Origin of the sequence: Flavonifractor porci (genome assembly GCF_037572415.1) — a bacterium.
GTDB lineage: Bacteria > Bacillota > Clostridia > Oscillospirales > Oscillospiraceae > Flavonifractor > Flavonifractor porci.
On the sequence record NZ_JBBHLB010000004.1, the window covers coordinates 54161 to 111831 of the forward strand.

At 57.7% G+C, this 57671-nt stretch carries 53 protein-coding genes and 2 tRNA genes (2 of these 55 running past the window's edge); 27 read left to right on the forward strand and 28 right to left on the reverse strand.

Going from position 1 to position 57671, the window contains the following annotated elements; all coding sequences use genetic code 11:
* The 11 genes from dnaX to WHJ28_RS04285 all read left to right on the forward strand — a co-directional run.
* Positions 1-379 carry the 3' end of a DNA polymerase III subunit gamma/tau gene (dnaX, locus tag WHJ28_RS04235; protein WP_340039947.1) on the forward strand. The gene continues 1322 nt to the left of window position 1, outside the view, so only the last 379 of its 1701 coding nucleotides appear in the window; its start codon lies off the left edge, out of view; it ends in the stop codon at positions 377-379.
* A gap of 14 nt (positions 380-393) precedes the next feature.
* The gene (locus WHJ28_RS04240) at positions 394-741 is read left to right on the forward strand and encodes a YbaB/EbfC family nucleoid-associated protein (RefSeq protein ID WP_087187190.1); all 348 of its coding nucleotides are present in this window, start codon (positions 394-396) and stop codon (positions 739-741) included.
* Between the two features lie 76 nt (positions 742-817).
* The gene (locus WHJ28_RS04245) at positions 818-1474 is read left to right on the forward strand and encodes a YoaK family protein (RefSeq protein WP_340039952.1); all 657 of its coding nucleotides are present in this window, start codon (positions 818-820) and stop codon (positions 1472-1474) included.
* A 134-nt stretch (positions 1475-1608) separates the two neighbouring features.
* Positions 1609-1684, forward strand: a tRNA-Ala gene (locus tag WHJ28_RS04250).
* Positions 1685-1974: 290 nt separating this feature from the next.
* On the forward strand, positions 1975-4629 hold the full coding sequence (mgtA, locus tag WHJ28_RS04255) for a magnesium-translocating P-type ATPase (RefSeq protein WP_340039954.1): 2655 nt from the start codon (positions 1975-1977) through the stop codon (positions 4627-4629).
* Positions 4630-4646: 17 nt separating this feature from the next.
* Positions 4647-5144 carry a winged helix-turn-helix domain-containing protein gene (locus WHJ28_RS04260; protein ID WP_340039956.1) on the forward strand — a complete coding sequence of 166 codons (498 nt, stop codon included), beginning with the start codon at positions 4647-4649 and terminating at the stop codon, positions 5142-5144.
* Positions 5145-5235: 91 nt separating this feature from the next.
* Positions 5236-5922 carry an MgtC/SapB family protein gene (locus WHJ28_RS04265; protein WP_425461098.1) on the forward strand — a complete coding sequence of 229 codons (687 nt, stop codon included), beginning with the start codon at positions 5236-5238 and terminating at the stop codon, positions 5920-5922.
* The gene (locus tag WHJ28_RS04270; protein ID WP_340039960.1) at positions 5923-6150 is read left to right on the forward strand and encodes a conjugal transfer protein; all 228 of its coding nucleotides are present in this window, start codon (positions 5923-5925) and stop codon (positions 6148-6150) included.
* Between the two features lie 3 nt (positions 6151-6153).
* On the forward strand, positions 6154-6486 hold the full coding sequence (locus tag WHJ28_RS04275) for a DUF3784 domain-containing protein (protein WP_340039962.1): 333 nt from the start codon (positions 6154-6156) through the stop codon (positions 6484-6486).
* A 146-nt stretch (positions 6487-6632) separates the two neighbouring features.
* Complete coding sequence (mgtA, locus tag WHJ28_RS04280) at positions 6633-9398, forward strand: magnesium-translocating P-type ATPase (RefSeq protein WP_340039964.1); 2766 nt, start codon at positions 6633-6635, stop codon at positions 9396-9398.
* Between the two features lie 17 nt (positions 9399-9415).
* Positions 9416-9568, forward strand: a complete 153-nt coding sequence (locus WHJ28_RS04285; RefSeq protein ID WP_340039966.1) for a hypothetical protein — start codon at positions 9416-9418, stop codon at positions 9566-9568.
* Positions 9569-9727: 159 nt separating this feature from the next.
* Here WHJ28_RS04285 and WHJ28_RS04290 read toward each other — a convergent pair whose 3' ends face one another.
* The 4 genes from WHJ28_RS04290 to WHJ28_RS04305 form a co-directional block, all read right to left on the reverse strand.
* Positions 9728-12073, reverse strand: a complete 2346-nt coding sequence (locus WHJ28_RS04290; protein ID WP_340039968.1) for an ABC transporter permease — start codon at positions 12071-12073, stop codon at positions 9728-9730.
* Positions 12061-12723, reverse strand: a complete 663-nt coding sequence (locus WHJ28_RS04295) for an ABC transporter ATP-binding protein (protein ID WP_340039970.1) — start codon at positions 12721-12723, stop codon at positions 12061-12063. The genes WHJ28_RS04290 and WHJ28_RS04295 overlap by 13 nt, the downstream gene beginning before the upstream one ends.
* Complete coding sequence (locus WHJ28_RS04300; protein WP_340039973.1) at positions 12713-14428, reverse strand: zinc-ribbon domain-containing protein; 1716 nt, start codon at positions 14426-14428, stop codon at positions 12713-12715. Before WHJ28_RS04300 ends, WHJ28_RS04295 begins: the two co-directional genes overlap by 11 nt.
* A 250-nt stretch (positions 14429-14678) precedes the next feature.
* A complete protein-coding gene (locus WHJ28_RS04305; protein WP_340039975.1) occupies positions 14679-14993 on the reverse strand; it encodes a hypothetical protein in 315 nt (104 codons plus the stop codon).
* A 199-nt stretch (positions 14994-15192) separates the two neighbouring features.
* Between WHJ28_RS04305 and WHJ28_RS04310 the strand changes: the two genes are divergently transcribed.
* Positions 15193-15978, forward strand: coding sequence for a hypothetical protein (locus WHJ28_RS04310; RefSeq protein ID WP_340039977.1), 786 nt, complete (start codon positions 15193-15195; stop codon positions 15976-15978).
* Between the two features lie 61 nt (positions 15979-16039).
* Here WHJ28_RS04310 and WHJ28_RS04315 read toward each other — a convergent pair whose 3' ends face one another.
* The 4 genes from WHJ28_RS04315 to WHJ28_RS04330 form a co-directional block, all read right to left on the reverse strand.
* Positions 16040-17071 carry a threonine aldolase family protein gene (locus tag WHJ28_RS04315; RefSeq protein ID WP_340039979.1) on the reverse strand — a complete coding sequence of 344 codons (1032 nt, stop codon included), beginning with the start codon at positions 17069-17071 and terminating at the stop codon, positions 16040-16042.
* 60 nt (positions 17072-17131) lie between these two features.
* Entirely contained in the window at positions 17132-18814 is a 1683-nt protein-coding gene (locus WHJ28_RS04320) for a glutamine--tRNA ligase/YqeY domain fusion protein (RefSeq protein WP_340039981.1), read from the reverse strand.
* Positions 18815-18901: 87 nt separating this feature from the next.
* Positions 18902-20065 carry a YibE/F family protein gene (locus WHJ28_RS04325; RefSeq protein WP_340039983.1) on the reverse strand — a complete coding sequence of 388 codons (1164 nt, stop codon included), beginning with the start codon at positions 20063-20065 and terminating at the stop codon, positions 18902-18904.
* Between the two features lie 95 nt (positions 20066-20160).
* Positions 20161-21723, reverse strand: a complete 1563-nt coding sequence (locus WHJ28_RS04330) for an alkaline phosphatase (protein ID WP_340039986.1) — start codon at positions 21721-21723, stop codon at positions 20161-20163.
* A 203-nt stretch (positions 21724-21926) separates the two neighbouring features.
* Between WHJ28_RS04330 and WHJ28_RS04335 the strand changes: the two genes are divergently transcribed.
* The 3 genes from WHJ28_RS04335 to lysS all read left to right on the forward strand — a co-directional run bounded on the left by WHJ28_RS04335 (position 21927) and on the right by lysS (position 25206).
* Positions 21927-22640, forward strand: a complete 714-nt coding sequence (locus WHJ28_RS04335) for a hypothetical protein (protein WP_340039988.1) — start codon at positions 21927-21929, stop codon at positions 22638-22640.
* A 130-nt stretch (positions 22641-22770) separates the two neighbouring features.
* The gene (gene greA / locus WHJ28_RS04340) at positions 22771-23244 is read left to right on the forward strand and encodes a transcription elongation factor GreA (protein WP_204704566.1); all 474 of its coding nucleotides are present in this window, start codon (positions 22771-22773) and stop codon (positions 23242-23244) included.
* Positions 23245-23256: 12 nt separating this feature from the next.
* Positions 23257-25206 (forward strand): lysine--tRNA ligase, encoded by a 1950-nt coding sequence (gene lysS / locus WHJ28_RS04345; protein ID WP_340039991.1) that lies wholly within the window; start codon positions 23257-23259, stop codon positions 25204-25206.
* 123 nt (positions 25207-25329) lie between these two features.
* Here the strand turns inward: lysS and WHJ28_RS04350 are convergent, their stop codons facing one another.
* The gene (locus WHJ28_RS04350) at positions 25330-27900 is read right to left on the reverse strand and encodes an FAD-dependent oxidoreductase (protein WP_340039993.1); all 2571 of its coding nucleotides are present in this window, start codon (positions 27898-27900) and stop codon (positions 25330-25332) included.
* Between the two features lie 126 nt (positions 27901-28026).
* On the opposite strand from WHJ28_RS04350, the gene WHJ28_RS04355 reads away from it, so the two are divergent.
* The 9 genes from WHJ28_RS04355 (at position 28027) to WHJ28_RS04395 (ending at position 37017) form a co-directional block, all read left to right on the forward strand.
* The gene (locus tag WHJ28_RS04355; RefSeq protein ID WP_340039995.1) at positions 28027-28911 is read left to right on the forward strand and encodes a LysR family transcriptional regulator; all 885 of its coding nucleotides are present in this window, start codon (positions 28027-28029) and stop codon (positions 28909-28911) included.
* 212 nt (positions 28912-29123) lie between these two features.
* Positions 29124-29867 (forward strand): ATP-dependent sacrificial sulfur transferase LarE, encoded by a 744-nt coding sequence (gene larE / locus WHJ28_RS04360; protein ID WP_340039997.1) that lies wholly within the window; start codon positions 29124-29126, stop codon positions 29865-29867.
* 4 nt (positions 29868-29871) lie between these two features.
* Positions 29872-30630 carry a nickel pincer cofactor biosynthesis protein LarB gene (gene larB, locus WHJ28_RS04365; protein WP_340039999.1) on the forward strand — a complete coding sequence of 253 codons (759 nt, stop codon included), beginning with the start codon at positions 29872-29874 and terminating at the stop codon, positions 30628-30630.
* Positions 30627-31952, forward strand: a complete 1326-nt coding sequence (gene larC, locus WHJ28_RS04370) for a nickel pincer cofactor biosynthesis protein LarC (RefSeq protein WP_340040001.1) — start codon at positions 30627-30629, stop codon at positions 31950-31952. The genes larB and larC overlap by 4 nt, the downstream gene beginning before the upstream one ends.
* A 16-nt stretch (positions 31953-31968) precedes the next feature.
* On the forward strand, positions 31969-33543 hold the full coding sequence (locus tag WHJ28_RS04375; RefSeq protein WP_340040003.1) for an ABC transporter substrate-binding protein: 1575 nt from the start codon (positions 31969-31971) through the stop codon (positions 33541-33543).
* 128 nt (positions 33544-33671) lie between these two features.
* Complete coding sequence (locus WHJ28_RS04380) at positions 33672-34649, forward strand: ABC transporter permease (RefSeq protein WP_340040440.1); 978 nt, start codon at positions 33672-33674, stop codon at positions 34647-34649.
* On the forward strand, positions 34646-35470 hold the full coding sequence (locus tag WHJ28_RS04385) for an ABC transporter permease (RefSeq protein ID WP_340040006.1): 825 nt from the start codon (positions 34646-34648) through the stop codon (positions 35468-35470). The genes WHJ28_RS04380 and WHJ28_RS04385 overlap by 4 nt, the downstream gene beginning before the upstream one ends.
* A gap of 6 nt (positions 35471-35476) precedes the next feature.
* Positions 35477-36415: an ABC transporter ATP-binding protein gene (locus WHJ28_RS04390; protein WP_340040008.1), complete on the forward strand. Its 939-nt coding sequence runs from the start codon at positions 35477-35479 to the stop codon at positions 36413-36415.
* Positions 36412-37017: an ABC transporter ATP-binding protein gene (locus tag WHJ28_RS04395; RefSeq protein ID WP_340040010.1), complete on the forward strand. Its 606-nt coding sequence runs from the start codon at positions 36412-36414 to the stop codon at positions 37015-37017. Before WHJ28_RS04390 ends, WHJ28_RS04395 begins: the two co-directional genes overlap by 4 nt.
* A gap of 47 nt (positions 37018-37064) precedes the next feature.
* Here WHJ28_RS04395 and WHJ28_RS04400 read toward each other — a convergent pair whose 3' ends face one another.
* From WHJ28_RS04400 to infC, 5 genes are all read right to left on the reverse strand, one after another.
* Positions 37065-39296, reverse strand: coding sequence for a M56 family metallopeptidase (locus WHJ28_RS04400; protein WP_340040012.1), 2232 nt, complete (start codon positions 39294-39296; stop codon positions 37065-37067).
* Positions 39297-39308: 12 nt separating this feature from the next.
* Positions 39309-39659, reverse strand: a complete 351-nt coding sequence (locus WHJ28_RS04405; RefSeq protein WP_340040014.1) for a BlaI/MecI/CopY family transcriptional regulator — start codon at positions 39657-39659, stop codon at positions 39309-39311.
* A 125-nt stretch (positions 39660-39784) separates the two neighbouring features.
* On the reverse strand, positions 39785-40141 hold the full coding sequence (gene rplT / locus WHJ28_RS04410; RefSeq protein ID WP_087188807.1) for a 50S ribosomal protein L20: 357 nt from the start codon (positions 40139-40141) through the stop codon (positions 39785-39787).
* Between the two features lie 40 nt (positions 40142-40181).
* Positions 40182-40385, reverse strand: coding sequence for a 50S ribosomal protein L35 (gene rpmI, locus WHJ28_RS04415; RefSeq protein ID WP_087188806.1), 204 nt, complete (start codon positions 40383-40385; stop codon positions 40182-40184).
* Positions 40386-40425: 40 nt separating this feature from the next.
* Positions 40426-40992 (reverse strand): translation initiation factor IF-3, encoded by a 567-nt coding sequence (gene infC, locus WHJ28_RS04420; RefSeq protein WP_087188805.1) that lies wholly within the window; start codon positions 40990-40992, stop codon positions 40426-40428.
* A 256-nt stretch (positions 40993-41248) separates the two neighbouring features.
* Between infC and WHJ28_RS04425 the strand changes: the two genes are divergently transcribed.
* Entirely contained in the window at positions 41249-43186 is a 1938-nt protein-coding gene (locus tag WHJ28_RS04425) for a bifunctional metallophosphatase/5'-nucleotidase (RefSeq protein ID WP_340040025.1), read from the forward strand.
* 41 nt (positions 43187-43227) lie between these two features.
* Here the strand turns inward: WHJ28_RS04425 and trmB are convergent, their stop codons facing one another.
* Entirely contained in the window at positions 43228-44070 is an 843-nt protein-coding gene (trmB, locus tag WHJ28_RS04430; protein WP_340040028.1) for a tRNA (guanosine(46)-N7)-methyltransferase TrmB, read from the reverse strand.
* Positions 44071-44072: 2 nt separating this feature from the next.
* Here trmB and WHJ28_RS04435 point away from each other — a divergent pair.
* Together WHJ28_RS04435 and WHJ28_RS04440 are read left to right on the forward strand one after the other, a co-directional pair.
* Positions 44073-44148 (forward strand) — tRNA-Pro (locus WHJ28_RS04435).
* Between the two features lie 297 nt (positions 44149-44445).
* Positions 44446-45162 (forward strand): EcsC family protein, encoded by a 717-nt coding sequence (locus WHJ28_RS04440; RefSeq protein ID WP_340040031.1) that lies wholly within the window; start codon positions 44446-44448, stop codon positions 45160-45162.
* Between the two features lie 74 nt (positions 45163-45236).
* On the opposite strand, the gene WHJ28_RS04445 is transcribed toward WHJ28_RS04440, so the two are convergent.
* From WHJ28_RS04445 to WHJ28_RS04505, 13 genes are all read right to left on the reverse strand, one after another.
* Positions 45237-46466 carry a tyrosine-type recombinase/integrase gene (locus tag WHJ28_RS04445; protein WP_340040033.1) on the reverse strand — a complete coding sequence of 410 codons (1230 nt, stop codon included), beginning with the start codon at positions 46464-46466 and terminating at the stop codon, positions 45237-45239.
* 57 nt (positions 46467-46523) lie between these two features.
* A complete protein-coding gene (locus WHJ28_RS04450) occupies positions 46524-46742 on the reverse strand; it encodes a helix-turn-helix domain-containing protein (RefSeq protein ID WP_087298964.1) in 219 nt (72 codons plus the stop codon).
* Between the two features lie 69 nt (positions 46743-46811).
* Positions 46812-48752: a MobP3 family relaxase gene (gene mobP3 / locus WHJ28_RS04455; protein ID WP_340040039.1), complete on the reverse strand. Its 1941-nt coding sequence runs from the start codon at positions 48750-48752 to the stop codon at positions 46812-46814.
* Positions 48740-49174, reverse strand: a complete 435-nt coding sequence (locus tag WHJ28_RS04460) for a hypothetical protein (protein ID WP_340040042.1) — start codon at positions 49172-49174, stop codon at positions 48740-48742. Before WHJ28_RS04460 ends, mobP3 begins: the two co-directional genes overlap by 13 nt.
* A 179-nt stretch (positions 49175-49353) precedes the next feature.
* Complete coding sequence (locus WHJ28_RS04465) at positions 49354-49941, reverse strand: helix-turn-helix domain-containing protein (RefSeq protein WP_340040045.1); 588 nt, start codon at positions 49939-49941, stop codon at positions 49354-49356.
* Between the two features lie 245 nt (positions 49942-50186).
* Positions 50187-50888, reverse strand: coding sequence for a hypothetical protein (locus tag WHJ28_RS04470; protein ID WP_340040048.1), 702 nt, complete (start codon positions 50886-50888; stop codon positions 50187-50189).
* A gap of 169 nt (positions 50889-51057) precedes the next feature.
* Positions 51058-51441, reverse strand: a complete 384-nt coding sequence (locus WHJ28_RS04475) for a rhodanese-like domain-containing protein (RefSeq protein WP_340040051.1) — start codon at positions 51439-51441, stop codon at positions 51058-51060.
* A complete protein-coding gene (locus WHJ28_RS04480; RefSeq protein ID WP_340040054.1) occupies positions 51438-51971 on the reverse strand; it encodes a GDSL-type esterase/lipase family protein in 534 nt (177 codons plus the stop codon). The genes WHJ28_RS04475 and WHJ28_RS04480 overlap by 4 nt, the downstream gene beginning before the upstream one ends.
* Positions 51972-52009: 38 nt before the next feature.
* The gene (locus tag WHJ28_RS04485) at positions 52010-54526 is read right to left on the reverse strand and encodes an AAA domain-containing protein (protein ID WP_340040056.1); all 2517 of its coding nucleotides are present in this window, start codon (positions 54524-54526) and stop codon (positions 52010-52012) included.
* Positions 54523-56823, reverse strand: a complete 2301-nt coding sequence (locus tag WHJ28_RS04490) for a DEAD/DEAH box helicase (protein ID WP_425461099.1) — start codon at positions 56821-56823, stop codon at positions 54523-54525. Before WHJ28_RS04490 ends, WHJ28_RS04485 begins: the two co-directional genes overlap by 4 nt.
* 1 nt (position 56824) lies before the next feature.
* On the reverse strand, positions 56825-57283 hold the full coding sequence (locus WHJ28_RS04495; RefSeq protein ID WP_340040060.1) for a DUF6998 domain-containing protein: 459 nt from the start codon (positions 57281-57283) through the stop codon (positions 56825-56827).
* Positions 57280-57597 carry a nucleoside triphosphate pyrophosphohydrolase gene (locus WHJ28_RS04500; RefSeq protein ID WP_340040063.1) on the reverse strand — a complete coding sequence of 106 codons (318 nt, stop codon included), beginning with the start codon at positions 57595-57597 and terminating at the stop codon, positions 57280-57282. Before WHJ28_RS04500 ends, WHJ28_RS04495 begins: the two co-directional genes overlap by 4 nt.
* A protein-coding gene (locus WHJ28_RS04505; protein WP_340040066.1) for a (deoxy)nucleoside triphosphate pyrophosphohydrolase crosses the window boundary here: on the reverse strand, positions 57587-57671 show its final stretch. Its footprint extends 299 nt past the window's final position; 85 of the gene's 384 nt are visible here — the last part of the coding sequence; its start codon lies beyond the right edge, outside the window — the gene reads right to left on this strand; its stop codon occupies positions 57587-57589. Before WHJ28_RS04505 ends, WHJ28_RS04500 begins: the two co-directional genes overlap by 11 nt.

Below are 57671 nucleotides of genomic sequence, written 5' to 3' on the forward strand. Positions count from 1 at the left end.
AGAGCTGGCCGGAGGTTCATCCGTAACAGCGCCGTCTGGCGATCTGTGGCCGGGACTGGTGGCTGGACTCCGGGGCAAGTTCCCGGCGGTCTATCCATTCCTCAGCAATCCATCCGCAGTACAGGGGATATTGGAAGACGGTGTACTGACACTGTGGGTAGACACAGATTTCACCAAAAGCATGGTGGGTACGGCTGCGGTGCTGGAAGCCCTGGAAAGAATGGCTGGTACCCAGATGGGCCAGGCTGTGCGGTGTGCCGTAAAGGTGGGCGCGCCGCCTAAAGCGGCCCCGGCAGCGCAACAGCCTGCTGAGCACGATCATTTGGATGACCTGTTGGCAATGGGCCAGCAGTTTGACAACATTATTATTGAAGAGTAAAGGAGTTGCGACCTATGGCAAAAGGATTTAACAGCCGTGGATTTGGTGGTATGGGCGGCGGCATGAACATGAACATGATGAAGCAGGTCCAGAAGATGCAACAGGACATGATGAAGATGCAGCAGGAGCTGGAGACCAAGACTTACACTGCGGCGGCCGGTGGTGGTGCAGTGAGCGCTACCGTTACCGGCAAGCGGGTGCTGGAGAGCGTTACCATTGATCCTGATGCGGTGGATCCCGAGGATGTGGAGATGCTGCAGGATATGATCGTGGCGGCTGTCAACGAGGCGCTGCGTGCGGCGGAGAATGATTCTGCCTCTTCCATGCAGCAGCTCACCGGTGGCCTGAACCTGCCCTTCTAAAGTGAAAGCTGGAAATGGCCGCCTGTGGGCGGCCATTTCCTATTACATCGTTGGACCCCGAAGCGGAGGAGTAAAAATGGAGACGGTGAAGGGATTACAAACATCGGAACGATTTCGGATCGGTGCGCTGCTGGCGGTAGCCGGCGGCCTGCTGGATGCCTATACCTATCTGATGCGGGGCGGTGTGTTTGCCAATGCGCAGACAGGAAACATTGTACTGTTGGGCGTACGGGCGGTAGAAAGGGACTGGAGCGGTGTGCTGCATTATCTGCTGCCCATTCTGGCATTTGCGGCGGGTGTGATCGCAGCTGAGTGCATCAGAGAGCGGTTGAGAGAGGTGTATATCGTCCATTGGCGGCAGGTTGCAGTTTGTTTGGAGATTGTCCTGTTGGCGCTGGTTGCGTTTCTTCCACAACAGCTGAACGCGCTGGCAAATATCATTGTTTCATTTGTGTGTGCCATACAGGTGGAGAGTTTTCGAAAAGTCCGCGGCAATGCCTTTGCTACTACGATGTGTACAGGAAATCTGCGCAGCGGAACGGAGCGCCTGTATCAATTTATTCGTACCGGGCAGAAGGAACAGCTTCTGCGAGCGGCGCAGTATGGGGGAATCATTCTGTTCTTTATCGTTGGCGCGGCGCTGGGGGTATGGTGCAGCAGCTTTTTACGCCTTTATACTGTGGCGGTTGCTTGCATCCCATTGTTGATTGCGTTCCTTCTGATGCGGCATTGAGAGAAACGTGTTTGTAGTCTGTCTGTTGGATGTGTGTCAATTGTATTTAAAATAAAAAAGATGAAAAACGACTTGACAAAGTAGAATGAAGCTGGTAAAATACAACCTGTTCCGTTGATGGAACAGGCACGTTTGGGGGTATAGCTCAGCTGGGAGAGCGCTTGAATGGCATTCAAGAGGTCAGCGGTTCGATCCCGCTTATCTCCACCAAAAAGACTTGAAACGAGAGTTTCAAGTCTTTTTTCTTTTTGTAAGCGTTAATGAACTGGTATAATGGAGCAAAAAAGATGCGGGCTGTTCCTTGCAGGAATGGCCCGCACTGTGTTGCGGGGATGAAAAAGTGAGTGGGGCGTTTTGTTTTGAGAACGTGTTTAGTGAAGAGATATATTTAGAATGTCTGTTTGCTCCGGCGGATGAAGCAAGGAAAAAGCAAGATTTCTATTTAGGCCAACAGAGCAGTTCTATGATATGATAGGAACAACCATATGGAGGTGAGCTGCGTGAAAGACGGCCGTGCCATTCATCGACGTGTCCTTGATTATGCACATAGAGATACGGACGCGTTATACCGGGATTTTCATATTACTGAGTGGGGTTACCGGGATGAGCAGGTGGAGGAAAGCCGTGCGCGATACGGCAGAAACATTCTGTCTGGCCGGGCAGCAGATACGGTGCTTTTTCGCTTGCGAAGGGCTTTCATTAATCCTTTTGCGATTATCTTGTTTGTGCTGGCAAGCATTTCATTTGTGACAGATGTTCTCCTTGCCTCAAATTTCAGCCGCAATATGACAACGGTCGTTATTATCCTGTGTATGCTGCTGATCAGCGGCGTTGTGCGGTTTACCCAGGAAATGCGGGCAAAGCGCGTTGCGGATCATCTTACCAGAATGATTGAGTCTCATATCATGGTGCGCAGAAACGGAGAGTGGATGCGGATTTCTTCCACAGAACTTGTAGTCGGAGATTCTGTGCGCTTGTTCGCGGGAGATCGGGTCCCAGCAGATCTCCGGCTTACGGCAGCAAGCGATCTGTTTGTGTCTCAATCCGTGATTACAGGGGAAAGCGCGATTCTGGAAAAGAACGCCGGGGTTCTTTCCGAAAGAAAGGCGCGCTCATATGGGGAATACAGCAACGTCGCTTTTATGGGCTCGTCTATCATCGGCGGCACAGGGGAGGGCGTGGTGCTTGCCGTAGGCCAGGACACTGTCTATGGTGGATGCTCTGGAACCATGGCCAGTTTCAAAAACGGCTTTGATCAGGGGGCTGGCTCCATTGCATGGGTATTGATTCGTTTCATGGCAATTTTGATTCCCATCGTATTTGTGGCCTGCGGGCTTACCAAGGGAAACTGGCTTTCCGCATTTTTGTTTGCCCTGTCTGTTGCTGTAGGGTTGACTCCGGAGCTGCTTCCCATGGTAATCAATGCCTGCCTGGCTAAAGGCAGCGCTGCCATGGGAAAAAAGCAGACCGTGGTTAAAAATATCAATGCCATGCAGGGATTTGGCAGCATGGACATTCTCTGCGTTGATAAAACCGGAACCCTTACCGGCGACAGGCTGTTGCTGGAGTATTACATGGACGTCCTGGGCAATGAGAGCCAAAAGACTCTGGAGTTTGCCTATTTAAATAGCATTTACCACACAGGTGTCAGAAACCACCTGGACGCTGCAATCCTCGCCTGTCAGGAAATGCCGGGGCACAATGCCCGTTTTCAAGAATTGGCGGCTAGCCATCCCAAGCTGGACGAACTGCCCTTTGACTATGAGCGGAAATTTGCCAGCGTTTTGGTCCAGGGTGGGGAGGAAAATCTGCTGATCATCAAGGGTGGGCTTGACGAAGTGTGCCGCCGCTGCAGCCATTTTGAATACAAGGGCAAACGTAGCGCCATGGGTGCCGACAGAGTGGCCAGCGTCCACGCCATTGTGGACGAGATGCTGGAGGATGGCATGAAGGTCCTGGCCGTAGCCTATAAACCTCTGGAGCGGCAGCAGCTCAGCGCTGAAGAGGAGCGGGATTTTATTCTCCTTGGGTACCTGGCGTTTTTTGACGCACCCAAGCGGACTGCCGCTGACGCCGTCAGAAAGCTGCAGGAGCTTCATGTGGGTATCCGGGTGCTGACTGGGGATCAAAAGAGCGTTGCCGTTTCCATTTGCCGCAGGTTGGGGATCGGTACGGCGGAAACCTTGACCGGCGAGGAATTGGAGCAGCTGAGCGACGATGAGGCACCGATCAGAATTGAACGCGCTACCGTGTTTGCGGAGCTGTCTCCCAAACAAAAGGTTCAGATCCTCCGGACGCTGCAAGGCAACGGACATACGGTGGGCTTTTTGGGAGACGGTATGAACGACTTACCCGCCATTGTGGAATCCGATGTGGGTATTTCTGTGGATACCGCTGCAGATGCCGTGAAAGAAGGCGCGGATGTTATCCTGTTGAAAAAGGATCTGAATGTATTGGAGGAAGGGATCAAGGAGGGACGGAACGCCTTCGCCAATGTGTCAAAGTATATTAAGATCACGGCATCCTCCAACTTTGGAAACATTCTCTCCATTGTCGTTGCCAGTGTGTTCCTTCCGTTTTTTCCTATGGCATCGGTACAGCTGCTGCTGCTGAATCTGCTCTATGATATGCTGTGTCTTGTTCTGCCGTGGGATCATGTGGATCAGGAGATCTGCGCCAGGCCATTGGAATGGTCCGGCAGGACGCTGGGCCGCTTTATGCGCTTCTTTGGGCCGATCAGTTCTGTCTTTGATATTCTAACGTTTTCGTATCTGTTTTTTGTGCTGTGCCCATCGGTGTGCGGCGGAACTTTTGCCGCTCTGGCTGGAAGCGAGGAGCAGTTCCGGTTTATTGCGTTGTTTCAAACAGGTTGGTTTCTGGAATCCATGTGGACCCAGGTGTTGATTTTGCATTTGCTCCGTACCCAAAAGATGCCGCTGTTCCAAAGTAAACCGTCCTGTCCGGTCATGTTGGTCACAATGCTTGGTATTCTGTTTTTTACCATCCTGACCTTCACGCCGGTGGGACGTCTGATTGGGCTGACAGCTTTGCCGCCGGCCTATTTTGGATTTTTGGTTGTAGCCGTTTCCCTCTATTTGCTGCTGGTTACATTGGCGAAGAGCTGGTATCTCAAAAAATATCACAAACTGCTTTGAGAAAGGAGGAATCTGTGATGAAAAAGAAGATCGGCTTTATCAGTCTGGATTCCTCCCTGGCGGGGTGGCTTTCCGAAAAGCTTCGGTTCTCCGCGCCCGACACCCCGGCCGCCAAGGAACTGCTGGAAGGGCTTATAGATCTGGTGAATGGTGCGGCGGATTCCCTCATGTTGGAGCTGGATGATGGAGAGGCTGTTGTACCGGCAAGCGACAGTATCCGCTGCGGTGAGTTGTCCATTGATTTGAGATTGCGCAGGGTGGTCCGAGCCGGAAGGGAAATTGCACTGACGCCCAAAGAGTTCGATATTCTCCATTTTCTGGCCCGCAACCGTGGAGAGGTATTTACCAAGGAGCAAATTTATCAAGCGGTATGGGAAAATGATTATCTGCTGGACGACAGCAACATTATGGCATTTATCCGGAAGATCAGAAAGAAAATCGAACCAAACCCGGACGCGCCGGAATACATATTGACGATCTGGGGTATCGGATATAAATTTAATGACAAGCTGTGACGGCTTTTCCTGACCAAATCGCAAGGGAATCGCAAGGTTTTGACCATGTGATTCTCCTTGCGATTTTTGTATTCTTGTACAGGTTGAGGGGGTGAACGGCTTGATTTATACCGATTTTATGTTCAGAATATCCCTTTCGCTGACGCTTGGCTTTTTGATCGGACTGGAGCGGCAGCTCACCGGACATCTGGCGGGTATTCGCATCAATGTTTTGATTTGTATGGGGACCAGCTTTTTTACGTTGTTCCCTATGCTCTATGGTTCGGATCAGGTGTTCCGCGTTGGGAGCAGCATCATATCCGGGGTGGGCTTTTTGTGCAGCGGAGTGATTTTCAAGGACAGTGCTTCGGTGCGGGGAATCAATACGGCCGCCACCCTCTGGTGTACATCGGCTATTGGGATCCTTGCAAGTACAGGGAAATATGCGCTGGCCATTTCCGCGGCCGGTGTTCTGGTCGGCTCCAATCTGATTTTCCGCCCTCTGGCAAGAAGGCTGGAACCGCTGACGTTTGGCGATGAGGCGGAACAACAGTATCGAATCTCTGTTACCTGTCAGGAGGCTGCCGAGCGGGAGATCCGGCTGCTGCTGATCAACAGCAACTCCTGCAAAACATTGTATCTGAACAACCTGGAAAGCTGTGATGTTGTTGGAAATAAGGTTGAAATCATTGCGGAATATTGTGCTTCCGGCAAACCCAAGCACCAGGTGTTAGAGGGGATTGTGGGGAAAGCTTTGGCGGCTGCGGGGGTAATAAGTGCCGGGTGGGAGGTGCTGTAGATGAAAAAAAGATATAAAAGCGATAAGCCTGTATGTCTGTTTGCGCTGTATGTCATATTTGTTGCCACATACGGCTGCCTCTGCTGGGCGTTTCCTGAGTACAGACGATGGATGTTTCCGCTTTGGTATCAGATGACCGCCGTGCTTTGGCTTGCCCTGGCTGTTTTGGCAGTCAGATTGATGCAGCGAAAGAAACAGATCGGCAAAATCAAATCGCGAAGGACGTGAAGGATGATGAATGGTATCTGCATCTTTTTTTGCGCACTGTTTATTCTGATGGGCGCCGCATTTGCCTGCGGTAAAGGTCCTATGTATCTTTCGGTTTGGAACAGCATTCCGCAGCAGCAAAGGGCGAAGATGAAAATCAAGCCTCTTCGCCGTAACGCTGGAGCGATGATTGCGCTCAGCGGCTTGATTTTTGGGGGGAAGGGCGTGTGTTCAGACCTTGATGATCATTGGTTCGTATGGGCCATGATCTTATGGCTGATTGCGGCGGGCGTGGATGCTTGGTATCTGTCAAAAAGCGGTCGCTACCAAACCCAATCATCCGCAACGCGGTTTTAGATAGAGATCCCATAAAGACAGTGAGGTGAATGGCATGGACTCCGACGGCAGTCCGGGCAGACATGGAGCGGCGCGTGGCGGCGGGAGTTTCCTGCCTCCTGTGCCTCCCTGTTTGCCTCCCATAAAAACGCAAGGAGGTAAGACCAATGAACAAGAAAGAGACACGCGTGGCTGCCCGGCAGGCCGCCGAAAAGGCGGTCATTCGTGACGAGCAGAACCGCCGCATACAGTATGCGGCAACCAATCCCATCAAGGTGGTGCTGAAAGACCTGCATACCGCGCTGTGCGGTTTGGATGAGGAAACGGTGGCCCGGAATCGCAGTAAATACGGCAGCAACAAAGTGACCCGTGAAAAGAAAAAATCTCTGATAAAGCGTTTGGCAGACGCATTTATTAACCCGTTTACCGCAATTTTGTTTTGTCTGGCTCTGGTCTCTACAATGACCGATATGATTTTTCCCTACTTTTCACTGTTTGGAAGTGCACCGGAGGACTTTGATTGCCTGACCGTGGTCATCATTCTTACAATGGTGTTTATTTCCGGTACGCTTCGTTTCGTCCAGGAATCCAGAAGCGGCAACGCGGCGGAAAAACTGCTGGCCATGATCACCACCACCTGTACGGTTACCCGCAGAGGGGAGGAAAAAACAGAGATCCCAATGGATCATCTGGTAGTGGGCGATATTGTTCACCTGTCTGTGGGCGATATGATCCCCGCTGATGTTCGCATTTTGGAGGCCAAGGACCTGTTTATCAGTCAGGCCAGTCTGACCGGAGAGAGTGAGCCTGTGGAAAAAACGCCTCATATCAGCCAAGCGGCAGAGAGCGTGACGGATTATACGAACATTGCCTTCATGGGCAGCAATGTGGTTTCCGGCAGTGCAAGTGCTGTGGTGGTGTGCACAGGCGATCACACGTTGTTTGGCTCTATGGCGTCCGCGGTTGCGGGAGAAGCGGTGGAAACTAATTTTACCAAGGGTGTGAACGCGGTTTCCTGGGTGCTGATCCGTTTTATGCTGGTTATGGTGCCGCTGGTGTTTTTCATCAACGGCATTACCAAAGGAGACTGGCTGGATGCCTTTTTGTTCGGCATCTCCATCGCGGTGGGACTGACTCCGGAGATGCTTCCCATGATCGTGACCACCTGTCTGGCCAAGGGCGCGGTCTCCATGAGCAAGAAGCAGACCATCGTGAAGAACCTGAATTCCATTCAGAATTTTGGCGCGATCGATATCCTTTGTACCGATAAGACCGGAACGCTGACTCAAGATAAAGTGGTGCTGGAATATCACCTCAATGTAAACGGTGAGGATGACACCCGGGTATTGCGTCATGCGTATCTCAACAGCTATTTTCAAACCGGCTACAAAAACCTGATGGATCTTGCAATCATTCATAAAACGGAAGAAGCAGAGGCGGAGGATCCCAGGCTGATCGATCTGTCTGAAAACTATGTGAAGGTGGACGAGATCCCGTTTGATTTTACGCGCCGGCGGCTGACCACAGTGGTACAGGATCGAAAGGGAAAGACCCAGATGGTGACCAAGGGCGCTGTGGAAGAGATGCTTTCCATTTGTGCTTTTGCAGAATATGGCGGGGACGTGCAGCCGCTGACCGATGAAGTGCGCCGCCGTATTCTTCAGACCGTGGACGACCTGAATGAGAAAGGATTCCGCGTCCTTGCCATTGCCCAGAAGAGCAATCCGTCTCCGGTGGGCGCGTTTGGCGTGAAGGATGAATGTGATATGGTGCTGATCGGATATCTGGCCTTCCTTGATCCGCCCAAGGAATCTACCGCGGACGCCATCAGAGCGCTGAAAGACCACGGTGTGATTACCAAGATCCTGACCGGCGATAACGACAAAGTGACGCGGACGATCTGTAAGCAGGTGGGACTGAAGGTGCGCAATATGCTGCTTGGCTCCGACTTGGAGAAAATGAGCGATGCGGAACTGGCAAAGGCCGCGGAATCCACCGACGTATTTGCCAAGCTGACGCCTGAACAGAAAGCGCGTGTGGTTTCCGTTCTCAGGGAAAATGGCCATACGGTGGGCTTTATGGGTGACGGGATCAATGATGCCGCGGCCATGAAAGCGGCTGATATCGGTATTTCCGTGGATACCGCCGTGGATGTGGCAAAGGAATCGGCTGACATTATCCTGCTGGAAAAAGATCTGATGGTGCTGGAGCAGGGCATTATTGAGGGGCGCAAGACCTACGCCAACATGATCAAGTACATTAAGATGACGGCATCCTCCAACTTCGGCAATATGTTTTCAGTGCTGGCGGCCTCTGCCCTGCTGCCTTTCCTGCCCATGATGAGTGTGCATCTGATTTTCCTCAACCTGATCTATGATCTGTCCTGCACGGCCATTCCATGGGACAATGTGGACGAGGAATTTATTGCAAAACCCCGGAAATGGGATGCGTCCAGTGTGGGCAGCTTTATGATTTGGATCGGGCCAACCAGTTCCATTTTCGATTTTACAACCTACCTGTTTATGTATTTTATATTCTGCCCGATGTTCATCTCGGGGGGGGTGCTGTTCAACGATCTGCCCGCCCATTTCAGCGGTACAGAGCTGGCGATGATGCAGGCGCAGTATATTGGGCTGTTCCAGGCCGGTTGGTTTGTGGAATCCATGTGGAGCCAGACCCTTGTCATTCACATGATCCGCACGCCAAAGCTGCCCTTCCTTCAGAGCCGCGCCTCCGCTCCGCTGACGCTGCTGACCCTGACGGGAATTACCGTACTTACCATCATTCCCTTTACACACTTTGGCGCGGTGCTTGGATTTGTGGCGCTGCCGGCGGCGTACTTTGCATACCTGATCCCCTGCATCCTGCTCTATATGATTCTGGCGACCAGTTTGAAAAAGGCCTATGTGCGGCACTACGGCGAATTGCTTTAAGAAAGGGGGCATTACCTGTGCACTGGAATAAAACTTGGATGGACCTCTTCGGAACCACAACGCTGTGGGGCGTGGATATGGGTTTCTGGGTAGCGATAGGGGTTGTTTTACTGATTGTTATATTGATGAATGTGGTGTTCTGGCGTATGAAGCCTAAAAAGAAAGATTGACCCTACTCCGTGGGCCGGCAGAGCAGATGGAAATGCCGCAGGACACTCGGAAATCACATATAAGCGTAAAAGCCACCTGCGTGCTGAAACACGCAGGTGGCTTTTACTGTACGATTGGTAAGAAGGGGAAGGCATATTCCATACCTGTGGAACGGGCCGCTACTTCCTGCGGGGATGAAGGCCGATGACGAAGAGGATGGCCGCGGCGCACAGCAGGGCCAGCAAAGCGGGCCAGGTGCCACGGGAGGCCTCCAGCGCCAGGCCCGGTGGGGTCAGCAGGGAGACGGTCTGCAGGGCGGGGGAGAGCTGGGACAGGTCCATGAAGCACCCGCCCAGCAGGCAGAGGATCAGGGCCAGGAAGGGGGCCAGTCCGTCTACCCGTCCGTCGGTGCCGGTGAACCGGATGAGCATCAGGGCCAGGGCGGAAACGCACAGGGTGTAGGCCAGGGTAGCGGCGGCGGTCCACAGATCGGCACAGCCGCCAAAGAGCAGAATGCACAGGGAGACCAGAAGCCCCAGCCCCACCAGGGCCAGACAGTCGCTGCCGTAGGACAGCACCCGGCCAAAGGGAAGAGACCACATCCGCCGCTCAACCAATCTGCCGTCCCGGCCTCCGGTCCAGGCCGCCGAGGTCAGTAAAGTGAACAGGACCATCAGCGCTGTAAAGCTGATCTGGCTGGGGACGAAGGGCAGGGGAGCGGAGGCGCCGTTTTGCATCTGCATCTGGTGGAGAGGCGGCATGGAGGCCTCGGCCTCATCCATCAGCATCTGGAGCTGAGCGGATTCCTGGGCGGAAAGGACCCGCCCCAGATGGGTTTCCGCGTTGCCGCTGGCCTGGGCCCGGCTGCGCTGGAGGGAGACCTGCCCGGCGATGATCTCCCGGGCGCCCTGGAGGGAGACGGCCGCCGAAGCGCCCTCATAGCGAAGGGGGATTTGCTTCTCAGTGCTCAAGGACTGGCCATAGCCCTCTCCAATGGTGAGCAGACCTTCCACCTCTCCCAGCAGGAGCAGGTGAAGCCCCTCCTCTTTGCCGCAGCTGCGTACCGAGAGTTCGGTATGCTGGCTCAGTCGCTGAACCAACTCCTGGGACAGGGAACTTTGATCCTGGTCATAGACCGCCAGGCACAGCTGCTGCCTGCCTCCCGACTGAACAGAGGAGGCGGCCATCCCGCACAGCAGCGCCACTGCCAGCAGCCCGACCAGTCCCCGCAGACCGCCGGACATGGCGGTGAGCTTGATGCCGGACAGGCTGGCCAGCCGGGCCGGGAAGGGAAGCAGGGCGGGGACGGCTGTGGGCTTGGCGGGATTGCCGTGGTCGGTACGGGCGGCTTTGCTCCTCTTGTTCCGGCGCAGCATGAACAAGGCGAACAGAAGGCCGGCGCCTCCCATGGCCAGAATGGGCCAGAGCAGACCCAACAGCTTCACCGGCGGCAGGCCGTAGGCGGCGGCTTCCAGTCCCAGCCCGGCGTAGTAGGGCAGGGTGAATTTGCCCAGCAGAGGCAGGGGAGTTGGGAGAAGCTGACGGGGCCAGAGGGTGCCCCCCAGTACCAGGGATAGAAAGAGCAGCAGATTGCCCCACCGCTGGACCGAGGCGGGATTGCCCAGCCATGCGGCCAGCCCCAGCAGGATGCCAAAGGCGGCGGCCAGCAGGAGAAGGGCGAGGAACAGAAACAAAATGGGGCGTTCCGGCTGAAAGACTGCCAGCATCAGGATTTGGGTGGGCAGGGTCAGCAGGTAGGCCACCAGGAGCTTGGAAAGGACAAAGGTGCCCAAAGAGCCGCCCAAAGCCCTGTAGCGGGGGAGAATGCCCAATCCCAACTCCTCGGGCAGGGTTTTGACGGCGGCAATGGAGAAGAAGAGGGCCAGCACAGACAGCACACAGGCTGTCAGCCGTCGCTCCAGCGCTCCCTGAAGGTCGGCCTGGACTGCCTCATTTTCAAAGACGTTCTGGCGCCCCAGGGCATCTCGGAGCAGGTTGACGGAGGATTCCTGATAGAGGGCCCAATGCTGCTCGTTGTCCAAATCGCCGTAGCACAGCTGGTATACGGCGGTGTAGGCCACCTGATTGCCCCGAATGATATCCATCACAGAGCCGAAGATGGAGTAGATCAGGGTGGACTCCAGCGGCATATCTCCGTTGAGAACAATGGAGACCGGGCAGTCGGTCATGGTGTACAGATCGTAGAAAAAGTCCTTGGGGATGGTGATGACCGCCGCCGCGCCCTGATTCAGAGCGTGCTCATTGTTGGTGTCCTCCTCCAGAACGGACACATCGGAGAACAACTCGATGCGCTTCATCTGGGCAATAAGGGAGCGGGACATGATGGTATCATCCTCATCCCGTACAGCAATGGGAAAAGGTTGTACATAACTCTGGGTGGTGAGATCGCCCAGCCCAATCCGGAAGGCTGCCAGCAGTAAAAAGGGCAGCAGCAGGGCGGCCACCCCGGCACCGCTGAAAAACAGTTTCAGATCTTTATAGAGGGCGGCTTTCAGTCCGGACATGGGTTTCCCTCCTCCGGGACAGGCCGGCCGGCTTCCAAGGTGAGCATCCGGCTGCATACCCGCTCCAGCTCGCCGGGCTGGTGGGAGATCATGGCGATGGCACAGCCCATGTCCCGCAAGTGCTCCACCATGGACAGGATGAGCTCCACCGAGCGGGCATCCGCGCCCACGGTAGGTTCATCCAGCAGGAGCACTTTGGGTGTGATCATCAGAGCGCTGGCCAGATGGAGGCGGCGCTGCATCCCGCCGGAGTATGCGGAGACCGGCTGCTTTCCCTTGTCGGTCAGATCCAACTGCTCCAACAGCCAGCGGCTGCGGATGGCGATGGCCTGCCGGGGCAGGCCGCAGGCCCGCCCCCAGAACCGCAGGTTATCCAGCCCGGTGAGGGTGTGGTAAAGGGAGAGCTCCTGAGGCACATAGGCCACCTTGCCAACAGCCTCCGGGGCCAGATGATATTCTCCGGCATCGGGCCGCAGCACTCCGGCCAGGATGGACAGCAGAGTGCTCTTGCCCGCGCCATTGGAGCCACGGACGCCCAATACCTCCCCCTGGGACAGGGTCAGGGAGATGGGGCCCAATACAGGAGAAGCATGGTGGGAGTAGCGCTTTTCTACCTGCCGCAGGGTACATAAAACCGCGTTACCATCCATAAGAGGCATCCATCAACGGCTCCAGGTTGCGGATCAGATCCTGCTCCACAGAGGCGCCCAGTCTCTGGAACAAATCATAGTATTCCGAATAGCTGAAGTCACTGATATCGTAGGGAGGCACATCGGGAGTTTTGGCGGAGGAACCGTCGGTGGCGTTGATGTTGACCTCCAGAGAGCTGAAGGCACCGTTAAACACATAGGAATCGCCCTGGATCTGGAAGGTGTGGTCCACGCTGTTGTCCTGCCCCTGGGTCACGTCAAGCGTCAGGCTCACAGGCAGCATATCGGAATACACCCGGTAAGAGCCCTGGGGGATGCCCAGAGGAGATTTTTTCTCCGAATCCATGTCGTACCGCATCTCCAGGGAGGCGCCATAGGGCTGGGTGAGGCTGATCACGCCGTTGGAAACGCTGCCGTTTTTGGTGTAGGAGTGGGTCAGCAGGAACTGGGTCTCGTCATAGGTTTCTACATAGAAGGCTTCCTGCCGCCGGTCGGATTCCGCGCCCTGAGACTCATAGACCAAAGTGGTATCGGAATAGTCGGTAAACAGACGGATCATACGGACCTGGTTCCCTTCTACATAGAGTTCCCAGGTGAAACCAGCTTCCTCTACTTCACGGCCTGCATCGGCGGCGTTGTATTCCAGTTCATCCGCCAGAGAGAGCAGGGCGCTGTCCAGCTCCTCCTCCAGATCATAACCACTGAAAATAGCGGAACCGAAGGCGGCGGTCAGCATATCGGGGTTGATGAGCTTCAGGATCAGCTGCCGCAGAGTCTCGTCCTCACGCAGCGTCTGGGCCAGTTTGAGCAGCATAGCCTCCACATCCTCCGCCCGGGGCTGGAACGTATAGCAAGTCCCCATTCCAGAGCCGCCCAACTCAGGCAGGAAGATGGGCACACCGTCCTGAACGGTGACGTTTTCCTCGTTGACCACCGCATACACGATATCCAGATAGGACTCCAGCAGAGAGCGCCACTCCTTGCCGGAGATCTCAGGCAGGGCCAGCACGCTCAGGTCGACCTTTCGGCCGGTGATGGCGCCCACGGTATGGGAGAGATTCATGGTGTAATAGGTATCCTCGATCTCGGGCAGGTAGAAGCCCAGGGTTCCCTTATCATAAGACAGCAGGCCGGAGAGAATGGGGCTGCCCATTAGGGTCAGTTCACCGTTGGCAAGCAAGGTGTCCCGATTCAGATCCATCTTCAGGCTGACGGAGGAGTCCTCCAGGTATTGGTTGATCTCTGCGCTGTCTGTGATGGCAGTGATCGTCAGGTCGGAAGAGAACTTACCGCTGCCGATGGTGTCCACGCTTTCCTCCAGCGCACCAAGAGCACGGTCGACAAACAGATCCTGTTGGTAAGAGACAAATTGCTTGGACGGCGAGGAAAAGAGCCGGGGAACTACCAGAACACCTGCTACCACCACAACTGCGGCGGCGATGGCGCCGATGATTACTTTCTTTTTGCGGCCGGGCACAGTAGGCTTGGAAACAGCCTGAGTCTCTTCAGACTGAGCAGGCTCCTGTTCGATCGGAGTGCCGCAGTTGACGCAGAATTTCGTATCCGGGGTGAGCCGCTCGCCGCAGTTGCTGCAAAATGCAGGGGTATCAACGGGCGCAGGGTCCTGGGGAACGGGGGTAGCGCAGTTTTGACAAAAGGCGGCCTCGTTGTGTAACGGCTGGCCGCAGTTGAGACAGTTTTTCATGTTTCTTCCTCCCTCAATAAGATAGCAGCGGGTCTGCTGCGCGCAACGTACGTTTCCTCTGTATCCACACATCACGATTGTACGGGCAGTAGGAAAAGAAGTCAACAGGAAGTTACAAAATGTTCCATAAAAGGCGGGGGTTCTTTGTTCCCTGCGTTTGGGAACTGTCCTCTGTGATCGGTATGCGGAGCAGACGTTCTCCATGCTGGAATAATCGCCCGCGCGGCTGGGCCGGCGGGCGATACTCTGATTATGATGCTGACAGTGTGTTTGCCTGCGACTCCAGCTCATCGATACGGGCGGCCAGACGGTCCGCCTGGTCTCTCAGGCGAAGCACCAGCGCAGCCTGGGCGCTGTCAGCGTCGGGACCCTCCGTCAGTCGGGCCAGATCTTCCTCCAGATTGTCCAGTTGGACTTGAAGAGTACTGATTTGCCGCTCCAGGACCTGCAGCATCTCGCTGTTGTCCTGTTCCTCCTCCAGAAGGGAAAAGCCGGTGGAAGCTTCCAGCAGTTCGGTTTCATCTGCGTCATCGAATTCAAAGTCGTGGTTCCAAGGTCTATTCATATTTGTTACGTCCCTTCCGGCCAGTTTGTATTTGATAAGATCAACAGTCTTCCTGTTTTAATTCTATTGTAGCAGAGAGGCGGAGTAATGAACAGACAGACAAAAACGAAAATTTTTTATCCGGGATAAAACCATAGGCCATGGCGGTGTCTCTTACTATTGACATCGCGAGATGGACCGAACGACAGGAGGAAAGAAAATGAAAAAGAGCGTGCTTATGATTCTGGCGGTGCTGAGCATTGCCTGTATGGCTACAGCCTGTTCTTCTGGTGAAGATCGGGTCATGGAATGGTGCGAGGAGGCGTTTTCCCAGACGGAAGACCAAGGGTATCAGAAACTTGAAGAAATTATGGCAGAAGAGGAGTCTCTGGATGGTTTGCTGGAGACCGGCCCTGTGGATGTAGATCAGCTGCCTTCCATACTGAAGCCCATCCCCGGATATTACCCCTATGTAATCCGCTTCTATAATCAAGAAGGCGAATTGGCGCGGGATTTGGTGCCCGGATTTTTGGTGGACGGAGAGCGCTATACCATCCAGGACGCGATAAAAGAGGATATCATTACAGGCGTGGCGGCATATACGGCGGATGGGTATCCCTGCAAGGTTAGTGAACTGGCAGAAGTGGTCGATTGGGAAACCGGAGCCCACCAGTTAACCTGGAGCGCAGTCTATGTGTTTTATGTGAAGGAAGGTCTGGATGTTGAGATTGTGCCCTACGAGGGTACGGATCTGCTGATGGCAGGTAGCCTGACCAGTTTCACCATGTATTGGGGAAGAGCAATGCAGGAGAAATTTGGATACGGATGGACTTATCAGGTCTGTACTCTGGAGCCTGAGGTGGGAAGCAGTTTGGACGGTACGGTAGGCGTGATCGAGGATCATATGGAGTGTATACAGGGGCCCAGTTCTATCGACGGAGTTATCCACTACTATTGCTATTTGGCGAGAGAGAACTTTGAAACAGTAGAAATGGGCGGCTGGTAAACTGCACCACTCCGAAAAAACGCCTGTGGCCAAGGGGCCACAGGCGTTTTTCAGAGCAGATTTACTTGAGGTCGGGCAGGGCAGCCAGCAGGCCGTCCACGTCAGCCTCGGTGGTGTGGAAGCACGCCACGAAGCGGACCACGGTGTTGGAATCGTCATAGGGGCACCAGACCTCGTACTGGCACACTTCGTCCAGCTTGGGCAGCACGGCGTTGGGAGCGATGACAAAGATCTGGTTGGTGGGAGATTCCACCCACAGCTTCCAGCCCTTGGCCTTCAGACCCTTCTGGAGGCGGGCGGCCATCTCGTTGGCCTGGCGGCCCATCTTGAAATACAGATCATCCTCAAAGAGGGCCAGGAACTGGGCGCCCTGGATCCAGCCCTTCTCCATCACGGCCAGCATACGCTTCTTCATCCGGAAGAAGCCCTGGGTCAGCTCAGGCCGGGTGATGACCAGAGCCTCACCGAACATGGTGCCGTTTTTGGTGCCGCCGATGTAGAAGGCGTCGCACAAATGGGCAAACTCGGGCAGGGTCAGGTCGTTGGCGTCAGAGGTCAGGGCGCAGCCCAGACGGGCGCCGTCAATGAAGAGGTACAGGCCGTTCTCGCGGCAGAAGGTGTACAGGGCGGTGAGCTCTGCCTTGGTGTACACAGCGCCGTTCTCAGTGGCGTTGGAGATATAGACCAGACCGGGCTCGGTCAGGTGCACATCCTGGTGGAGCTTCAGAAGGGGGATCAGCTGCTCGGGGACGATCTTGCCGTCGGGAGAGGCGGGAACGGTGAGGATCTTGTGACCGGTGGCCTCAAAAGCGCCCACCTCATGGCCGTTCAGATGGCCGGAGTCGGGGCAGATGGCCGCCTGCCAGGGCTTGAGCAGGAAGGCGCAGGACAGCACGTTGGCCTGGGTGCCGCCCACAACAAACTCCACCATGGCGTCGGGGCAGCCGCATACCTCACGGATGCGGTCCTTGGCCTTGGCGGTGTACTTGTCGTCGCCATAGCCGATGTTGCCCTCCAGATTGGCGGCGCAGACGGCCTCCAGGACCTTGGGATGGGCGCCAAAGGAATAGTCGTTGCGGAACCAGAATTTCATGTTCATGACCTCCAAACGGATGGCGCGGGGGCATAGCCCCGCGCGCCACTCTTTAAAAATTTAGAATTTAAAGCTGTCCTTCAGGCTCACAGAACGGTTGAACACCAGATGGCCCGGGGCGCTGTCCTTGTTGTCGGCGCAGAAATAGCCCTGGCGCAGGAACTGGAAGGAGGCGGGAGCCTCCACATTGGCCAGACCGGCCTCCACCTTGGCGCCGGTCAGCACCTCCAGGGAGCCGGGATTGAGGCAGTCCAGGAAGTTCTTGTCGCCGGCGTCGGGATCGGCGTCGGTGAACAGGTTGTCGTACAGCCGTACCTCGGCGTCCACGGCGGTGGCGGCGTCCACCCAGTGGATGGTGGCGCCCTTCACCTTGCGGCCGTCGGCGGGATCGCCGCCCTTGCTGTCGGGATCGTAGGTGGCAAAGATCTCGGTGACGTTGCCGTTTTCATCCTTGGCGCAGCCGGTGCACTTGATGAGGTAGGCGCCCTTCAGACGGCACTCGGGGCCGTCGGGATAGAGACGCTTGTACTTGGGCACCGGGGTCTCCAGGAAGTCCTCGGCCTCCACATACAGGTTGCGGGAGAAGGTGATCTCACGGCTGCCGGCGGCAGGATCGTTGGGATTGTTCTCCACGGAGAAAGTCTCGCTCTGGCCTTCAGGGTAGTTGGTGATGGTGAGCTTGACGGGACGCAGCACCGCCATCACACGCTGGGCGGTCAGGTTCAGGTCCTCCCGCAGGCAGTGCTCCAGGAAGGCGTACTCCACGGTGGAGGCGGCCTTGCTCACGCCGTTGCGCTCGGAGAAATTGCGGATGGCCCGAGGGGTGTAGCCACGGCGGCGCAGGCCGCACAGGGTGGGCATACGGGGATCATCCCAGCCGGACACCCGGCCCTCTTCCACAAGCTGGCGCAGCTTGCGCTTGCTCATAACGGTGTAGTTGATGCCCAGTCGGGCAAACTCGATCTGCCGGGGCTTGGCGGGCACATCGCAGTTGGCGATAACCCAGTCGTACAGAGGCCGGTGATCCTCAAACTCCAGGGAGCACAGGGAGTGGGTGATCCCCTCCAGGGCGTCCTCCAGAGGATGGGCAAAGTCGTACATGGGGTAGATGCACCACTTGTCCCCCTGACGGTGATGGTGCATATGGTTGATGCGGTAGATGACGGGGTCGCGCATATTGAAGTTGCCGCTGGCCAGATCGATCTTGGCGCGCAGGGTCATGCGGCCATTTTCAAACTCGCCGGCACGCATCCGGGCAAACAGGTCCAGGGACTCCTCGATAGGACGATCCCGGTAGGGAGAGCGGGCGGGGGTGTTCACGTCGCCACGGTATTCCTTGAACTGCTCGGGGGTGAGCTCGCACACATAGGCCAGACCCTTCTTGATGAGCTCCACGGCGTACTCATACATTTTTTCAAAGTAGTCGGAGGCGAAGTAGAATCGGTCACCCCAGTCGTAGCCCAGCCAGTGGATGTCCTCCTGGATGGCCTCCACATACTCCACATCCTCCTTGGTGGGGTTGGTGTCATCCATGCGGAGGTTGCAAAGACCACCGTACTTTTCGGCAGTGCCGAAGTCTACAAAAATTGCCTTGGCATGGCCGATGTGCAGGTAGCCGTTGGGCTCCGGGGGGAACCGGGTGTGGACGGTCATGCCTTGGAACTGACCACCCTGGGCGATGTCCTCGTCGATGAAATCATGGATGAAGTTCTGCGTCATGGTGGGGTTCAGCTCTTCTGGCATTTGGTTTCACTCCTTTATCTTAATACGAACCAATATTTTACCCCGGAACTGGAAAAAAAGCAAGAGCGGAACAAAAAAGGAGGCGGATTATTCCGCCTCCTCAAGGGACAGTTGTTTTTTACGGCCAGCCAGAAGGAAACCGCTGGTGAGGGCGGTAAAGGGAGCCACCGTGACCAGACCGAAGGAGCCCACGATGGTGTGGACGATCTCGGAGGCCACATATTTATAGTTAAGGATGTTCCAGATGGGGGTGCCCTGGGCCATAAAGACCATCAGCAGGGCGATGTAGCCGCCGGAGTAGGCCAGCAGCAGGGTGGTGGTCATGGTGCCCATGGCGGCCCGGCCCACGTTCATACCGGAGCGTACCGCCTCCCAGCGGGAGATGTCAGGCCGCTTTTCCACCACCTCATGGACGGCGGAGGTAATATCCACGCTCAGGTCCATCACCGCGCCGGAGGAGCCGATGAAAATGGAGGCCATAAAGATCTGAGTCAGGTTCAGGTCCTGATATCCAGCGTAGAGCAGGCTCTCCGAATAGGCCATCACCGCGCCGTGGATCTGGAACAGGTCGGTGAACAGGATGCCCAGCACGCAGGTCACCAGTACCCCCAGGAAAGCGCCGGATACAGCGGACAGGCACCGGCGGTCAAAGCCGTAGACCAGGGCGATGATGAGCAGGGTGAGCACCAGGGTCACCAGCAGGCCCATGAAGATGGGATTCCAGCCGTTGAGGTAGAGAGGAACCAACACCTTCCACAGCATGAGCACCGTCAGCACAAAGGAGGCGATAGCCCGCACGCCGGTGCGTCCGGCAAAGAGAATGAGAAACACCGCAAAGATGCCCGCCAGGATGGCCTCCTTGCCGATGCGGTAGTGGTCGGTCATGGTCACTGAGATGATCTCGTCTCCCTGGTAGCTTACCACCACCATGGCCTTGTCGCCGGGGGCAAAGAGCTTGTCCTGCTCCAGAGAGCCGTTGAGCATATTGACGCCGGTGGCAGTCTGGCCTTTAAAGCGGCCGCCCAGCAGCTCCAGGGTGCAGCGCTGCTCGCCTGAGCGGACCAGGCCGGTGTCAATGATGGCGGAGTCGTCCACTGCCGTCACCAGAGCGGTGCAGCGGTCGGCCTGCTGATATTGCAGGGCTCCCTCAAAGCCGGTGGGGATCAGAATCAGAAAGAGGATCAGGGCCAGACAGATAGCAAGGGGCGCGTAGTAGCGGCGCTTATTGGGGTCCAGGAGAAGGGATGTCATGAAACGGATCGGTCCTTTCGTATGGGCAAAAAGGATGCGGCATGAGCCGCACCCTTTTTGCTGTCTGTAAACAGGGGTGGGAAGGGAAGAGGACGTTACTGCACGTTCAGCATACCGGCCAGCTTGTTAAAGATCTCGGTGTTGTCATAGTAGCCGTTGAACTGCCCGGCGTTGACGCCATGGGCCAGCACGGCCACGGGCAGGCCGGTGTGGCTGTAGGAGGTGAAGGACACGCCGGACTTGTTGTTCAGGATGTGGGTGATGGTGACGGTGAGGGGTTCGTAGGTGCCGTACATCACATACTCCTGCTGCTCATCCATGCCGGTGGCAGTCTCGTTGATGCTCTTCTCATAGGCGGTCTTGATCTGGGACAGCTCGTAGGGGGTGAGCACCAGCTTGTCGCCCTCCTCGCCCTGGGTCTTCAGGCCGAACAGGGTCTCGATGTCGGTCAGCACATCCTCAAAGGAGGTCTTGTTCTCCTTATAGGCGGCAACATAGTCGCTGTCGTACTTGGCGAAGGAAATCTTCTGAGCCTCCAGCAGGTTCAGGTAGGTGTCGTAGTCGGTGCCGGCGAAGCCGATGGTCAGGCCGCCGGTCTCATGGTCGCCGGTGACCAGGATCAGGGTCTCCTCAGGATGCTCCTCAGCGAAGTCGATGGCTACCTGCACCGCGTCAGCCAGAGCCTTGGTATCGTGGATGGAGGAGGCGGCGTCGTTGGCGTGGCAGGCCCAGTCGATCTTGCCGCCCTCACACATCATGAAGAAGCCGTCCTCATCCCCCTCCATCACCTCAATGCCCTTGGAGACGTGGTCGGCCAGGGACCACATCTCGTCGGCGCGGTCCAGCTCGTAGGCCATGGCGTCGCTGTCGGCCAGATGCTCGTCAACAATGATCACAGGACCCTCGGTGACCTGCTCGGCCTCGGCCTGGGTCTTGACCACGTTGTAGCCGGCCTGCTCGGCCAGAGCGTACAGGTCCTCCTGATCCTCGTCAGCGCCGGTGGGCTTGAGGAGGCCGCCGCCGGCAAAATACTCAAAGCCGGACTCCACCAGCTCCAGGCCGATCTCGTAGTAGTCGTTGCGGCTGGCCTGATGGGCATAGAAGGCGGCGGGAGTGGCGTGGTTCAGGTTGACGGAGGAGATGACGCCCACGCTCATGCCCAGCTGGTCGTGGACCTTCTCGGCGATGGTCTCATAGGGGGTGGTGCCGGTCTCATCCATGTTGATGGTGCCGGAATAGGTCTTGTGGCCGGTGGAAATAGAGGTGGCGGTAGAGGCGGAGTCGGGGCAGAAGCTGTTGGAGTCATAGGTAACAGCGGAACCGGCAGCCTCAAAGTTCATAAAGTTCAGGTAGGAGGGGCCGTCCAGAGTAGCGCCGCCATTGTCGTCCAGGCTGGGCTCGGCCTGCCAGTAGTCGGCGTCGGTCAGAGCGCCCAGATAGTCGGCAGTGGACTGGATCTGGGGATAGCTCATGCCGTCGCCGATAAACAGAAACACATACTTGGGGGCTTTGACGGACTGGTTGGACAGATTCTGTGCCTCCACCGTGGGGGTGGTGCTGGCTTCGGGGGTAGAGGCGGCGGGGGCGCTGCAGGCGGCCAGAGCGGTGCCGAAGGACGCTGCGGCCAGAGTGATTGCCAGGGGACGCTTCCAATTCATGTTTGATTCCTCCAAAATCGGGTTCAATCTTAATCTCTCCAGAGACATATGAATCATACCCGAAGGGGCACGGGTGCGCTATCATCCTACCGTAAAGGTGTGCAAAATCAAGGTAAGGCTTTGTAAAGAACCGGAAAAGTAAAGCGGCATACCAGAAAGGAAAAAGCATAGGCTGTAGGCGAGGTGACACTATGGTGGGGATCATGGAATGGAAAGAAGAAAAAGGCCGCAGAATCCGGGTGGAACGGGACTGGCTGCTGGGACTGCCCTGTCAGCGGGCCACGGTGCCGGTGCGGGAGGGGATGAGGGAGCGGGCCCGGCTGCGGCGGGTGGCCCGGGGCGCCAGGGAGCTGGTCCGGAGCGGGGTGCGCCGGGTGCTGACCCAGGCGGGATTTCCCTGCTGGGAGGCGCTGGAGGAGGCGGGGCTGCGTCCGGTGGAGACAGAGGCTTTTTGTCAGATGCTGGCCCCTGCGCTGGCGCTGGCGGCCCTGCGCTGCCGGGAACGGCGGCCAGAGCAGGCGGCGGTGCTGCTGTCCGGGACGGGGGTAAGTCCGGCCCTCTTCCGGACGGCGGAACAGCTGTGTCCTCAGGTACGGGATTTCATGGTGGACGCCGGGGAGGAAGGGGAGGAGCTGGCCGCCTGGCTGAGGGCGGAGTTTGGGGCGGCGGTGCGGCCTCCCGAGGGAATGAAAGCTGATGTAACTTTATGCTTTGGCCCGTCTCCGGCGGCAGGGGAGACCGTGTTCCGCCTCTATGGTCCCACACCTGATCTGGCGGGTTTTTTGCCCGCTATCAGAGGAGAAACGCTGCCTGCCGGACTGGACCGGCTCCCCCTGTTGGCCCTGCTGTGGGAGGAGGGGCGGATCGGTCAGGAGCAGCTCAACGTTCTGCCACCTAATACCAAATTATTGACTTGACAGGAGGTGGTAAACTACATATAATATCGTATTAACGTGGCGGAGTGTTTCCGTTCTGAATTTGCAGGAGCCCATATTGGCTCCATCCTGATAGAGTAAAAGCAATCAAGGAAAGGTGTGCACGATCGACATGGCGAAAGAATTTAAACTCAGCGCTGAGCGCCTGGAGGAATTGAAACAGGAGCTGAATTATCTGAAGACCGTCCGTGAAAAAGAGGTGGCCGATCAGATCAAGGAGGCCCGTTCTTTCGGCGATCTGTCTGAGAACAGCGAGTATGACGAGGCCAAAAACGAGCAGGGTAAGCTCTACTCCCGCATTGCCGAGGTGGAGAATATCCTGGCCAACTATGTGGTCATCGAAGAGCATGAGAGCGACCCCAACTCCGTCCGTCTGGGTTCCACCGTTAAGGTGCTGGACCTGGAGTTTGAGGAGGAGGAGACCTACCAGGTGGTGGGTTCTCAGGAGGCCGACCCCATGAACGGCCGCATTTCCGAGGATTCTCCCTTCGGAAAAGCCCTTCTGGGCTGTGCGGTAGGCGCGGAGGTCCAGGTGGAGGCTCCCGCCGGTGTGTTAAGGTATCGTATCCTAGAGATTCAAAAGTAAGGAGCAAGAGCAATGAGTACTGAAGAGAGAAGCGTCAATCAGCCCGAAGAGCAGAACCTGTCCGAACAGCGACTGATCCGCCGCGCCAAGCTCAAGGAGCTGCAGGAGGCGGGCCAGGACCCCTTCCAGATCACCAAATATGTGGTGAAGCATCACTCTGCCGATATTAAGGAGAACTTTGAGGCCCTGGAGGGCTCCGAGACCTCCATCGCCGGCCGCATCATGTCCAAGCGCGGCATGGGCAAGGCCATGTTCTGCGATCTGCAGGACGGCAAGGGCCGCATCCAGCTGTACGTCCGCATCGACGAGCTGGGCGAGGAGGCCTTCGCCAAGTTCAAGAAGATCGACATCGGCGATATCGTGGGTGTGGAAGGCGAGGTCTTTCAGACCAAGCGGGGCGAGATCTCTGTGAAGGCCCATAAGGTGACCCTTCTCTCCAAGTCCCTTCAGCCTCTGCCTGAGAAGTTCCATGGCCTGACCGACAAGGAGACCCGTTACCGTCAGCGCTATGTGGACCTGATCATGAACGAGGATGTGCGCCGTGCCTTTGAGATCCGCACCGCCTTCATCAAGCACGTGCGTAAGTATCTGGATGCGCGCAACTACATGGAGGTGGAGACCCCCGTCCTCAACACCATCTCCGGCGGCGCTACCGCCCGGCCCTTCATCACCCACCACAACACCCTGGACATCGATATGTATATGCGTATCGCCACCGAGCTGCACCTGAAGCGCCTGGTGGTGGGTGGCTTCGAGCGGGTGTATGAGATCGGCCGCATCTTCCGCAATGAGGGCATGGACCCCAAGCATAACCCTGAGTTCACCTCCATCGAGCTGTACGAGGCCTATGCCGATTTCCACGACATGATGGATATCGCCGAGGGCATCCTGTCCTCCGCCGCCAAGGAGATCCTGGGTTCCTACAAGGTGGAATGGCTGGGCGTGGAGATCGACCTGACTCCCGGCTGGAAGCGTCTGACCATGATCGACGCCGTCAAGGAGTATGTGGGCGTGGACTTTGACGCCATCTCTGATGACGAGGAGGCCTGCAAGGCGGTTGAGGCTGTGGGCATCGACATGGAGGGCTGCGAGCGCACCTGGGGTACCGCTCTGTACGAGGCCTTTGACCAGCGGGTGGAGGAGAAGCTGATCCAGCCCACCTTTATCACCATGTACCCTGTGGAGGTCTCCCCCCTGACCAAGCGTTCTCCCAAGGACCCCCGCCTCACCGAGCGGTTTGAGCTGTTCGTCAACCACTCCGAGTTTGCCAACGCCTTCTCCGAGCTCAACGACCCCATCGACCAGCGCGGCCGCTTCGAGCATGAGCTGGCCCTCCGGGATATGGGCAACGACGAGGCCGGCATGATGGACGAGGACTTTATCAACGCCCTGGAGTACGGCCTGCCCCCCACGGGCGGCATGGGCATCGGCATCGACCGCGCGGTCATGCTGCTCACCAACTCCGACTCCATCCGCGACGTCATCCTCTTCCCCACCATGAAGCCCCTGGAGAAGGTGGACGCCCCCAAGACCGCCGCTGCTCCCGCCGCTTCTGTGGACGTGCCCCGCGCCGAGGCCGGTCCCATCGACTTCTCCAAGGTGGAGATCGAGCCACTGTTCAAGGACGAGGTGGACTTCGACACCTTCTCCAAGTCCGACTTCCGGGCCGTCAAGGTGAAGGAGTGCACCGCGGTGCCCAAGAGCAAGAAGCTGCTGAAGTTCGTTCTGGACGACGGCACCGGCACTGACCGCGTGATCCTCAGTGGTATCCACGACACCTATGAGCCCGAGGAATTGGTGGGCAAGACCCTGATTGCCATCACCAATCTGCCCGCCCGCAAGATGATGGGCATCGACTCCTGCGGCATGATCATCTCCGCCATCCACTATGAGGAGGGCCAGGAGAAGCTCCACTGCCTGATGGTGGACGACCATATTCCCGCTGGCGCCAAGCTTTATTGATTGTAAAAAATGGGCTGCTGCAAACCTGCAGCAGCCCATTTTTACTGCCCGAAATGTCAAAAGTCCCCCGCCTGCTGCCGGAATACGGCAGCAGGCGGGGGACTTTTTTGGTAAGGGTGGCGATTAGCAGCTGGCGCCGCCGATCACTGTCTTGTTCATGATGGTATCCTTGTCAATGGAGCCGTGGAGCAGCTTATCCTCCACATAGTCGAAGCCCAGGCGGGCGATGGTGTCGGAGAAGCGCTCGCCAGTCTGGCCCTCATCCCGGAAGAAGAGGATGGCCTTTTCCACCAGGGCGATGACCTCTTCCTCGCTGGTGAAGATCCTGGACAGGGGACGTCCGGCGGCCACCTTCTTGCCCCAGCGGCCGCCCAGGTAGATTTTATAGCCGTAGGTACTCTCGGTGTAGGCGCCGAAGGGGCACTTCTCCAGGCAGCGGCCGCAGTGGTTGCATTCGCTGGTGTCAATGACGGCCTTGCCGTCCTGCATAGACACGGCGTGGATGGGGCAGGCCTTTTCGACCTGGCACACCTTGCAGCCCTTGCACTTGTTCCGATCGGGCTCAGGCAGGCGCTGGCCGATGATGCCCAGGTCGTTCAGGTCGGGCTTGACACAGTTGTTGGGGCAGCCACCCACGGCGATCTTAAACTTGTGGGGGAGGGACACATCGTGGTAACCCTTATAGAACAGTTCATGGAGCTTCTCGCTGAGGTCGAAGGTGTCAATCAAACCGTACTGGCAGGTGGTACCCTTACAGGACACCACCGGGCGTACCTTGGAGCCAGTGCCGCCCACGTCCAGACCGGCGGCGCTGAGGAACTCGATGAGGGGCTCCACGTTCTCGTAGGGAACACCCTGAATCTCCAGGGTCAGACGGGTGGTCATGGTGACCTCGCCGGAGCCGAACTTCTGAGCGGCCTCGGCCACGGCGGCGTGCTCGGCAAAGGTCAACTTGCCGTTGCGGGTAATGACCCGGACATTGAAGCAGTCGGAGGTGCGCTTATCCCACAGGCAGCCCAGACCCTTGAGGCGTTTGACCTCGGTGGGAGGCAGAGCGGCGCCGGCGGGACGGGGAACCTTCACCTGATTGAAGGTGACGCCGCCTTCCAGAACCTTGGTGTTGGTGTAGCCGTAGAACTTCAGCTTGCTCTGAAGGAAGTAGCCCCGCTTGCCCCGGTTGCACACCAGTAGCAGCTTTTCGTCCTTGTCAATCCCCTCCAGAGGACCGTTGACCTTGCCCAGTTCCACCCAGTGGGCGCCGGGGATGGCGGGGGCGGGCTGTACATCAATGACCTTGTAGTCCTTGGCAGCGCCGGCCAGATACTCGGCGGGGGTGAAGGAATCCAGCACACCGGCCAGCTTATTTTCCAGTACATAGCAGGCCTGGACAAAGGGGTGGATGGCGGTGGAGAAGGGGGGGGCATAGGCCAGATCCAGATCGTTAAAGGCGTCAATGGTCAGACCGGCAGACAGGCCGACAACAGCAATGTCCACCATCTTGTCCACCGCGCCGGACCCGATGACCTGAATGCCCAGCAGCTTGCGGGTGCTGCGGTCGGCAATCAGCTTGGTGAGGAAGCTGGAGGCGCCGGGATAGTAATGGGCCTTGTCGTCGCAGGCGCACACCGCAGTGATGGGATCAAAGCCCTCGGCCTTGGCCTGGGCCTCGGTGAGACCGGTGCGTCCGGCGTTGAGCTGCGGCAGCAGCTTCACCACGCCGGTGCCCAGGCAGCCGCCGTAGGGAGTGGCGGTACCGGTGATGGTTTTGGCCAGCGCACGGGCGGTGATGTTGGCGGTGGAGCCCATGGCAGACCACTGGGGCTTGCCGGTAAGATGGTTGTACACCATGGCGCAGTCGCCGGCGGCGTAGATGTCGGGCAGGTTGGTACGCATCTCCTTGTCCACCACCACAGTGCCTTTGAAGAGTTCGATGCCGGTATCCTTCAGGAAGTCGGTGGCGGGGCGCACGCCGATGGACAGCACCACCACGTCAGCGGCAATGGCACCGCCGTCGGTGACGATGCCGGTGGCCTTGTCGGTGCCGGTAACGGACTGGATGCGCTGGCCGGTAACTACGCGGATACCCGCTTCTTTCAGCTTCCGGCGGGCAAAGTCAGCCATCTCGGGATCAAAGGCGCTGGGCATGATCTGATCGGCAAAATCCACCACAGTCACGTCCAGACCCTGGGAGAGCAGGTTCTCAGCGATCTCCAGGCCGATGAAGCCGGCGCCGGCCACCACGGCACGGCGGCAGCTGTTGGCGGCCACATAATCCCGCAGACCTACGGCGTCGTCGGGGGTGCGCATGGGGAACACGCCGGGCAGATCCTTGCCCGGCATATCGGGCACTACGGGAGCGGCGCCGGTGGCAATGATCAGCTTATCGTAGCTTTCAGTGAAGCTCTGACCATTTCGCAGGCCGCTCACCGTCTTGGCGGCAGGGTCCACATGGGTGACCTCGCAGCCGGTGACCACCTGAGCGCCGGTGAGTCCGGCGTATTTCTGGGGGGTGTTGACGATCAGTTCCTCCCGGCTGCCAATGGCGCCGCCCACATAGTAGGGCAGGCCGCAGCCGGCATAGGAGATGTCCTGACCTTTATTCAGAATGATGACTTCCGCGCTGCGGTCCTCCCGCTTGATTTTAGCAGCGGCCTTTGTACCGGCAGCCACGCCGCCAATGACCAGAATACGCATCTTTGTTCCCCGTCCTTATTGACAAATTTTTGTGTTACGCTTGTAATCAGTATAGCACCTCAGTATAATAAAATAAAGTTTTTAAAAGTTATTGATTGATCGAAAAAAATTATGGGGTGACGGACCATGGTAGACTATCGTATCCGAACCTTTCTGACCTTGTACGAGACCATGAATTACCGGAAAACAGGGGAGAAGCTGTGCATGAGCCAGCCGGCGGTAAGCCAGCAGATCCGGGGGCTGGAGGAGAAGTATGGCTGCAAGCTGTTTGTATATGATGGCCGGCAGCTTCATGCCACCTCTCAGGCTCAGCGGGTGGCAGAATATGCCCGTACTGCCCTTTACAATGAGCAGCGCCTCCAGCAGGAACTGATGGAGACAAAGGTAAGGGAAGTGCGGATCGGAACCACAAAAACCATCGGGGAATTTGTAGTGGCCGAGGCTCTGGGCCGGTATATCCGCCATTCCGACAGCAATCTGAAAATCTCCGTGGACAATACCGCCGCCCTGCTGGGGCAGCTGGAGCATGAACAGCTGGATTTTGCCCTCATCGAGGGGGCCTTCGACCGGAGCCGGTTCGGCAGCCGCCTGTTCCGCCGGTCCAAATTTGTAGGTCTGTGTCGAAGGGACCACCCCTTTGCCGGGCGCACCATTCCCCTGACGGCGCTGGAGGGCCAGTGCATGATCGTCCGGGAGGAGGGATCGGGCACCCGGGGCATTCTGGAGAATGTGCTGGCCGAACGGGGCTATTCCCTGGAGCTGTTTTCCCGGGTAATCTGCGCCAACCAGTTCTCTCTCATTACCCGGTTTGTGGCGGAGGGGGGCGGTATCACCTTTGCCTATGAGCCGGTGGCTGCGGGACAGCCGGAACTGGCTTTTTTCCACCTGGACTGCCTGGATGAATCCCGGGAATTCAGTCTGGTCTACCTGAAAGGGACCCATATCTTTCCGTTGGTACGGGAGGTGCTGGGCGAACTGGCACCTGTAGAACTGAAAGATGGGGCCGAGTGAGCAGAAAATGCTTGCAATGGATGATAGTCTATGGTAAGCTATAATAGTACTGGGATTTCGGTCAAAATTCCGGCAGGAAGCCGGAGCACCTGGCCAGAGCTGGGGTAGATCCAATGTCCCAGTATGTGGTTTGACCTATTGTAAAGATACTAGGAAGGTATCTGTTCCCCTAAAGGGAGCGGATACCTTCTTTTTTGCGAAGGAGTATAGCTATGACGCTGGAACAGTTTTTCAAGGAGGTTCCCCGGGCGGCTCTGGCCTTTTCCGGCGGGACGGACTCGGCCATGCTGCTGTGGGCGGCCAGGACCTACGGCTGTGATGTGCGGGCCTATTACGTCAACACCGTCTTTCAGCCCGCCTTTGAGTTGGCTGACGCCAAAAGATTGGCGGAGGAGCTGGAGGTGCCCATGACGGTGGTGGAGGAAGATGTGCTGGCGGTGCCTGAGGCGGCGGCCAACGGCCCCCGGCGGTGCTACTACTGTAAGAGAGCGCTGTTTACCACTCTGTGGAAGCGGGCGGCGGAGGACGGCTATACCGTGCTGCTGGACGGCACCAACGCCTCGGATGACGCCGGGGACCGGCCGGGGATGCAGGCCCTGCGGGAGCTGGAGGTGCGCTCCCCCCTGCGGGAGTGCGGCATCACCAAGGATCAGGTGCGGCAGATGTCCAAAGAGGCGGGGCTGTTTACCTGGGACAAGCCGGCCTATGCCTGCCTGGCTACCCGGGTGCCAACTGGAACTTCCATTACCAGAGAAGCGCTGGAAAAGGTGGAGCGGGGAGAGAACGCCCTCTTCAAGCTGGGCTTCACCGACTTCCGGGTGCGGCTGCTGGGGGACGCCGCCCGCATCCAGCTGCCAGCGGCGCAGATGGAGAAGGCTGTCAGTCTGCATACTGCAATCACGGAGGCACTGGAGGCAGATTTCTCCGCTGTTCTGCTGGACCTGAAGGGGAGGTAAGCGTATGGATAACAAGCATGACATTCTGGAGCTGCTGCGGGCGGTTGCAGCTGGAAACACCAGTCCGGAGGACGCCCTGCTGGAGCTAAAAACCAAGCCCTTCGAGGATCTGGGCTACGCCAAGGTGGACTTCCACCGCTCGGTGCGCCAGGGTGCGGCAGAGGTGATTTACGGTGCAGGCAAGACTCCGGAGCAGATCGCCGGTATTGCCGCTGCCATGGGGGAGCGGGGCTGTAAAAATATCCTCATCACCCGCATGGGGGAGGAGGCCGCCCGCATTGTGGAGCAGTCGGTCCCCCTGGACTACCGACCCATCCCCAGACTGGGCATTGCCTTCCCCGGCCCCCGGCAGGAACTGGGGCACATCGTGGTGGCCACCGGCGGTACCAGCGATATGCCGGTAGCGGAGGAGGCCGCCCTCACCGCCGAGGTAATGGGCAACAAGGTCACCCGGCTGTATGATGTAGGGGTGGCGGGGCTCCACCGACTGTTGTCCAATCTGGATGCCATGATGAGCGCCCGGTGCGTAGTGGCGGTTGCCGGTATGGAGGGGGCTTTGGCCTCCGTGGTGGGCGGTCTGGTGGACTGCCCGGTGGTGGCAGTGCCCACCAGCGTGGGCTACGGCGCCAGCTTCGGTGGCCTGTCCGCCCTGCTGGCCATGCTTAACTCCTGTGCCTCCGGGTGCAGCGTAGTCAACATCGACAACGGCTTCGGTGCGGGCTATCTGGCCAGCATGATCAATCAGATGGAGGGGTTAAAATGAAAACCTTATATATTGAATGTAACATGGGTGCGGCGGGCGATATGCTCATGTCCGCTCTGTACGAGCTGCTGGAGGACAAGGAGGGTTTCCTGAATACCATGAACAGCCTGGGCCTCCCCGGCGTTCATCTGGAGGCGGCCTCCGCCGTTACCAGCGGCATCAGCGGCACCCATATGAAGGTCACCGTCCACGGCGAGGAGGAGGATGAGCACCTCCATCATCATGAGCACGATCATGACCACGACCAGCATCACCATCATGACCACGAGCATCACCATGACCACGACCATCACCACGATCATGACCATCACCACGATCATGACCATCACCACGATCATGACCATGACCATCATCACGACCATGAGCACCACCACCATCACCACGCCACCCCCGGCCACATTGCTCACCTGATCGACCACCTGCCCCTGCCGGAGGAGGTCAAGACCCACGCCAAGGCGGTATATGACGCCATCGCTCAGGCGGAGGCCAAAGCCCACGGCTGCCCGGTGGGGGAGGTCCACTACCATGAGGTGGGGGCTCTGGACGCGGTGGCTGATGTGGCCGGCGTGTGCTACGCCCTCTATCTGTTGAACCCCGACAAAATCGTGGTGTCCCCCATCCATGTGGGCAGCGGCACTGTCCGCTGCGCCCACGGCATCATGCCGGTGCCTGCTCCGGCCACTGCCGCTCTGCTGGCTGGTGTGCCCACCTACGGCGGTGAGATCAAAGGCGAGCTGTGTACCCCCACCGGGGCGGCTCTGCTGGCCCACTTTGCCCAGTCCTTTGGCTCCATGCCGGTGCTCAATGTGGAAAAGGTGGGCTACGGCGTGGGCACCCGCCAGTTTGAGCAGGCCAACTGCGTCCGGGCCTTCTGGGGCGAGAGCCAGGAGGGCGGCAACGGCGAGATCGTGGAGCTGGTGTGCAACATCGACGATATGACCGGAGAGGCCCTGGCCTTTGCCGCCGAGCAGCTGCTGGCGGCAGGTGCTCTGGACGTATACTCCGTTCCCGGCACCATGAAGAAGGGCCGCCCCGGCCATGTGCTCACTGTGCTGTGCGACGTGGGGAAGGAGCGGGAGCTGGCCCAGGCTGTTCTCCGCCACACCACCACCAATGGCCTGCGGATTCGCCGCTGCGAGAAGTATTTTCTCACCCCTGGCAGCAAAAGCGTGGATACCCCCTGGGGGGCCGTCCGGGTCAAGACGGCGGAGGGCTTTGGCATCTCCCACGCCAAGCCGGAGTATGAGGACGCTGCCGCCCTTGCTCGGGCCAATGCTCTCCCTCTGGCGGTGGTGCTGGAAGAAGTGAAGAAGAGCCTGTAACGGAAAGGAGCCATCCATGAAACGAATCCTGACGCTCATCCTGTGCCTGGCCCTGACCGCCGGTATGCTGGCGGGCTGCGGCGGCGGAAATACAGCTGGCACCACCACCCCTCAAACGGACAGCAAGGACAGCGTGGTCATTGCCATGGGCACCACCTCCGAGCCCGAGGCCGGTTTCGATCCCGCCTACGGCTGGGGCGCCGGTGAGCATGTCCATGAGCCCCTGATCCAGTCCACTTTGACGATAACCAACACAGATCTGACCATCGGCTACGATTTGGCCACCGACATCCAGGTCAGCGATGACGGCCTGACCTGGACGGTCAAGATCCGGGATGATGTGAAATTCACCGACGGGGAGCCTCTGACCGCCTCTGACGTAGCTTTTACCTACAATACCGTCAAGGCGGCTAGCTCTGTGAATGACTTTACCATGCTGGACCGGGCCGAGGCGGTGGACGATACCACGGTGGTATTCCACATGGTCACCCCCTTCTCCATCTGGCCCTACACCATGGCCATCGTGGGCATCGTACCTGAGCACGCGTACGATGCCACCACTTACGGCTCCAATCCCATTGGCTCCGGCCGGTATATCCTCAAGCAGTGGGACAAGGGTCAGCAGGTGATTCTGGAGGCCAATCCCGACTACTACGGCGAGGCTCCCAAAATGAAGCGGGTGACCATCCTCTTCATGGCGGAGGACGCCGCATTCCTGGCGGTCCAGGCCGGCCGGGTGGACCTGGCCTATACCTCTGCTACCTATGCAGACCAGAAGCCTACCAGCTATAGCCTGGCGGCCTATGACAGTGTGGACAACCGGGGGTTCAATCTGCCGGTCATCGAGGGTACCCTCACTGGCGACGTACTGGTGCGTCGGGCCATCAACATCGGCATCGACCGGCAGGAGATGATCGACAACGTGCTCAACAGCTACGGAACCCCCGCCTACAGCGTGTGCGATCAGATGCCCTGGTATAATCCGGCCTCCGAAGTGGAGTACGATCGGGAGGGGGCCGCAGCCCTGCTGGATGAGGCGGGCTGGATCATGGGGGCTGACGGCGTTCGGGAAAAGGACGGTGTGAAGGCCACGCTGAACCTGCTCTATTCTGCCGGCGACTCGGTGCGTCAGGCCCTGTGCGCCGACTTTGCCAACCAGTTGTGGGAACTGGGGATTTCCTGTACTCTGGAGGGCGTGGGCTGGGATACTGCTTACGACCGGGCCCGGACGGAGCCTCTCATCTGGGGCTGGGGCGCCCATACTCCCATGGAGCTCTATAACATCTATCACACCATCGGGGATACCGGCACCGCCCAGTATTCCCCCTATGCCAATTCCACTGTGGATTCTTACATGGACCAGGCCCTCCAGTGCTCCGATCTGGAGGAGTCCTATGCGCTGTGGCAGAAGGCCCAGTGGGACGGCGCCACCGGCGTTACCCAGGACGGGGACATCCCCTGGGTATGGCTGGTGAATGTGAGCCACCTGTACTGGGTACGGAACGGTCTTCAGGTGGCCGAGCAGAAGATCCACCCCCACGGCCATGGCTGGTCCATCGTCAACAACGTGGATCAGTGGAGCTGGGGTTGATTTAGAAAGCCTTCCCCTGGGGGAAGGTGTCGCGGAGAAGCCGTGACGGATGAGGGGAACGGTTTGGAATCTATGCCCATCCCTCTGATACCCACCGGAAAGAAGGAATTCCCTTGAAACACCGCCTGATGTTCACGGGCAAAAAATTGATCCGCATGGTCCTGCTGCTGCTGGGGGTCAGTCTGGCCGCCTTTCTGCTCATGTCGGCCTCTCCGCTGGACCCCCTTCAGACCAATGTGGGCCAGGCGGCCCTGGGCACCATGAGCCAGGAGCAGATCACCAAGCTGGAGGAGTATTGGGGAGTCAATACTCCTCCGGTGGAGCGGTATCTGGGCTGGCTGGGTGACTTTGTCCGGGGGGATATGGGCACCTCGCTGCTCTACCGCCAGCCGGTGAGTCAGGTGATTGGCCAGCGGCTGCAGAGTTCCCTGTGGCTAATGGCCTTCGCCTGGGTGATCTCCGGTGTGCTGGGACTGACACTGGGCGTCATCGCCGGCGCCAACCGGGGAAAGCTGGTGGATAAGCTGATCCGGGGCTACTGCTGGCTCATTTCCAGCACCCCCGCCTTCTGGCTGGCTCTGGTGCTGCTGGTGATCTTCTCCGTGTGGCTGGGGCTGTTCCCCATCGGCCTGTCGGTGCCCATCGGGGCGGACGCCGCCAGCGTTACCCTGGCCGACCGGCTTTACCACGCCTTCCTGCCCGCCCTTACCCTGAGTATCACCGGCGTGGCCAATATCGCCATGCACACCCGGGAGAAGATGGCGGACATTATGGAGAGCGACTATGTGCTCTTCGCCCGGGCCAGAGGGGAGTCCAAAGGTTCCATCGTCCTGCGCCACGGCCTGCGCAACGTGGCCCTGCCTGCCATCACCCTGCAATTTGCCTCCATTAGCGAGATCTTCGGCGGCTCGGTGCTGGTGGAGCAGGTATTTTCCTACCCCGGTCTGGGCCAGGCCGCGGTCAACGCCGGTCTGGGCTCCGACCTGCCCCTGCTGCTGGGCATCACGGTGGTGAGCGCCGCCATCGTATTCGGCGGCAACCTGATCGCAGATCTGCTTTACGGCGTGGTGGACCCCAAGATCAGAAGGGGGGTGGCCCGGAAATGAGACATTGGAACGGGCGAAAAAATGCCCTCTTTCTGTTGATTGCCGCCGCTGTGGTGCTGTGCGCCGTGGCGGTGGCTGGCGGCCTGCTGAGTGGGCAGGCCATGGTTACCGACTTTACCCGCAAGAATCTGCCCCCCTGTGGACAGTTCCTCTTCGGCACCGACTGGATGGGCCGGGATATGCTCTCCCGCACCTTCACCGGACTGTCCCTCAGCATCCGCATCGGCCTTTTGACTGCCGCCGTCAGCGCCGTCATTGCCCTGGTGCTGGGTGTGGCCTCCGCTGTGTTTGGCGGCTGGGTGGACGCGGTGATCTCCTGGTGTATCGATCTGGTCATGGGTATCCCCCATATCCTGCTGGTCATGCTCATCTCTCTGGCGTTCGGCAAGGGATTCGTGGGCGTGGTGGCCGGCGTGGCCCTCAGCCACTGGCCCTCTCTGGCCCGGGTCATCCGGGGTGAGGTGCTACAGCTGCGGGGCGCGGTGTATGTCCGCACGGCGGAAAAGCTGGGAGTGTCCCGGCTGACCATTGCCCGGCGGCACCTGCTGCCCCATCTGCTGCCCCAGTTCCTCACCGGACTGGTGCTTCAGTTCCCCCACGCCATCCTTCATGAGGCCAGCGTCACATTCCTGGGCTTCGGCCTGTCGCCGGAGCAGCCTGCCATCGGCGTGATTTTGTCGGAGAGCATGAGCTATCTTACAACCGGAAAGTGGTGGCTGGCGGTGTTTCCCGGCTTGAGCCTGGTGCTGGTGGTGGTGCTCTTTGCGGCCATGGGCGAGCAGCTGCGGAAGCTGCTGAATCCTGCCAGCGTACATAGGTAAGGAGGGATGGAGTTGGAACCGATTTTGGAAGTCAAAGACCTATCCATCTCCTTCACCCAGTATGGACGGGGCACAAAACAGATGCTGCTGCCGGTGATTCAGGATTTATCCCTCACCATCCGGCCCGGTCAGGTGGTGGCGGTGGTGGGCTCAAGCGGTTCGGGTAAGAGCCTGCTGGCCCACGGAATCCTGGGCATCCTGCCCTATAACAGCCATATGGCCGGAGAGATCACCTTCCTGGGCCAGCCCCTCACCCCCAAACGGGCGAGGGCAGTGCGGGGCAAAGAGATCGTCCTGGTGCCACAGGGCGTGACCTATCTGGACCCGCTGATGAAGGTGGGGCCTCAGATCCGCAAGGGGCGCCGGGACCAGAGCGCCCGGGAGGCCAGCCGGGCGGTGCTGGAGCGGTACGGCCTGGGGGTGGACACCGAAGAACGCTACCCCTTTGAGCTGTCCGGCGGCATGGCCCGCCGGGTGCTCATCGCCACCGCGGCGGCGGCAACCCCCAAGCTGGTCATTGCCGATGAGCCAACCCCCGGTCTGGATGCCCGGGCGGCCAAACGGGTGCTGGGCCACTTCCGGGAGCTGGCCGACGGCGGCGCGGGGGTGCTCCTCATCACCCATGACCTGGAGTTGGCCCTCACCATTGCCGACCGGGTAGGGGTGTTCTACGCCGGTGAGACAGTGGAGGAGGCCAATGCCGCCGATTTTGAGGCGGGGAAACTGCGCCATCCCTACACCAGGGCTCTTTGGCAGGCGCTGCCCCAGAATGGCTTTGTCCCCATCCCCGGCGCCCAGCCCGGGCCAGGCGAGGTAGGGAAGGGGTGCCCCTTTGCACCCCGCTGCCCCAAGGGGCGGCCTGAATGCCTGGGTCCGGTGCCCTATCGGGAGCTGGACGGCGGCCTGGTGCGCTGCTTATATCCGGAAGGAGGGGAACAGCTGTGAGTCTGGAGGCAAAGAATCTGACCTTTGGCTACCGCCGGAAGGGAAAAGAGCCGGTGCTGGACTGCATCGACCTGACGCTGGAGCCGGGGGAGCGGCTTGGGCTGCTGGGCCCCAGCGGACGGGGGAAGACAACCTTATGTAAACTGCTGGCGGGCTATGAGAAGCCAGACAGCGGCACGGTGCTGGTGGACGGCAAGCCGTTGAAGGAATACCGGGGCATCTGCCCGGTACAGATGATCTGGCAGCACCCGGAGACGGCGGTGGACCCGCTGATGAAGCTGGGAGATACGTTAGAAGAAGGTGGACCAGTGGAGGAGGGACTGCTGGAGGCCCTTCACATCCAGCCTGGCTGGCTGGAGCGGTATCCCACGGAGCTGTCCGGTGGTGAACTCCAGCGGTTCTGCATTGCCCGGGCCCTGCGGCCCGGGGTACGCTACCTGCTGTGCGACGAGGTCAGTGCCATGCTGGATCTCATTACCCAGGCCCAGATCTGGACCTTCCTGCTGGAGCAGGCGGAGAAGCGCAACCTGGGGCTGGTGATCGTCAGCCACAACAGCGCCCTGATGGAAAAGCTGTGTACCAGGATGCAGACTTTAGCATAAAAACGGCCTGCAAGTGAGTGGAATCACTTGCAGGCCATTTTTTGTTGCTAATTGGGGGACTGATTGTGGTATGTGAGGATGGAGTCCTCCAGCGTCAACAGGCCAGACTGATCGGGTTCCCGCCTTCCATAGGGCGTCCTGTCCACATACAGCAGGGCGCTGTCCGGGTCAAACCGAAGGGCATAGTCATAGTTCATCCGGTCCTCCAGCTCATAGGTGCGGCCGTTGGCATAGTCGCAAACCATGATCCGGGTATCTACGATGCCGGACCCCATGCTGAGGGTGGCGCACAGTTCCGGCAGGCCATCACCGTTGAGATCGCAGAAATAGGTGCTCCAGATAGGCATACCGGAAATCAGCTGGACCGGTGTTTCCTCTCGCTTTTGCTGCGCTGTGATCTCCTCTGGTGTGTAGCGGAAGGTTACATCGGGGAAGGCCGTGTGGGTGATGGTCAGTTCCCCATCCCAATCCATTTCGCCGGGGGCGGTGGTATAGTCAAACCATTTGGTGGCGGTGTCCGCCGGAATCGAGGACTTACTATTTTTAGAAAAGACTGCTCCATCGGCCACCTTCACATAGATGAAATTAGTGGAACCGTTTGCCTGGAAGATCAGGTCGTTCCCCTCTATGCGGAAATGGTTGACCTTGGAAACGCCGGTCTTATCCTCCAGGGTGAGAACATCGCCGGAGACAGACCACTGGCCCGCCCCGATATAGCTGCTCAAGTGTCCTTCATAGTAGGTGAAAGAGCCGTCCGCCCGGAGGCTGATGGTAAAATCGCCGCCGAACCCATCCCCCTCATAGAGGTAGAGACCGGCGGGGGAGGGCTGGTTCCCGGATATTTTATAACCCTCTTTTGTATACTGGACCTGGTTGCATATTATGTTAATCATAAGAGTATCTTGAGCGGCCATGCAGGCCTCTTTGGACACATAGAAGGTAAACTGGGTGTCGGGGCCGTAACCGCGCAGGTCAAGGGCGTCTGGGTAGATGGTCGTCTCGTCTCTGAGGATCTTGCTTCTCAAAAGGATCTGGGGGCTGACGGAGGAATCTTCTGTTGCCTGCAATGGGGTGACAAAACTGCCATAGTTGGAGAAACGGTAGGAGCAGTCAAAGGTCATATACAGCAGTTCAGCGCTTTCGTTGGAAGGCATGACATTATGGAGATAGATGGTGGTGGCATCATCCTGCCAGACCACCACCTGGCTGTTGGCAAAGGTGTGGCCCTCGCCGGTATAGCAGTCGTCTGTCAGAACAGATTTGGGTACGGTCAGGGTCAGATACGCCTGTTCCTGCCCCAGAATCTCATAGCCGTCCTGAGTTAAGACATCGTAAACGGTGGGCTCCTTGGGACTGGTCAGAAAACACAGAGCGGCAATGACGCAGGCAGCGAGGGCGATGACCACCACCCAGAAGGCGGGCTTCTTGTAGTGCATCACCGCTTTCACCCGGCTCTTTACCCCAGCTTCTCCAAAGGCCAGGGGACAGGGCGCCACGGGCCGGCGGCGGATGCTGCAATTCAGCAGGGCGGTGGAGTAGCCTCGCCGTTCTTCCGAGTTCAGGACCCGGATGACTTTCTCATCACAGGCACCCTCCAGATCCCGGCAGAACAGCAGATAGGCCACCCACATGAGAGGATTGAACCAGTAGATTGCAAGCAGTACAAAGCCCAGCAGCTTCCACCAGTGATCCAGACGGCGGATATGGGTCCGTTCGTGGGCCAGTACATAGGTCAGGTCCTGCTCCGCAATGTGGTAAGGCAGATAGATGACCGGGCGGAACAGGCCCAGTACAAAGGGGGAACCCACCTGCTCGCTCTGCCTGATATTGTCCTCCAGCAGGGTGGCGGTAGCCAGCCGTCGCTTGAGCAGCAGGGTGCTGACCAGGGCGTAGAGCAGCAGCAATACCATCCCCGCCAGCCAGATCCGGGACAACAGGAAGGACCAGACCTGGGTGGGATTGACGCTGGCCCCCGCAGCTGGCGCCAGAGCCTCTTGCAGGATGGGATTAACGGCGCTGTTGACGGCTGGAATGCCGCTTTGGATCTGAGGCGTGGCGGTGTGAAGGATCTCCCGGGGCAGAGGCTGGGTACTGGAGACCAGGCTGAAAGGGCTTTCCAGGGAAAAGGGAAACATCAGGCGAAGGGCCACCAGGCCCCAGAGCAGGCAGAAGCTCCACCTGGGGGCTTTCCACAGGAGCAGTCTCAGCACCAGTACCGCCAGTACCAGCCAGCTGGCGGTGAGACTGAGGTTGACCAGGGTTAGGAACAGCTCTTCCATGGCAGGACCTCCTTATTTTTCGATGATGCGGCGGATTTCCTCTACCTCTTTCTCGGTCAGAGACTGTCTGCGGGCGAAGGCAGACAGAAAGGCGGGAAGGGAGCCCTGGAACTTCTTCTCCATCAGTTCATCCAGCTCGGACACCTGGGCGTCCTCCCTGGAGATCAGGGCGGTCACCAGCCCGTCCTGATTTTTCAGCACGCCCCGCTCCCCCAAACGCTTGATGACGGTGTAGGTGGTGGTGCGCTTCCAGCCCAGCTGGGCCTGACACAGCTTTACCAGCTCTGTGGATGTTACCGGTTCGTGCTCCCAGAGAATGAGACAGAACCGGTATTCGCTTTCAAAAATTTTGGGCGTCTCCATAGGAACCTCCTTTGTCTAATGGGATAGACTTCCTGCTTGTAGTCTATCCCGTTAGACTGGTTTTGTCAAGGGCATAAAAAAATTCCTGTGTTCCGAAGAGGAACACAGGAATTTTGGATTCAAACTCAGGCCAGCTGAGCCTTGGCCATCTCGGTCAGAGCGGTGAAAGCGGCCTTGTCGTTGACAGCCAGCTCGGCCAGCATCTTGCGGTTGATCTCCACGCCAGCCTTCTTCAGGCCGTTCATAAAGGTGGAGTAGTTCATGCCGTTCATCTTGCAGGCGGCGGAGATACGGGTGATCCACAGAGAGCGGAAGTCACGCTTCTTCAGCCGACGGCCGGTGTAGGCGTAGGTCAGGGACTTCATGACCTGCTCGTTGGCCATCTTGAAGTGCTTGCTCTTGGCACCCCAGTAGCCCTTGGCCAGCTTGAGGATCTTATTTCTTCTCTTGCGCGTCATCATCGCGCCTTTCACTCTTGCCATTGTAAAAAGCCTCCTATGTTAAGGTAAAATCGGAATTATCTTATTTGTAGGGGATCATGCGCTTGATGGCGGGCTCGTTGGTCTTGTCCGCATAAGCGCCGGCGCGGAGGCCTCTCTTACGCTTGGTGTCCTTGCCGTGGCCGTTGAGCAGGTGGGACTTGAAGGCATGGGCGCGCTTGACCTTGCCGGACTTGGTCAGGCTGAATCTCTTCTTCGCGCCGGAGTGAGTTTTCAGTTTAGGCATGGTGGTTAACTCCTTTGTCTTTGGATTTCAGGGGATTGCATCAGGACTTTTTGCCGTCCTTGGCAACCTTGGGAGAGAGGAACATGGACATATGCCGTCCGTCCAGCTTGGGGTCCTTATCCAACGCGGCCACCTCGCTGCACTGTTCCGCAAACTTGAGCAGCAGGCCCTTGCCGATATCGGTGTGGGCCATTTCACGGCCGCGGAAGCGGACGGTGACCTTCACCCGATTGCCCTGGCTCAGGAACTTCTGGGCGTTACGGAGCTTGACGTTAAAATCGTTCACGTCAATGCCCGGCGACATACGGACTTCCTTGATCTCCACGACGTGCTGATTTTTCCGGGCCTCTTTCTCCCGCTTGGTCTGCTCGAACTTGTACTTACCATAGTCCATGAGCTTGCACACGGGGGGCACGGCGTTGGGAGAGATCTTCACCAGGTCCAGATTCTGCTCGATGGCGCGCTCCAGCGCCTCACGGGCGGACATGATACCCAGCTGCTCGCCGCTGTCGGAAACGAGCCGGACTTCTTTGTCGCGGATCTCTTCGTTGATCTGATGACCCTGTTTGCTGATACGAAAGCACCTCCAATTCTTTGCTGCATACAAAAACGCGGTTACCGCATTCCGGTACCCGCGCCACAACAGAACAGCCACGCCGAACACACGGCGCGCCGCTGACCATGTTGACCTCTTTGCTGATGCTGGAGGTGAGGACGGAGGTACCTTCCTGCTTTATTGTGCCCAAACAGTATATCAAAGGAGTAGCCCAATGTCAAGTAGAAAACAGAAGAAAAAATCCAGACTATTTTTTGCTTTCCTTTTCATTGGAATTATGGCAGAATGGGGACAAGGAGGGAGTATTATGGTGCATCATGGCCTGAAACGGCTTTTTTTGACAGTTCTGACCCTTATTTTGTTGATCTCCATCTGTCCGGCCTGGGGAGCGGCTGAGAGCAGCCACGACGCAGTGATTCTGTTCACCCACGATACCCATGACCATTTTTATCCTGCGCCTTCGGAAGATGGCGGGGAATATGGTGGCTATACCCGTCTGGCAACCCTTCTTGCGCTGGAGCGGGTCAAATACCCTGACGCCATTACGGTGGACGGCGGCGATTTTTCTATGGGAACCCTGTTTCAAACCATCTATGCCACCCAGGCGCCGGAACTGAAGGCACTGGGGGCTATGGGGTATGATGTGACCACCCTGGGCAACCATGAATTTGACTACCGTGCCTCCGGCCTGGCTCAGATGCTGGAGACGGCAGCCGCCAGCGGAAGCCGGGTGCCCGCCATTGTGCAGTCCAACGGTACGGTGCTGGACGGGGCTGGGAGTCAGGAACTGATCCAGGCCATGGAGCACTACGGCGTGCAGGATCACATCATCCTCACCCGAGGCGGGATCAACTACGGTATTTTCGGCCTGATGGGGGAGGACGCGGATGCCTGCGCTCCCATGTCGGGCATGGAATTTGAGCCTGTGGCCGATGCTGCCCGGCGAGAGGTGGCGGCCCTGGAAGCGGAACTGGCCCAGCTGGAAGGCCCCTCTGTGATCGTGTGTCTCTCCCACACCGGCACTGACGGCGGAAAAGGGGAGGACTATGAGCTGGCCCGTGCGGTGGACGGCATTGACGTGATCATCTCCGGCCACACCCACTCTACCTTGGAGAAGCCGATTCAGGTCAATGATACCCTGATTGTCTCCTGCGGAGAGTATACCACTAATCTGGGTGTGCTGGCTCTGGAACTGGACGATGCCGGTACTGTCACTGACTATGATTACCGGCTGGTGCCGGTGGACGAGACAGTGACGGCTAATACTGAGATGGAGCGGTTGGCCCAGTCCTTTCAGCCTATCATCGAAGAGGAGTACCTCTCCCGGTTCGGACTGACCTTCAATCAGGTGCTGGCCCGGTCGGAGTTTGACTTTACCCCCATCTCCCAGTTCGGCAAGGAGCATAAGGAGGATACCTTGGGCAATCTGATTGCCGACTCCTACATCTATGCTGTTCAGCGGGCAGAGGGGGAGGACTATGTGCCGGTGGATTTCGCCGTGGTGGCAGCGGGCGTGATCCGGGAGTCCTTCTCTGCTGGGGAGATCACCACATCGGATGTGTTTAACGTCTCCTCTCTGGGCTCCGGCGCTGACGGTACCCCTGGCTATCCGCTGATCTCGGTGTGGATCACCGGCCGGGAACTGAGGGATGCCTTTGAGGTAGACGCTTCTGTGACCGGCTTGATGCCCGCCGCCCAGATTTATGGTTCGGGAATGACCTGGACCTGGAACCCCTATCGGATCATCCTCAATCGGGTAAATGACTATGCCCAGGTGCTGCCTGACGGTACCACCGTGCCGCTGGAGGACGACAAGCTCTACCGGGTGGTGACCGGATTGTATACCGGCCAGATGCTGGGTACGGTCAATGACCAGTCCTTTGGTATTCTGACCATTACGCCCAAGGATGCTCAGGGCAACCCGGTGACCAATTTTGAGGACCAAATCATTTATACTCCTAATGGCTCGGAACTGAAGGAGTGGTATGCTCTGGCCACTTACCTCCAGTCCATGGGTACGGTGGACAGCCGCTATGCCGCACCAGAGGGACGCAAGGTGGAGGAGGCGTCCCTGAATCCGGTGAGCCTGCTGAAAGGGCTGAACCTGGTAGGTTGGATCGCTCTTGTCGTCTGCCTTGTAGTGCTGGCCTTGATCGTATTGATTGTTTATCGCATTGCTACCAGAGGACGCCGCCGCCGTTATGGAGGACAAAAGGGACGTGGTTACCACCGCTATCGTGGATAAAGGAATCAGGGCCTGCCGCTCGTTGCGGCAGGCCCTGATGGTTATGGCTCTGCGTTTTTGTGGGAGACAGGCAGGGGAGCGATGGAACCTACGCACCGATTGATGGGGGTGCCCAGGTTGTGGAATTTTTCCTCATAGTCGGTCATGACGCCGCAGATACCATTGGCATGGAGATCACGGGTGACCTGGGAGAGTTGGAACCCCGCCTTGGGGAACTGGAACAGGGACCACTCAAACAGATCATGGTTATCTGTCTTGAAGTGGATCTCACCCTTCCGGGAAAGGATTTGACGGTAGCGCAGCAGAAAATCAGGGTGGGTCAGGCGGCGCTTGGCGTGCCGGTTGCCGGGCCAGGGATCGCAGAAGTTGATGTAGACGCGGTCCACCTCGCTGGGGGCGAAGAGCTCAGTCAGGTCGGCGGCATCGCCGTCGATAAAGAAGACATTGTGCAGATCCATGGCGCATACCCGCTCCATGGCGATAACCATAGCGTCAGGTACCCGTTCCACTGCAATGTAGAGGGCCTGGGGATTTTGTGCGGCGGTCTCGGCAGTAAAACGCCCCTTACCACAGCCCAGTTCCAGGTAGAGAACGCTTGCTTGGGGCATCAGGCTCATCCAACGGCCCCGCAGGGCAGCAGGATCAGAGATCAGGACACGGGCACACCGCTCCATCCGGGGAGCCAGGTTGGGCTTTTTTCTCATTCGCATCGATTTATTCACCTCACAAAGAGCATCATAACATATTTGATTGGATGCTTGCAATCCTTGGTGATATATATTATAATAATACCTGTTATGCTGGTAAACTACATATCCGGGTGTAATGCAGCTGGTAGCACGTTTGCTTTGGGAGAATACGCCCGGGCCACCCCACAACTTCATATCCGGGTGTAGCGCAGTTGGTAGCGCGCCTGCTTTGGGAGCAGGATGCCGCAGGTTCGAATCCTGTCACTCGGACCACCTTTCTTGGAAAAACCGCCTAAACAGGCGGTTTTTCTGTGTTTTTAGTTCGATTTTTGCGGTTTTGGCGATTGCTGTTCCGCGGTGATTTTAGGGGCAGGAAAGCGACGGGCACTCGAGGTAGAGGTGCCGCCGAAACCACCAAATCCCTAACCCATCCCTAACGGGAGAAATGCCTATATTGCTGTCGTGGATTCCGATAAATTCTTGAGTTTTTTGTTCATGTTCGATATAATGATTTTGAATTTTGAGCAAGCAAATCCTTGATTCAAAAATCAGCTTTGGAGTGAGTGTGTTGTGAGCAAAGAGAAGAAGGGCATTTCTCAAGAAGATATTATGGCGCTTCTTGACAGCTGCTACGAAAAATGTCTGAATGGCGTTCCCTATGTGAGTCCATCTGTAGCGGAATTGGCCAACGACTATTTAGACAAATATCCCACCAATCAGCAGGCATGCAAGGCCATGATCAATAATCAAATTATCAAATGCACTACCTCTGGGTTCATTACTGGATTTGGCGGAATCATTACGATGCCTGTTACCTTGCCCGCTAATATTGGCAGTGTTTTGTATGTGCAGATGCGCATGATCGCCTGCACCGCATATATGGCCGGCTTTGAACTGAACAGCGACCAAACTCAGACATTTGTGTACGCCTGTCTTGCTGGTGTAGCTGTAAATGAACTGGTTAAACAGGCAGGAATCAAGTTTGGGGTAAAATTCGCGAATGGTTTGATTAAGAAGATCCCGGGAAAGGTTTTAACAAAGATCAACCAGAAAGTAGGATTTAGATTCATCACCAAATTCGGAAGCAAGGGCATTATCAACTTAGGGAAGCTCGTCCCTGGTGTTGGTGCCGTTATCGGCGGCGGCCTTGATTTGGTGGAAACCAAAGCAATTAGTGTTCGAGCTTACAAATGGTTTTTTGAAGGAGACTTCTCCAACGATAAAAACTCCGCCGACGATACAGTCGAGATTGTAGCGGATGACTTTGAATGTTCCGCCGCCCTTTGACCTTTTATTTCTGTCCGATACTCAAATTGCAATGCCCAAGGGACATACTTTCGTCCCTTGGGCATTCTTTGTTTTTACCCCACTCTCTCGAACGGGATCACCTTGCACCGGCTCTCCTCCGGCGGGTCGGGCGGCTCGGGTTCCGGTCTGGCCGTGGCCGTTTCCATGAAGCCGCCGATCTTCTCCGCCGCACCTCTCTGCATCTCGTTGGTGATGTGCGTATAGGTATCCAGGGTAAACCCGGCGCTGAAGTGGCCCAGCATACTGGACAGGGTCTTCACATCCACGCCGCTGGAGAGTGCCATGGTGGCAAAAGTATGCCTCAAATCGTGGAAGCGCACGTGCTCCTCGATGCCGGCCATTGCCAGCAGCTTGCGGTTGATCCTGGACACCGCGTCCGGGCTCCAGTAGCCGCCGGTGCGGGGCGATGGGAACAGGATGGGGTTGTCGGGGTGCTGTTCATGCTCCCGTACCAGGATATCCACCGCCTGCTGGGACAGCGCCACCCTGCGGATGGAGTTCTTGGTCTTCGGCTCGGTCACCACCAGCTCCCCGTCGATGCGGGTGACCTGCTTGCTCACCGAGAGGATGCGATCCTTCACGTTCAGGTCATCCCACAGGAGCGCCAGCAGCTCCCCCCGCCGCAGGCCGCTGGACAGCTCCAGGAAGAACATGGGCAGGACGCCGTACTTCTCTGCCTCCCGGAGATACACCCCCAGCTTCTCCGGCGGGATGATGGTCATCTCCCTGTGCTCTTTGCGCGGGATGCGGCAGTTGTCGCAGGGATTGTACGGGATGATCCGCTCCTTGACCGCCTGCTTCAGCGCCGAAGAGAGCACCATGTGGATGCGCCGGACCGTACTGCCGGACAGGGCCGTATTGGTCTGTGTTTCAAACCGCTGCACCCGCCCGCGGGCCTTGGAATCGTTGTACATCTGTTGGATCTGGATGGCAGTGAGTCGCTTGAGTTTGACCATCCCGATGGCCGGCACGATGTGATTCTCGATGATATTCGCGTAGGTCTTGGCGGTGTTGGGGCGGATCACCGGCTTGCTGTAGGTCTCGAACCACAGCCTGCACCACTCTGCCACGGTGTAGTCCTCGTTGTGGTTCATCGGGATGCCCCGGTTGTCCCGGATGGCCCGGTCCAGCTTCTCCTTGCACTCGGCCCGTGTCTTGGCGGACACACTTTTCTGGATGGCCCGGCCGGTGACGGGATCGATCCCCAGGGTGTATCTGCCCTCCCAGCGGCCGTTGGGCTTTCTGCGGATGCTGCCCTCGCCGTTTGCTCGTTTCTTTGCCATTGTTTGTCCCTCCTTTCGGCAACACAAACAAATACCACAGAATCCTGGGAATAGCTACTAAAATATTTCCGTCTTTCTGGCCGCCTGCTCCTCGATCCACGCCATGAGCTTATCCCGGGGGACGATGATCCGGCTGCCCAGGGTGATGGTGGGGAAATCCTTCCGGTGAGCCACCTCGTAGGCGTGGGCCAGCCCGATACCCAGCACATCGGCCACATCCTGCACGGTCAGCATCAGGGGGAGTTCATTGAAAGAGTTATACTTGGATCGTTTCATCGGATTCCTTTCTACCCTTCCCGCGGAAGGGATTTTATTCCTTGTTTTGCGGCCCATTTTCTGCGCCGCTCACATGGTCATTTCGGGCTGCTGTTCCTCATGGTCATCCGACTTGTGGCCTTGAGCGATTTTCTTCTCCCGCAGCTTTCTGAGCCGCTTGCGGTCGATCTGGATGCCGCCGGGGCGGGATCTGGGCAGGGAGTTGTCCTGGAAGATCCGGCTCATGTGGTAGAGCAGCCGGGTCACCGCCAGCATCACATCGGGCGGGCGCTGTTCCTCCCTGTGGTCCAGAAGGTACCGGGCGTATTCGTTTCCCTGCTCCGCCGACCGGGTCAGCCAGAGGACGGCCTGCGCCTCATCCCGGGGCACTTCCTTTCCTGTGAGGTACAGCTTGCCCAGCAGATACTGGGCGTAGGGGTTTCCGCCCTCGGCGGATCGGGTGAGCCACTCCACCGCGCCCACCGTGTCCTGTTCCGTGATTTCGCCACGGAGCAGCTCCTTGCCCAGGCGGTACATGGCCCAGCTGTTTCCGCCTGCCGCGGCGGTGCGCAGCCAGTCCACGCCCCGTTCGGTGTCCCGTACCTCCAGATCGTCAGAAAGAAACAGCTTGGCGAGGGCGTACTGCGCCGCCAAATGCCCCTGTCGGGCGGCCTGCTCGAACCAATACCGGGCGTTCACCCCATCGGGGATCAGCAGAGGGCCGTCCCGCCAGAGCTTGCCCAGCAGGTATTGCGAGTAGCGGTCGCCGCCCTTCGCCAGCTTCTCCAGCTCCGATACCGCGCCGCTCCGCTCCTCCAGCGTCAGCTCTTCATTTCGGATGACCTCCTGCAGCGTCCAGTACGCATAGGACGCATTTTGGAACTGCTCCGGCTCATCCTGTTGGCCCACGTCCTGGTCCTCGAAGGTGATCTGGCCCAGACGCAGCCGCTCCGCTTCCCAGATGACGGCGTTTTTGATCTGCCGGAACTCCTTTTCCTTGGACAGCGGGAGCCGCTCCCGGGGCGTGTCGTGGTAGTAGCCATCCACTTTGCCCTGGAGCAGGAGCCACTGGTCGTAGCACTGGCGCACGATGGGGAGTCGCTCCATCTGGTCCACGATCTCGTCCACCAGCCCCTTGAGCCGCTTGGGAAGGTAGCCGTAGGTTTTCTTGCCTTTGACCGTTCCAAACTGCATTGCCAGCTCCTGCATGAGCTGCTCGGCCTCCGGGTGGTCGCACAGACCGCCCTGCATCGCCTGCACCAGCTCCAGCATGGCCCGCCGGGCCTGCCGCACCAGCTCGTCCCGGGACGCCGACTTCTGCTCGTAGAGGTGGAGCATCTCGTCCCGGAAGATGTCGTTGGTCAGCCTGGACTTGATCTGTCGGATGCCCTCTTTGGAGAGGTAGGCTTGTCCAGGCGTGGCAGACCAGGCCATCATGTGGATGTGCGGATGCTCGCCCTCGTCGTGGAAGGCGGCGTACCAGCGGAAGTCCGCGGGCGGTATTTTCATCGCCGCCGCGATCTCGTTGCGGTGAGCGCGGATGAGATTTCTCCACGCCGCGGCGTTGTCGAAGCCCAGACGCGCCGCGTCCTCCCGCTTGAGAGAGAGGACGTGCGTCCACACATTTCCGGTGTATTGCTCCAGTTCCTCCATCGCTTTTTCCAGCGACACGCCGTCGCTGTCGCCGAACAGCCCGTGGGAACCCAGCCGCTCCGCCCGCGGCCGGGTGGCGATATACTTCAGATACTGCTCCGACTGACGGAGCGCGTCCCAGTTGGATTCCAGCGCCAGGGTGAGGAACGCAGAGGCCGCCGCCTTGGTGGGCTTGGCCTGGTAGCTCGCATACTCATAGAGGGTTTTGGTGTCGGGGAAGTCCTTCACCAGCTTGGCGATGAGCTGCTCCTGCTTGCGTGTGGGCGGACGGTCATCCGGAAGAATTTCTACCCGCTCCCGGGTTGCAATGTAGCGCAGGTACCCGGCCGCGCCGCCCTTGCTTTTGATATAGGGGCTTTTCAGAATCAGTCTTGCCATTGGTCACCATCCCAGTTCGGTTCCTCGGCGGCGCGCGCCCGCTTCTCCAGCGAGATAAGACCGTTGGTGGCTTTCACGTTGTGGACGCTCTCCGCCCGCCTGCGTTTCAGATCGTCCCGGTCGATCTCCATCGCATCCGCGATGATCCCGATGACCATATCCAGCTCCACCTCCCGGGTGTACTCCCGCCTGGCGATGAGGTCCTCCAGCCGGCCCAGCCTGCCGTCCAGCACGGCCAGGAGCACCGTGGGCAGCAGGGATCGGTCGTCCCGCATCTCCAGATAGTCCACATAAAAGTTGACGGCCTTTTCCACGAACTCGTTTTTGCTCCGGCAGTTGTCCGCGGCGTACCACTGCTCCAGCCTGCGGCTGGTCTCCGGCTTCATCCGCAGCGGGAGCCGCTCCTTTGTTTCGTTACCCATGAAAACTCTCCTTTCATCCAAACAGACATCGGCAAAAAGCCTGCAACATGGGGCTTTGTGGGAAAGCTGACGCCAACGGCCTATTTTCTGCCCGTCAAAGACGCCGGCTTTCGTACCCCGAAACTGCCCGCACTGCGGGCAGTTGTGACCGGCCGGGCGGCGCTTGCGGCGCCAGGGTTTTATCCTGCTTTTTCCTTCGTCCCCGCTTTTTCCTCCACCCCCGGAAGCGATTCGGGAAGCATCTCTGGAAACGCCCCCGAAAGCGGCCCAAATCCGCTCTCCACACCCGAGGGGGTATCCAGCCCCGCAGGCTCCCCCAAAGGCGCACACAGGGCGTTCTGGGGGCTTCTGCGGGCGGATTCCGCCAGCCGCTCCGCCACTCTCCGACGGGCGGTATCCTCCTCCAGCTGCCGGAACTGCCGCTCATAGAACGATTCCACCGCCGCCTGGATGGGGCAGATGGTGTTGAGCAGGTTTCCGTTGAGCGGCCTGCCGTCCTTGCTCCGTATCATGGTCGGCTCTGTGCGGATGAGACCTTTCTCCTTCAGGCTGCGCACATACTTGCTGACTGTGTTTTCGCACATCCCCAGCGCCTTGCCGATGGTCTTGTAGCTGGGCCAGCACTGGTAGGTTTCTCTGTCCTCGATGCTCAGCAGGTAGCAGTAGATCGAGATCTCTGGATGACTGAGACCGATGTGAAACACTTCGTTGGGAACCAGAAAATAGTTTTTGCGGGGATCGCGTTTGGGCCACTGTTGAAACTTCATTTTGCACCTCCTGTTCTCTCTGCATTTGCAGCACGAACATCATCCACCATACAATCGCGCGCTCATTCTGGCATGGGTATCACCTCACCGAAGAGCAGCTGTGTATTCTCGATTGACCGTTCCTCAAAATTCATTTTGAAAATACCCCCTCACTACTTAGCCGAACCATATAGCGGGCTGACATAGAATTGACAGAAAAAGAGCGCCTGCCATTCGGCAGACGCTCTCGTCTTGATATAGGTGTATCAAGTTGTTTTGGGCCGTAGGCGACAGATCCCGTCCGCTTCATCCCGCTCTTTCAGCAGCTGCGCCAGCGCGGTGAGCAGCTTCTTTTGCAGGTAGTCCACGCTGCCGCGGTTCAGCTGATGGGCTTCCGCGTACTTGCGGATGGACAGACCTTTTATGAACCGTTCCTGGAAATACGGTTGGTGATCCTGCAGCACCGTCTTCAGCGCGTTGTCCAGAAACTGAATGTCCTCTTTCAGTTTGGCAAAGTCACTTCGGGTGATGGCGGCATACCGCTTCTCGTTCATGCAGAGACGATACTTGGCCGAATCGAAACGATAGTTCTCGCAGAGGTCTTTGGCGTATGCGAGGTAGGTGGGCGCGGTTTGATAGACGCGGGAGTCGTATTCCGCATCCCGCTCCACGCTCTTTTTGCGAATCGGCCCGCGCATACCGTCCTCGGCAAGATTGGAGATGACTGCCTCGGTGATTTTCATATTGGTGACCCGCTTGTACCTGGCCTTCCGCTCGCCGTCTATCTCTACGAACGCACAGAAGGATTTCTTGCTCAGTGTGAAGTACTGCGGAACCTCAGAAAAAGAATAGGAGCGCAGGATGACCGTCTCCTCACCGGTTTCAGCATCCTCAGCCGCCGTGACCAGATAGATCAGCTTGCCGTCATACCGCCGGTAGTACCCTGCCCGGATTTTTCTGTCTGCCATCTGGTCACCTCACATTTGTTTTCTTACCCTCAGTATAGCGGAGCACAGAACTGCTGTAAATGGCGGAGTCTTTTCTTTGTTTTATTCTCCCGCAAAATTTGAGGGTGGCTTACTGTGGCAGTCATCTACCCAGGTCATTTGCTTCATGAATCATACTCAATCAGCCTTTTTACGACTCCGTCTCATAGGGCCAGGTGCTGATACCACCGAATTCGTAGATGTTGGTGTAGCCCAACTCGGCCAGCGCGGAGGAGGCAGTCTTACTGCGGTTTCCGCTACGGCAATAGACCAGCACCGTGGAATCCTTGTCAGGAATCACCTCGGCGGCAGTTGTTTCGTCAATGCTACCCACCGGCAGCAGGACAGCGCCGGGAATGTGGCCACTGTCGTACTCGTCCTGCTCCCGCACATCCAGAATGATGACCTCCTGGGAGTCCATCATCTCTTTGGCTTCTTCCTGGGTGATTTGCTGGTAGGAGCCGTCTGCGGCATTCCCGCCGCATCCGGCCAGCAACAGCAAAAGTGAAATGAGTAGGGGTAAGATTCGTTTCATTTGAGTTCCTCCAGAAGTTTGGCGGCAAAGGCTTTATGCCCTTGCCCTGTGAAGTGTACGCCGTCATAGGCCAGAGGGATGTCCCATCTTCCGGCATCGGCAAAGCGGATACCCATTTGCTTCGCCAGGTCCTGACAGAGCCGGGCGAAAGTGCGGGAGTCATCAATGAGCTGTTGGCTGGGTACCCACGCGCCCAAGGCCACCGGCGGCGGTGCAATCAGCAGGATCTTGCTTCGATCCATGGATATGCCGACGAGGAACCTCTCCAGTCGCTCGGCGGCCTGCTCTGGGCTTCGCCCCTGGAGCAGATCATTGGTTCCCAGCATGACGATCAGCAGATCTGTGTCAGCAGGAAAGGTGGGAGCCGCAACCGGAATTTCCCGGCCATTCTGTCCCATGTTGCACACCGTCCAGCCGGTTTCGGCAGCCAGAATATCCACCCAACGACAGCCCGCGTCATAACGCCCGCCGAAATAGCCCCGGGGATCATATCCGTAGGTATTGGAGTCGCCGAAGCAGATGACGTTCATCTTGTCTTCCCTCTTCTCTGCATGATATCGATGTTCTATCAGTTGTTGGAAACTGCCGCCAACAGCGCCTGCTCCATGCGCTCTTTCTCGCCGCTACCATCCGTCCGAAGCCGAAGCAGCGGAATCCCGCACCGCGCAAAAATCCGGTTTTTCTTTTCATCCCTGTCCGCCTGGATGCTCCCTTCGGCATGGAAAGCGGCACCGTCTACCTCTATGGCCAGCAGAGGCGATTTGTCCATCCGGCGGAACAAGAGAAAGTCCACATGGGTCAAGGGATTGCGGGCGTACACAGTTTCTTCCTCCGTCAATATGGAGTAGTCTTTCACCAGATTGACCAGGGACACATGGGCTGCGCAGTCCACAAAAGAAAACTCTGCTTTTTGAAGGATATTCTGGATCACAGCATAGGCAAGATTTTCCGAGTCGTACTCTGAAACTCGCCCGTGCTTTTTCAAAAAGGCCCGCCGCTGCTCAGCATACCCCTGATAGAGCAGATCGAAAACGGAGTACACCGCGCTCTCAATCACCGCACAGTTGTTGTACTCAATGTAACGGGCCAGATCGCCGTAGTTGGTTCGGTCATTCTGCGAGTCCTGGGAAGTAACGACGGTCAGGGACTTAACTGCACGGGACACCGCTACGTTCAGCATCCGTGGATCATCCACAAAGCCCGTAATGACATTGTCCACGGAAGCCAGGACGATGGCATCCTTCTCTCGGCCCTGGAACTTATGGACGGTAGCCACTTCCAATTCCTTGCCCAGCTGCATTTTGATTGCTGCCACCTGGTCCCGGTACGGCGTGATGATGCCAATACTCCCATATCCCTGTCTTTCCAGGCTGGGAAGAACCTCCTGCCGGATCACATCAATTTGTCTTTGGTTCAGGTGACCACGGGCGTGGTTGCCGGGTGCTGTCCGGTACATGGTAAGGACATCCGGCTCTTCATGATCCTCTGTCATGACGATGAGCTTCCCACCATAGAATTTCTGGTTGCAGAAATTGATTATTTTGGGATGGCAGCGATAGTGTTCCCGCAGAAGAACGGTAGGAGCCTCCGGCCATGCAGCAATCGCAGAGGAGAGCAGACTGTGAGCGGTGAAATGATAAGTTTCCGAGAGGGAATACCGTGCCCAGATTTCCTCGCTTTTCTGAATGTTCTGGCTGTCCAGCACATTAGGGAGCTGCTGGAGATCGCCTACAATGACGATGTTCTTGGCGCTGGCGAAGGCAAGTACGCCGGTGGCCAGATCCACCTGAGAAGCCTCATCCACGATGAGATAATCGTAGGTATGCTCAAAGTTCAAGGTGCCCTTGATGGAGTAGGTCGTGCTCAGGATTACCGGGTATTCCCGATTGAATTCCTGGGATCTTCCCCGGAAATCCCGTATTTCAAAACATTTGCGAGGCTCCTGCCAATGGAACTTTTCACTCAGTTCCGCCCGGAATAACCGCAGAGACTTTTCCGTCAGTTCCTCCATCTTTTTATCAAAGGCATACTGCTCCAGCTTCTTCTCCAGTTGAGCCCGCTCTTCCATCAATTCCTGCCGGCGCACCACATAGAATTGCCGCTGGAGATACGGGATCACCAGTTCCGGCGCCTGGAGGAACACTTTCAGCGCACTGCGGTTGAATCGAAACAGGATGGATATCTTCTGGAGCAGACCCAATTTACTTTCCAGCTGAGCATGCTGTTCATACTCTAACCAGAGGGACAAAATCTTTTGAGAGGAGAGCCCTTTCACCTCATCTTTGGGTGCCTGGGCATAGGTGCTGTAGTACTCACCGAAATAGTGCTGCTCCGGCGTCAGCTGCAGAAGTTCCTGCTCAATGGCGGCAATGCGGTTCTTCCCGTTGAGCATCTCGCTGAGTTCTTTGGAGAGCTCCGTCACCACTTGGTCCAGCTGGGACTTCTCCTCCGGTTCCAGGACCCACGCCGACATATCGGGATATCGGCCCGTCTGTGCCTCCAGAAAATAATCCTTATTGGCACGGCTCCCCAGAAAAGCGGTCAGGAAAGAAAGACCCTTCTTCTCCAGTTTTTCCGCCACATTCAAGGTGGCGGAGTTGTTGTTGGAGACAACGGCCACGGTCTGGCCGTTTCGGACCGCATTGGCGATGATATTCAGAATGGTCTGTGTCTTTCCGGTACCGGGAGGCCCCTGGATAATGCTGACCTGGGAGGAAAGGGCGTTCTCCACCGCTGTTTTCTGGCTCTGATTCAGGCCAAAGGGGTAGATGACTGCCTCGGGAAGCGCCCGCACCGCAGGTTTCTTGGAAGAATCCAGGTAGCAGGAGAGAACGGTTGCGTCGCTGACGCTTTTAACCCGCTCGTACTGGGCGCTCAGGATAGCCTCATGCTTTTTGTTATAGCTGTGCCTCCATGTTCCAATACACATGAGATAGATGGCATTGAGATCCTGGAAGTCCAGTGTGGCTTCATCCACATCACGATAAGCGGACACAATCGTGCGCACCAGTTCATAGCTGCCATCATGCACGTCAGGTGACAGTTCCGGGGTGCTTTTCAGTTTTTTCAATATCTCTTGATTCATTTGAGGTCACCCTCCGTTTGTGCGATCTGGAATCGGCCATAATACTGCTCCAGTTTCTCATCGCAAATCCGCTCTATTTCCTGCTTTTCCTCCCGGGTCAGCTTCTTCCAGACGGACTCGTCCACCTGGATCACGCCCAGAGTCTTGGTGTGGTGGAGCATCTGCATATCCTCAAACCGTTTGAAGGGGTTGGACAGGATATTCCGCTGGGCCTGAGCGTCGGTATAGCCGCCCTTGGCGTAGATGCTGTTGGCCTTCTCCACCACCAGCCCAGCCGCCCGGCGGGCCTCGTAGAATTCCCGGAAGTAGGCGACGATGTCGTTGAGCTTCACCCGGCCCTTGTCATCGGCGAACAGCAGTACCGCTTTGAGCAGCACCGGCTTGTAGGAGTAACTCATATCCATCTGCCGCACCATATCCAGAAACAGCTCCTTGCGGTTGGAGTCGTCGATGAGGGTCCAGCCGTACTGCTCGGCATACTTCTGGAGTGTCTCCTCTTTGAAATACTTGAAGGTCCGGTGCTCACTTATGGGTACTACCAGATCAGGCACCAGAAGGCCCTCTCGGACGTACCGCTCGATGGTCTCCGTCTGCACATCCACCCGGCGGACAAACTCCATCTGGGAGATCATGCCTGCGGCCTCCTCCTGCCAGTTGAAGATGTCCACCAACTCGTAGTCCAGGGCATCCACCGGCCAGTCGATGAGGGCATCCGGGCGCTCGCCCCGGTCGTAGAGGCCCTGTTCAGCGGCTTTCTGCCCCTTGGTGCCCAGCACCAGAGCGCCAGGCTTGTACTCCTTCAGTCGGAACAGCCGGTGCATGGAGTAGGGCATATTGTACTGGCTGGCGTTGTCCACGAAATCAAACACCATCAGACTTTCCTTGCCGGGGGACAGTCGCATCCCGCGGCCCAGTTGCTGGGTATAGAGTACCTTGGACATGGTGGGGCGGGCCATAAACAGCACTTCCGTGGCCGGGCAGTCCCAGCCCTCGTTGAGCAGGTCACAGGCGCACAGCACCTTGATTTCACCCTTCTCAAACCGGGCCAGCACCTCCCGGCGGTCACTGGCTTTGCTCTCGCCGGAGACCGCCTCGGCGGCCACACCAGCGTCGTGTAGCCGCCCGGCGATTTCATGAGCGTGCTTGACGGAGGCGCAGAAGATGACGGTCCGCTTGTCCTTCACATACTGGAGCCAAGTGTCTACAATGAGCTGGTTGCGCTCCGGCACATAGATTTTGCTCTCCAAATCCCGGATGTTGTACTGGACGCTGTTGAAGCGAACCTTAGTCAGATCAATGTTGGTGTGGATGCGAATGCACCGCACCGGCACCAGCTCGCCGATTTCCACGGCGGTCTGGATGTCCAGCTTGTGGGCGGTATTCTTGAATATCTCTAAGATGTTCTTATCGTCGGCCCGCTCCGGCGTGGCGGTCAGGCCCAGGGTGAATTCTGGCGTGAAATAGGACAGGACCTTCTGATATGTATCGGCAGAGGCGTGATGGGCCTCGTCCACGATGATGTAACCGAAGTCATCCGGCTTGAACCGCTCCAGATTCAGAGCCACACTCTGAATGCTGCCGCAGACCACGAAGGCGTTGCCCTGCTTCATACTCTCCACATAGCGGCCCACCGTGGCCCGGGGCCACAGTTCCCGGAAGGTCTTGGTAGCCTGATCCACCAGCTCCACAGTGTGGGCCAGGAATAGTGTGCGCTTGCCGAAACGTTTGGCATCCATGACAGCGGTCACCGTCTTGCCGGTGCCGGTGGCGTGGTAGAGCAGGGCAATGGTCTCGAAGTTGCAGCGCATCTCCTCCAGAGCCGCCAGGGCCTGCTTCTGGTGCTCCTTCAGTTCCAACTGGGAGCCGTCCAGGGATTTGCCCCGCTGGGTGGGGAGGTAGTCCTCAATCTCCCTGAAGCTTGGGTGTTGGCCCAGGAATACCCGCAGCTCGTCCTTGACGGTCTCGGGCTGCTGCTGCATCTGCCGCACCGCCCAGCGGTACACATCCCAGCCCAGATAGATCATGCTGTTCTGTTTGAGCAGGTCGTCGTAGAACTTGTTCTGAGAGACCAGCTTGGGGTTGTGAGAGGCCTCATCGTCAATCTCAATGGCCACCTTACGCCCGCTGTTTTCAATCAGGAAGTCGGCAAACCGGCTGTTCTGGTAGATGTCAGAGAAGGGATACTGGGAGTAGAGATAGCCAGCCTTCTCAGCACCGAAGGTGTCGGAGAATAGTTCGATGAACAAATCCTCAGCACTGCTGCCGGAGGCGGAGCGGTAGGTAGGCATGGAGGTCACCTCACATTATTTGCTTTAGTCGTTCAGATTGCGGGACTCTTGTTTGAAGTTGCCGCAGTTTGGCCAGAGAAATAGGGCGCTGACCATTTTTCTGCATTTTCCCGCAATGCTCCCAGGCCAGTTTGCCGGGCCCATTGTACTCCTCGGAAAAAGTGCCGTCTTTATGTATCTTCAGCACGAGCAGCCATTCCGGCTCACTGGAAATAGCAATACGATTAATTTGTGTTGCTTTGATCTGAACCAGGCGTCCATCGGGGGCTTGTCCATCATGTGTTTTCTCCGATGCTTCGAATAGCTTTAGTCCATAGCAACAGGCTGCCAGAGCTTCACCAATACTCCCAATCATATGGCCGTCTGGCGTATAGTGCCTTCCAGGAAACAGGGCTTCCAGTTCCTGAGATATGCTGTAAAGTATTTTTATCTTTTCTGCAACTAAATCCTGGATCGCTGAACCGCTCATCCCTGCACTTCCTTCAGCAAGATTTTCTTCTCAAATCCGCCGCGCCTGGTTGCTTTGTCTGACCGTACCTGCTCCAGTTTTTCCAATGTCCAACCACGTGCCTTCACGACAGCCTGCATGACCTCCAGAAGGTCAGCCAGTTCTTCCAAAGATTTGCTCTCCTGATATTCTGCCAGTTCCTCGTTCAGCTTCTGGTCCAGAAGGGATATGTAATTCTCATCAGAAAGCGTTTCACAGACGCAGGTTTTCCCATCAGCTTCGATGATTTCTGGGATGCGGTCACGCACCAGTTTGTGATAGGTTTTAGTAGGCATCTTTTAGCCTCCGTAAGATTTCTACATCCGCTGGGCAGAACGTAAATTGATCAATCTCATCCACCGTGATCCAG

Coding starts and splice junctions, on each gene's coding strand:
- WHJ28_RS04240 (WP_087187190.1), top strand. CDS start 394: ATGGCAAAAGGATTTAACAGCCGTGGATTTGGTGGTATGGGCGGCGGC.
- WHJ28_RS04245 (WP_340039952.1), top strand. CDS start 818: ATGGAGACGGTGAAGGGATTACAAACATCGGAACGATTTCGGATCGGT.
- WHJ28_RS04260 (WP_340039956.1), top strand. CDS start 4,647: ATGAAAAAGAAGATCGGCTTTATCAGTCTGGATTCCTCCCTGGCGGGG.
- WHJ28_RS04270 (WP_340039960.1), top strand. CDS start 5,923: ATGAAAAAAAGATATAAAAGCGATAAGCCTGTATGTCTGTTTGCGCTG.
- WHJ28_RS04275 (WP_340039962.1), top strand. CDS start 6,154: ATGATGAATGGTATCTGCATCTTTTTTTGCGCACTGTTTATTCTGATG.
- mgtA (WP_340039964.1), top strand. CDS start 6,633: ATGAACAAGAAAGAGACACGCGTGGCTGCCCGGCAGGCCGCCGAAAAG.
- WHJ28_RS04290 (WP_340039968.1), bottom strand. CDS start 12,073: ATGTCCGGACTGAAAGCCGCCCTCTATAAAGATCTGAAACTGTTTTTC.
- WHJ28_RS04295 (WP_340039970.1), bottom strand. CDS start 12,723: ATGGATGGTAACGCGGTTTTATGTACCCTGCGGCAGGTAGAAAAGCGC.
- WHJ28_RS04300 (WP_340039973.1), bottom strand. CDS start 14,428: ATGAAAAACTGTCTCAACTGCGGCCAGCCGTTACACAACGAGGCCGCC.
- WHJ28_RS04305 (WP_340039975.1), bottom strand. CDS start 14,993: ATGAATAGACCTTGGAACCACGACTTTGAATTCGATGACGCAGATGAA.
- WHJ28_RS04310 (WP_340039977.1), top strand. CDS start 15,193: ATGAAAAAGAGCGTGCTTATGATTCTGGCGGTGCTGAGCATTGCCTGT.
- WHJ28_RS04315 (WP_340039979.1), bottom strand. CDS start 17,071: ATGAAATTCTGGTTCCGCAACGACTATTCCTTTGGCGCCCATCCCAAG.
- WHJ28_RS04320 (WP_340039981.1), bottom strand. CDS start 18,814: ATGCCAGAAGAGCTGAACCCCACCATGACGCAGAACTTCATCCATGAT.
- WHJ28_RS04325 (WP_340039983.1), bottom strand. CDS start 20,065: ATGACATCCCTTCTCCTGGACCCCAATAAGCGCCGCTACTACGCGCCC.
- WHJ28_RS04330 (WP_340039986.1), bottom strand. CDS start 21,723: ATGAATTGGAAGCGTCCCCTGGCAATCACTCTGGCCGCAGCGTCCTTC.
- WHJ28_RS04335 (WP_340039988.1), top strand. CDS start 21,927: ATGGAATGGAAAGAAGAAAAAGGCCGCAGAATCCGGGTGGAACGGGAC.
- greA (WP_204704566.1), top strand. CDS start 22,771: ATGGCGAAAGAATTTAAACTCAGCGCTGAGCGCCTGGAGGAATTGAAA.
- lysS (WP_340039991.1), top strand. CDS start 23,257: ATGAGTACTGAAGAGAGAAGCGTCAATCAGCCCGAAGAGCAGAACCTG.
- WHJ28_RS04350 (WP_340039993.1), bottom strand. CDS start 27,900: ATGCGTATTCTGGTCATTGGCGGCGTGGCTGCCGGTACAAAGGCCGCT.
- WHJ28_RS04355 (WP_340039995.1), top strand. CDS start 28,027: ATGGTAGACTATCGTATCCGAACCTTTCTGACCTTGTACGAGACCATG.
- larE (WP_340039997.1), top strand. CDS start 29,124: ATGACGCTGGAACAGTTTTTCAAGGAGGTTCCCCGGGCGGCTCTGGCC.
- larB (WP_340039999.1), top strand. CDS start 29,872: ATGGATAACAAGCATGACATTCTGGAGCTGCTGCGGGCGGTTGCAGCT.
- larC (WP_340040001.1), top strand. CDS start 30,627: ATGAAAACCTTATATATTGAATGTAACATGGGTGCGGCGGGCGATATG.
- WHJ28_RS04375 (WP_340040003.1), top strand. CDS start 31,969: ATGAAACGAATCCTGACGCTCATCCTGTGCCTGGCCCTGACCGCCGGT.
- WHJ28_RS04380 (WP_340040440.1), top strand. CDS start 33,672: ATGTTCACGGGCAAAAAATTGATCCGCATGGTCCTGCTGCTGCTGGGG.
- WHJ28_RS04385 (WP_340040006.1), top strand. CDS start 34,646: ATGAGACATTGGAACGGGCGAAAAAATGCCCTCTTTCTGTTGATTGCC.
- WHJ28_RS04390 (WP_340040008.1), top strand. CDS start 35,477: ATGGAGTTGGAACCGATTTTGGAAGTCAAAGACCTATCCATCTCCTTC.
- WHJ28_RS04400 (WP_340040012.1), bottom strand. CDS start 39,296: ATGGAAGAGCTGTTCCTAACCCTGGTCAACCTCAGTCTCACCGCCAGC.
- WHJ28_RS04405 (WP_340040014.1), bottom strand. CDS start 39,659: ATGGAGACGCCCAAAATTTTTGAAAGCGAATACCGGTTCTGTCTCATT.
- rplT (WP_087188807.1), bottom strand. CDS start 40,141: ATGGCAAGAGTGAAAGGCGCGATGATGACGCGCAAGAGAAGAAATAAG.
- rpmI (WP_087188806.1), bottom strand. CDS start 40,385: ATGCCTAAACTGAAAACTCACTCCGGCGCGAAGAAGAGATTCAGCCTG.
- WHJ28_RS04425 (WP_340040025.1), top strand. CDS start 41,249: ATGGTGCATCATGGCCTGAAACGGCTTTTTTTGACAGTTCTGACCCTT.
- trmB (WP_340040028.1), bottom strand. CDS start 44,070: ATGAAGTTGTGGGGTGGCCCGGGCGTATTCTCCCAAAGCAAACGTGCT.
- WHJ28_RS04445 (WP_340040033.1), bottom strand. CDS start 46,466: ATGGCAAAGAAACGAGCAAACGGCGAGGGCAGCATCCGCAGAAAGCCC.
- WHJ28_RS04450 (WP_087298964.1), bottom strand. CDS start 46,742: ATGAAACGATCCAAGTATAACTCTTTCAATGAACTCCCCCTGATGCTG.
- mobP3 (WP_340040039.1), bottom strand. CDS start 48,752: ATGGCAAGACTGATTCTGAAAAGCCCCTATATCAAAAGCAAGGGCGGC.
- WHJ28_RS04460 (WP_340040042.1), bottom strand. CDS start 49,174: ATGGGTAACGAAACAAAGGAGCGGCTCCCGCTGCGGATGAAGCCGGAG.
- WHJ28_RS04465 (WP_340040045.1), bottom strand. CDS start 49,941: ATGAAGTTTCAACAGTGGCCCAAACGCGATCCCCGCAAAAACTATTTT.
- WHJ28_RS04470 (WP_340040048.1), bottom strand. CDS start 50,888: ATGGCAGACAGAAAAATCCGGGCAGGGTACTACCGGCGGTATGACGGC.
- WHJ28_RS04475 (WP_340040051.1), bottom strand. CDS start 51,441: ATGAAACGAATCTTACCCCTACTCATTTCACTTTTGCTGTTGCTGGCC.
- WHJ28_RS04480 (WP_340040054.1), bottom strand. CDS start 51,971: ATGAACGTCATCTGCTTCGGCGACTCCAATACCTACGGATATGATCCC.
- WHJ28_RS04485 (WP_340040056.1), bottom strand. CDS start 54,526: ATGAATCAAGAGATATTGAAAAAACTGAAAAGCACCCCGGAACTGTCA.
- WHJ28_RS04495 (WP_340040060.1), bottom strand. CDS start 57,283: ATGAGCGGTTCAGCGATCCAGGATTTAGTTGCAGAAAAGATAAAAATA.
- WHJ28_RS04500 (WP_340040063.1), bottom strand. CDS start 57,597: ATGCCTACTAAAACCTATCACAAACTGGTGCGTGACCGCATCCCAGAA.